This is a genomic window from Nocardiopsis oceanisediminis, from assembly GCF_048595525.1.
Classification (GTDB): domain Bacteria; phylum Actinomycetota; class Actinomycetes; order Streptosporangiales; family Streptosporangiaceae; genus Nocardiopsis_A; species Nocardiopsis_A oceanisediminis.
Map to the genome: position 1 here is coordinate 382,681 of NZ_JAFMZJ010000001.1, position 54,629 is coordinate 437,309.

Below are 54,629 nucleotides of genomic sequence, written 5' to 3' on the forward strand. Positions count from 1 at the left end.
AAGATGTACCAGGCTGGGAAGTCGGCCGTGAGCGCTTCGACAGCGGTACCCGTCCGCGTCGTCATCAGGTCCTCCCTGGTCAGGTGAGGACGACGCTACGGAGGGCCCGAAAAGGCGGGGAGTGGCCAAACTAGTGGCCACTCCCCGTCACGCTGCTTCGATTTCGGACATCAGCATACGAAGCGTCAGAGAGTGCTTCTCCGGGGGGAGGGAGTCCAGGGCCGCGCGGGCGTAGGCGACGCCCGCCGGGTCGCCCTGGCGGACCAGCATCAGGCCCCGGTGCATCTCCAGATGGGTCCGGAACCTCGGCAGCGACTCCGGGAGATGACGGTCCGCCTCGGCCTGCACTTCCTCGGCCAGACGCTCATCCCCCAACCGGGCGGCGAGCAGGGAGGCGAAGATGTTGAACCGCCACCACGGCACCGCGTAGTCGGATTCCGCGTCATCGGACCCGGCCACATCGAAAGCGCGTCGGCCGTCCGCGACCAGGGCGAGCGCGGTCGCCGAGTCGCCCCGCAGCGCGGCGGCGTGCGCCCGCCCCATGACCGCGTTCACCATGCCGAGTGAGGGCCGGCCGTCGATGGCCATCGCCTGGGCCGCGAGGGTGTCGGCCACGCCCAGCGCGGCGCCCTCGTAGCCGAGGGCGATGGCGGCGCGCCCGCGCACCCACACCCGCGTCTCCTCGTCGCCGGAGCGGTCGGCGAACACTGCGGCGTTGCGGTACCACTGCACGGCCTTGGCGCCGTCGGAGCCGGGGAAGGTCTTGGCGTACAGGGTGGCCAGTTTCGCGGCGGTGGCCCACATGCACGGGGCGTCGAGTTGTTGCTGGAGCACAACGAGGTCGGCAGCCAGGCGCTTTTGGATCTCGGCAGCCCCTTGGGTCATGTAGTCCCGCCCGTAGGTGTCGACGGCTTCGGCCCAGTCCTCGACGGTGGGGGAGGTGTGCAGGGCGGCGGCGAATCCGCGTTCGATCAGGTCGGCGGCGACGAGGGGAGCGATGGCGGTTCCTGCGGCGGCGGTGAGGAAGCGGCGGCGGTCCACGCGGGCGCCCTCCAGGATCTCGACGGGCGTTTGCAGCACCGTAGCGAGGTGCCGAAGCCAGAAACCGCCGGGGGTGCGCTTGCCGTTCTCCCACCGGGAGATGTCCGTTCGGGTGACGGTCTCGTGCTGGGCGGCTTCGCCGAGAAGGGTGGCGAGCCGGGATTGGGACATGCCGAGGGAATCGCGGAGGTCTCGGATCAGGTCGCCGATCGTGGCCCCGCCGAGGGCGGGACGGCTACCATTCGTGGGCATGGGGGCCTGCCTTCCTGGTGATCGCACACTCAGGATAGGCAGGCCCTTCCTACGCGTCAGGGGTTCGGGGGAGGGCCCCGGCCAGTGCTGTGCTCCGGGGGCCCGGACGACGGGAAGCGGCCCGGCGCGGAGTGTGCCGGGCCGCCGGTCGGACGCTCCGCTCCTGGACCGGATTCAGACCGGAAGGGAACGGTAGGCCGGAGTATCCTGCGGGATGTACGGTGACCTGTTTTTCGAGGTCAGAGGCGGTCGATGGCTATTCGCCCAGATGGTGGAACCGCCGGTACAAGATTTGCATACCAGAGGTCAGGGGTTCGACTCCCCTTGGCTCCACCGATGTCGACGCAGGTCGGCGATGTGAAGGCGGCCACCTTCCCGATCAGGGAGGGTGGCCGTTGCGCATTCAGTGCACATGCGGCCGGAGCGGGGCCGCGCCGGGGGCGCCGGCCCTGCCGCTCCGCCATGGCCGAGACTCACCTCCGGCGGAGGTCCGGAGCGGCCGAGACCGTGTCGAGGGTGTCGCGCAGCAGGCCGGGGGCGAGACGGCGGTGCACCGCGGACAGCGGTCGCCAGACCAGGGCCGCGCGGGCGCGGTCGTACCGCACCGTCGTGGCCAGGGAGAGGGCCTCCGCGGTGGAGCGGACCACGAGGCCGCCCCTCATCGCCGCCGAGGCGGCCTCCAGCCGGATCCAGTCCTCGCCCCGCTCGGTGATCGTCCACCCGGCGACCGTGGACGGGGACCGGCCCTTGCGCAGGCGCAGCTGGAGCAGTCCCTGCCAGATGAAGCGCTCTGCAGGGCTCGGGACGTCGCCGAACATCGCTCGCGCCCACTGCTCGGGCGCCGCGATCGTCGCGTCGAACGGGCCCAGTGCGAAGTGGTCGACGTAGTCGATGCGGGAGGGCCCGGCCCGGTCGAGCACCGATGCGTCGACCGCGCCGGTCCCGACCGCCGATTCGATCCGGAATCCGCCCATGTCTCCGCCTTTCATATATACGCAGCCGTATAAATTGACCGTAGCACCATCTATACGGTGCCGTATAGTGGTGTTTCCCGGAACGAGGAGGCCAAGGTGGCAGGCAAGACGCTCACGTCCCGCGAGCGATGGGTCGAGGAGGGCCTTGCCGTCTTGGCCGGCGGCGGTTGCGACGCCGTCCGGATCGAAGTGCTCGCCAAACGCCTGGGCGTGACCAAAGGCGGGTTCTACGGCCACTTCAAGGACCGCGACACGCTCCTCGGGGAGATGCTCGCGACCTGGGAGCGCGAAGCCGTGGACGATGTCCTCGCGGCCGTCGCGAACGAGAGCGACCCGAAGAGCCGGGCTCGGCGGGCCGGCATCCTCACCTTCTCCAGCGACCGGCTGCTCCCGCTCGACCTCGCCATCCGGGACTGGGCGCGCCGGGACCCCGCCGTCGCCGAACGGCTGCGCAGGGTGGACGACGCCCGGATGAACCTGCTCCGGGAGGCGATCAGCACCTTCTGCGACGATCCCGAGGAGGTCGAGGCGCGCAGCCTCCTGGCATTCTGCGCTGCGATCGGCGCGCACTTCCTCGCCGTGGACCACGGTGACCGGACCAGGCAAGAGGTCCTCGCCCGGGCGGCCGACCTGCTCTTGGAGAACCGCGCCGAGGACGCGCACCGCTGACCGGCCCGGAGGCCGTGCCGCCGGAGACGCGGAGTGAGGAGCGGGGGCAAGCTTTGCCCGGGCGTGAACGACAGCGCCCGCCCGCGGGGGCGAATGTCGGTGGTGGGCGTCACACTGCGCTCCCGGGTGCTCTGCTCGCCCGGGGAAGGGAGCGACCATGATCACCACCGACTTCGTTCCGGGATCCCCTTGCTGGCTCGACCTGGGGGCGGCCGATCCGGAGGCCGCCGTCCGGTTCTACTCCGCGGTGTTCGGCTGGGAGGCCGACCGGGGGACGGAGGGCTACACGATTCTGCGCCGGGGCGACCGCGCGGTGGCGGCCGTCGGGGTGCTCACCGAGGAGGGGGCCCGGCCCGCCTGGGTGGTCTACTACGCCACCGAGGACGCCGACGCCGCCGCGGCGGCGGTGGAGAAGGCCGGCGGGACGGTCCGCGCCCGGCCCTTCGACGCCGGGGACGCCGGGCGGATCGCGCAGCTCAGCGACCCGCAGGGCGGCGAGTTCGCGGTCTGGCAGGCGGGCACCATGGCCGGCCTGGAGGACACCGACGGACCGGACTCCTTCGGCTGGGCCGAGCTGTGGACGCCCGACGCGGCCGGGGCCCGCGCCTTCTACGAATCGGTGTTCGGCTGGTGGTACACGGACACCCCGATGCCCGACGGGGAGGGCGGCGGCGCGACGTACACCATGGTCACCCCGGAGGGGCAGCCGGCGGAGCGGATGCACGGCGGCATGATGCAGGTCGGCGCGGAGCAGCTGGCCGGGAGCGGCGGGAAGGCCGACTGGCACCCGGTGTTCTACGTGGCCGACTGCGACGCCTCCGCGGCCAGGGTCACCGGCTCCGGCGGGCGGCTGCTGATGGGATCCGAGGACGTCCCGGGGGTGGGCCGGCTGGCGGTCTGCGCGGATCCCGAGGGCGCCGGGTTCGTGCTGCTGGCCCCGTCCCCGGACTGAACCCGGTGGATATCCTGGTGGGCGGGAGCGCTCCGCCCCGCACGGGGATCAGGGTCGCGTCAGGGCGTTCCCCGATGGCCCGTCCTCTCCCGACCGGGCAGGATGGGCAGCGGTAGACGCGGTCCGGCGATGCGGTGAGGAGTGAACGTGGCCGTGCATGATCCGATCCCGCGTCCAGGGCGGGGGCCCGGAAGCGGTCCCCAGGTTCCGCAGATCCGCCTCACCCATGCCGACCGCGACGCCGCGGCCGAGCATCTGCGGCAGGCCTTCTCCGAGGGGCGGCTCGACGAGGAGGAGTTCGACGAGCGGATCGACGCGGCGCTGAAGGCCAAGTTCCCGGCGGATCTGGAGCCGCTGCTCCAGGACGTCGTCCCGGTCCACCCCCGGCAGCAGGCCGCGCAGGTCCCCGGCGCCGCCCAGGCGCCGGCCCTGCAGGAGGGGCAGCCGACCGGCACCGAGCGGCTGTGGGGGGCCGCGGCGCACGTGTCCGGCTACTTCCTGCTGCCGCTCGGCCCGCTCCTGGTGCTGCTCCTCCAGGGCGACACCTCGCCGTTCGTCCGCCGGCACGCGATGGAGGCGCTCAACTACCAGCTGACCACGGTGATCGGCTGGATCGTCGGTTTCGGCCTGTTCTTCCTGGTGCTGCCGGCGATCGCAGCGGTCCTGATGCTGCTGGGCTGGATGTTCCTGCCCGCGGTCGCCGGCCTGGTCACGCTGCTGGGCAACGGCTGGAAGTACCCGCTGACCTGGCGCCCGGTCAAGGAGCGCTAGACCGCCTCCGATGATCTTGACGTTGCGGGGGTATCAGAGCGCTCTGATACCCCCGCAACGTCAAGATCATCGTGTGCGGGGAGGCGCGGGGGAAGAGAAGGGGCGGCCCGGCCCCTCGGACCGGACCGCCCCTGCGGACGCGTCCCGGCGGCGGCCGCCGGGGGACCGCTCACTTCTCGGCGCGGCCGTTGGACTCGGCCGGGGTGGTGCCGACGCCGGCGGCCTTCTTCTCCTCGGCCTCGTCCGCCTGCCCGGTCTCCTCGTCCGCCTTCTTCCCGGCGCGGGACGCCTTCGCGGTGAGCTTCTCCCGCGTCTCGCGGACCTGCTCGCGGGCCTGGTCGAGGTTCTCCTGCCACTCCGCGTCCTGGGCGGCCTTGCGGAGCTTGATGACGCCGTACAGCGCGAGCGCGCCCAGCGCCGCGGCGCCGGCGTAGACCACCGCGCGGGGGACGCGGCGCCCGCCCTGGCGGGCGGCCATCAGGCCGCGCCGGGCCGGGCTCGGCTCGACCCGCTGGGCCGCGCTGTTCAGCAGGTCGGAGACGCGCGGTGCGACGGTGTCCTCGACCCGGAGGGCGGCGGTCTCCAGTCGGGGGGCGGTCCAGCCGCGGGCGCGGAGGAGCCGCTGCTCTGCCAGGATCCTGGCCTGCTCGGCGCGGGATCGGGCCTGGTCGGCGTAGGGGCCGAGGCGGTCGGCCTGCTCGCGGGCGAGCTCCTGCAGCCGCGCCATGGCCGCCTCGGCATCGAAGTCGCCCCGGCGGCGCTTGATCTGGATGGCCACGGTGATCTCCTTATTGCGTCGAACGATATGGATACGCCCCTGCCCACTGGCGCGGGTCCTCATGCATCGGCCGGAGGGTCGGCCTGATCACCCTGTCCGCCGGTGGGCGTTATGCGCGTGTTATCTCAACATACGCTCTCCGCCGGTCCCGATCGCGACTCCGACACGAATCGGCGCCCCGGAGCGCCTCGGAGCGCTGCGGGGCCCCGGAACGGGACCGGTAACGTGGGGGCGTAAGCGAAGGCGAAGAAAGGCAGTTGGGTGAGCGACTCGAACACCCAGCCCACGGCGCGGCTGAAGACCAACAAGGGCACGATCGTCGTCACGCTCTTCGGGGACAAGGCCCCGGAGACGGTCGAGAACTTCATCGGGCTCGCCGAGGGCGGCAAGCAGTGGATCGACCCGACCACCGGCAAGCCGAGCAACGGCAGGCTGTACGACGGCACGATCTTCCACCGGGTCATCGAGAACTTCATGATCCAGGGGGGCGACCCGCTGGGCAACGGCCGCGGCGGCCCCGGCTACAAGTTCAAGGACGAGTTCCACCCGTCCCTGCGCTTCGACCGCCCCTACCTGCTGGCGATGGCCAACGCCGGGCCCGGCACCAACGGCTCGCAGTTCTTCATCACCGTCGGCACGCCCGACTGGCTGAACGACCGGCACACCATCTTCGGCGAGGTCGTGGAGGGGGCCGAGGTCGTGCAGGCGATCTCGGAGGTGGAGACCAACCCGCAGGACCGCCCGGTGGAGGACGTGCGCATCGAGTCCGTCGAGATCGAGCGCTAGGGGACCGGCTCCCATGTCAGCCGAGGACTCCGGGACCGAGGGCGCCGGTGCCGCGCCGGCGGTGCCCACCTGCTACCGGCACCCCGACCGGGAGACCTATGTCTCCTGCACCCGGTGCGAGCGGGGCATCTGCCCCGACTGCATGCGCGAGGCGGCCGTCGGCCACCAGTGCCCGGAGTGCGTGGCGGAGGGGAACCGCGGGCTGCGGGCGCCGCGCACGGTGTTCGGCGGCAAGGCGGTCTCGGCGCCCTACGCGACCTGGACGTTCCTGGCCCTGATGGTGCTCGGCTACGTCGCCCAGCTGGTGGACGATGCGGTCGGCGGCGGCATGCTCACCGGGGCGCTGGCGATGAACCCGTGGCGGGTCATCGTGCAGGGCGACTGGTACCTGCTGGTCACCGCGGCGTTCCTGCACGGCGGGGTGCTGCACCTGGCGTTCAACGGCTTCGCGCTGTACGTGGTGGGGCGGCAGCTGGAGGCCTGGCTGGGCCATCTGCGCTACACCGCGCTGTGGCTGCTCAGCGCGGTCGGCGGCTCGGTGCTGTCGATGGCGGTCGCGGTGGCCGGGGCGGTCGCCGCCCCGACGCCGGCCGACATCCCGGTCCAGCTCTCGGTGGGGGCGTCCGGGGCCATCTTCGGCCTGTTCGGGGCGGTGCTGCTGGTCGGGCGGCGGCTGCGGCTGGACACCCGGTTCATCCTGGGGCTGCTGGCGGTGAACCTGCTCATCACCTTCCTGGTTCCGGGCATCTCCTGGACGGCGCACATCGGCGGGCTGGCCACCGGCCTGGTGCTCGGCGCCGGCTTCGCCTACCTGCCGCGCCGGGAGGGCGCCTCGCGGACCGCCGCGCACGTCGCGGTGGCCGCGGCCTGGGTGGCGGTGCTGGCGGCGGTGGCGGTGGCCTCGGTGGTCATCGGCAGCGATGCGCTGATGCAGCAGATGACGGCGGCCTGAGCACCGGCCGCCGCGCAGGGCGGCAGCCGGCGGCGAAAGGGGCGGGAACCCGGTTCCCGCCCCTTTCCGCTGTTCGGCCGCGGTTCTGCGCGGTACGGTTCCGGCCGCTCCGGGCCCGCTTCCCGCCCGGCCGGTCGGGGCCGTCCGGAGGGCGCGCCGAAGCGGCGGGGGCGGGTTGTGCATACTTTCCCGCAGCCTGTGGAAAAGTATGTGGACAAACCCCCGCAGGGTTGTGGAGAAAACCGTGGATAGCGCTTCTGAACTGCGGAAACGTAATCAGTGCCAGCGTGTGGACAACAGCACGCAAATGATGATTCCGCCGAAGCCGATCGCGAGGTTCCAGTTGCCCAGCTCGCCCATGAACGGGATCTTCCCGTCCACGCCGGCGATGTAGTAGGTCGCGATCCACAGCACGCCGAAGATGCCGAAACCGAGCATGACGGGGGCGAGCCAGCGCGGACTGACCTTGGGCTTGGCCGCCGACGGCGGAGGCGTGTAGACGGCCTTCTTCTTGCGATCGTTGCGGGACTTGGGCACGGTCGCTGCTCCAAAACGAATCGGCCGGGACTTCGGACCTGGTGAGAAACCAGTCTACGCCCGGCGGGCGGTCTGCCGGGCGCCGGAGCCGTCCGGCCCCGGCGCCCGCCTTCGTCGGCTAGCCGGGGTGGTACTGCTCCCAGCCGCGGTGGGTCTGCCAGTCGCGTTCCCAGGGGAAGTGGACGTCCCCCTCGCCGTCCCCCTCATCGGGCGGGAGCGGGGAGTCGTCGTCACCGCCGGTCGGCGGGGGCGGCGACTGGCCGCCGGTCGGCCCGTCGGTCGGATCGTCCTGCGATTCGCGGGCGATGGTCACGGTCACCTCGGTGCCCGGGTCCACCTTGGTCCCGGCCGCGGGGTTCTGCCCGACGACCCGGCCCGGCTCCTGGTCCCCGCTCTCCTCCTCCTGGAAGGCGGCGGTCAGGCCGGCCCCCTGCAGCTCGGACTGGGCCTCGCTCTGCGTCTTGCCGCTCAGGTCGGGGACCTCCACCTGGCTCGGCCCGGAGGAGACCACCAGGGCGACCTCGCTGCCGGGGGGAGCCTGCTCGCCCTCGCCCGGGCTGGAGGAGGAGACGGTGCCCGCCTCGTACTCGTCGGACGGCGCCTGGGAGACGTCGCCGACCTGGAAGCCGGCGTCGCTCAGCGCCTGCCGGGCCTCCTCCTCGGACTTGCCGACCAGCTGGGGGACCTCTTCGCTCTCCGGGCCGGCGGAGATGTACAGGGTGACCCCGTCCTCCGGGGCGATCTCCGTCCCGGCCTCCGGGTCGGTCCGGGTGGCCTTCCCCTCCTCGACGTCGGAGCTGGCCTCGGACTCGACCTCGATCCGGTCGTCGTCCAGGCCCTCCTCCACCAGGGCGATCCGGGCGTCGGCCTCGCTCTGCCCGGCCACGTCCGGAACGGTGACGGTGTCCTCGTCGCCGCCCCCGCCGCCGAGGAGCAGCCAGCCGCCGATGGCGATCGCCGCGATCGCCGCCAGGGCCAGCACCACCCACAGCGCGGTCCTGCTCTTCCGCTCGCCGGACTCGAAGTCGTCGTCGTAGCGACCCCGGTCGTAGCGGTCCTCCTCGACCGGGGGGAGCGCGGTGGTGGAGCCGGCCGCGGCCATGGCCATGGTGCCCGCCGCGGGCTGCATGCCCTGCAGGCCGCGCTCCAGGTCCTCGCGCATCTCCTCGGCGCTCTGGTACCGCTCGTCCCGGTCCTTGGCCATGGCGCGCAGCACCACGGCGTCCAGCCACTCGGGGATCTCCGGATCCACCTCGCCGGGCGGCACCGGGTCCTCCCGGACGTGCTGGTAGGCGATGGAGACCGGGGAGTCGCCGGTGAACGGCGGGCCGCCGGTCAGCAGCTCGTACAGCACGCAGCCGGTGGAGTAGAGGTCGCTGCGGGCGTCCACCCGCTCGCCCCGCGCCTGCTCCGGGGAGAGGTACTGGGCGGTGCCGATGACCTGGGAGGCCTGGGTCATGGTGGCCTGGTCGTCGTTCATCGCCCGCGCGATGCCGAAGTCCATCACCTTGACCTCGGCCTGCCGGGTCAGCATCACGTTGGCGGGCTTGATGTCCCGGTGCACGATGCCGTTGCGGTGGCTGTAGTCCAGCGCCCGCAGGATGCCCATGGTGATCTCGGCGCACCGGTCCGGGAGCAGCTTGCGGCCGTCGTCGAGGAGTTCCTTGAGGGTGCGCCCGTCGACGTACTCCATCACGATGAACGGCAGCGAGATCCCGTCGACGACGTCCTCGCCGGTGTCGTAGACCGCGATGATCGACGGGTGGTTCAGCGACGCGGCCGACTGCGCCTCGCGCCGGAACCGCTCCTGGAAGATGTGGTCCCGCGCCAGGTCGTGGCGGAGCGTCTTGACCGCCACCAGCCGGTCCAGACGGAGGTCGCGCGCGCGATGGACCTCGGCCATGCCGCCGCGCCCGACGACGGCGTCGAGTTCGTAGCGGCCTCCGAGAAGCCGGGGCTGTGACATGTCCTGAACAGTTCCTTCAGCGGTTCGCGGTCGGTGGGCGGATCAAGCTCCGTCGTCGTCTCCCGGGTCCTCTCCTTCGCCGGGCCCGGCGCCCCCACCGCCGCCGCCGTTGCCGGGGTCCTCGGTGCTGCCCGGGGGCGGCGGCTCCTGGGTCCCCGGCTCGCCGCCGGGGTCGGGGCTCTCGCCGGGGTCCGGTTCGAGCGGGGTCTCGGGCGGGACCGTCTGGTCCTCGGTCGGCGCGGGGGCGCCGCCGCCCGTCCCCTGCGGAACGTCGTACCCGCCGCCGCCGGTGTCCTCGTCGGGGACGTCCTCGTCGGTGGCCTCCTCCTCGCCGCGGGTGGCCGCCGGGCTGTCGGACGGGGAGGAGCTCCCCTCGTTGCCGACCGGCTGGCCGTCCCGGCCGCCGCTGCCGAACTGCGAGCCGGCCCAGGCCACTCCGACGACCACGGCCACGGCGGCGATCACCGCGACCAGCACCATCGGGAGGCTCGGCCGGCCACTGCGCCGGGGCGCGGGCCCGCCCCGCTCCTCGGCGGCGGCGGTGCCCTTGCGCTGGGCGGCGGTGATCGGCCCGCCGCCGGACAGGACGGTCCGGGTCGGGTCGGTGAGGTCCATCGCCGTGGTGGCGCCCAGGTCCTCGTTGGCGGCGCTGCGCAGCAGCTGGGCGACCCGGGCGACCTCGCCGGCCGACTCCGGCCGGTCGTCCGGCGCCTTGGCCAGCATGGTCTCCACCAGCTCGATGAGCTGCGGCGGAAGCGAGTCGGGCAGCGGCGGCGGGGGCTCCCGGGTGTGCGCCAGCGCCAGCGCGATCGGGCTGTCCGCGGTGAACGGCGGCTGCCCGGCCAGGCACTCGTAGGCCACCACGCCCAGCGCGTAGATGTCCGAGGCGTAGGTCGCCGGCCGGCCGGAGGCCTGCTCCGGTGAGATGTACTGGGCGGTGCCCATCACCATGCCGGTCTGGGTCAGGGTGACCGAGTGCTCGCCGCGGGCGATGCCGAAGTCGGTGAGCTTGACCGTGCCGTCGTCGGTGACCATCAGGTTGCCCGGCTTGATGTCCCGGTGCACCACCCCGCGCCCGTGCGCGGAGGCGAGCGCCGCGGCGGACTGGGCGAGGATGTCCAGGGCCGCGCCGGGCTCCAGGCCGTCGTTGCGCTTCAGGATGGACGACAGCGTCTCGCCGAGGACCAGCTCCATGATGAGGAACGCGCGGTCGCCCTGCTCGCCGTAGTCGTAGACCTGGGCGATGCCCGGATGGGACAGGCCGGCGGTGATCCGCCCCTCGGTGCGGAACCGCTCGCGCGCGGTCGGCTCGGCCATCTGCGCCGGGTGCAGCAGCTTCACCGCGACCGGCCGGTTCAGGATGGTGTCGGTGGCGCGCCACACGGTGCCCATCCCGCCCGAGCCGATCTGCTCGTCGAGCTGGTACCGGCCGCTGAGCAGATCGCCGGACGGCCCGTTGCGCTCCTCGGCGCCGGAGTCGTTGTCGGTCACTGGTCGATCACAGCTTCCATGATGCGCTTGGCGATGGGAGCGGCGAGCGTTCCGCCGCTGCCGCCGCCGTGCTCCACCACGACCGCGACCGCGACCTGCGGGTCGTCGGCGGGGGCGAAGGAGACGAACCAGTTGTGCGTCGGGCCGCTGGCGGTCTCCGCGGTACCGGTCTTGCCGGCCACCTGCATGCCGGGGATGGCGCCCCCGGGGCCGGAGGCCTCCCCTCCCTCGGTCACCAGGATCATCATCTGGGTCAGGTCCTCGGCGCTCTTGGCGCTCACCGCGGTGCTCAGCGTCTCGGGCGTGTGCCCCTCGATCTCGGAGAGGTCCGAGTCCTTCACCGACTCCACCAGGTAGGGCTGCATGACGTCGCCGTCGTTGGCGATGCCGGAGGCGACCATGGCCATCTGCAGCGGGGTCGCCTCGACGTTGGCCTGGCCGATGCCGGAGCGGCCGAGGGTGTTGCGGTCCTCCTCGGCGGGGTAGAGGCTGCCGGTCACCGGGAGCGGGATCGCCATCTCCTCCCCGTTGAAGCCGAACTTCTCGGCCTGCTCGGTCATCTTGTCGGCGCCGAGCTCGATCGCCCAGTTGGCGAAGGAGGTGTTGCAGGACCGCTCGATGGAGTGCGCGAGGGTGTCCGGCTCGCCGCCGTTGCACGGGCCGCCCCAGGCGTTGGGCAGCGGCACGCCCAGGTTCAGGCTGGCGGGGGCGTCCATGGTGGACTCCGGGGTGGCGCCGTTCTCCAGCGCCGCCGCCGCGGTGACCAGCTTGAAGGTGGAGCCCGGCGGGTAGCGCTCGTTGAGCGCCCGGTTCAGCAGCGGCTTGTCCTCGTCGGCCTCGTAGTCGGTCCAGGCCTCGTTGGCGGCCTCGGGGTCGGTGACGCTGCTGACCGCGTTGGGGTCGAAGGTCGGGTTGGAGTAGGCGGCGAGCACCGCGCCGCTCTCCGGCTCCAGGGCGACGGCCGCGCCGTTCTTGCCCAGGTCCTCGAAGGCGGCCTGGGCGGCCTCCTGGGCCTTGGCCGACAGGGTCAGCTCGACGCTGGCGCCCTGGTGCTCCTTGCCGGTGATGCTGTCGATGAAGTTCCGCACCACCAGGCGCTCGTCGGAGCCCTCCAGCAGTGCGTTCTGCCGGGTCTCGATGCCCTCGCCGCGCACCGGGAAGGTGCCCACCAGGTGCGCGTAGAGCCCGCCCGCGGGGTACTTCCGCTGGTACTTGTCGTCCTCCTCCTCGCCGAGCTGCTCGGAGAAGGCGACCTCCTCGCTGCCCACCAGGATCGGGCCGCGCGGCTGGGTCAGCTGGTTGGCGTACTGCCGGTTGTTGAACGGGTGCTCGCGGAGCGACTCGGCCTGGAAGACCTGGATGTAGCTGACGTTGACCAGGAGCACGCCGAACAGCGCCATGGCGAAGAAGGCGAGGCGGCGGATCGGCTTGTTCATCGGGAGATCACCTGGGTGGCGCCCTCATCCTGGATCGACTGCGGTGCGGGCTTGCGGGCGTTGTTGCTCATCCGCATGAGCAGGGCGAGCATGATCCAGCTGGACAGCAGGGCCGAGCCGCCCTTCGCGACGAAGGGGATGGTGGCACCGGTCATCGGGATGACCCGGGTGACGCCGCCGATGACCACGAAGGTCTGGAAGGCGATGAGGAAGGAGATGCCCGAGGCGAACATCTTGATGAACAGCTCCTTGGCCGCCAGCGCGATGCGCATGCCCCGCTCGACCAGGAGCGCCAGCGCGAGCAGCATCACCATCAGGCCGGTCAGGCCGAGCTCTTCACCGAACGCGGTGAAGATGAAGTCGTTCTGCACCTCGGGCACGTAGCCCGGCTGCCCGCCGCCGAGGCCGGCGCCGGTCAGGCCGCCCTGGGCGAGCGCGAACAGGCCCTTGACCAGCTGCTGGCTGGTGCCGGAGGTGGTGCAGAAGGCGCTGGGGTCCTGCATGAAATCGTCGGTGCAGTAGACCTCGGGGTTGAACGCGTCCAGCCAGGTCACCATGCGGACCCGGAAGTGCGAGACGAACGGGTAGAGCAGCGCGCAGGCGCCGAAGAAGGCGGCCAGCCCGATGACGATCCACGAGGACCGGTGGGTGGCCACGTAGATCATCGCCAGGAAGGTGCCGAACAGCAGCAGCGAGGTGCCCAGGTCGTTCATCAGGATGACCAGCACGACGATGCAGAAGCCCCACATGACGGCCATCGGCGCCAGGTCGCGCATCCGCGGCAGGTCGAGGACCTTGAACCGGCCGATCTTGACCTGCCTGCTGGCCAGGGAGAGCACGTCCCGCTTGCTCACCATGTAGCCGGACAGGAAGATCACCAGGGCGATCTTGGCGAACTCCGAGGGCTGCAGCGAGGTGAACCCGAGGTTGACCCACTGCCGGGCGCCGTTGATCGTCATGCCGAGGCCGGGGATCAGCGGCAGCAGCAGCAGGAGCACCGCGGAGATCGCGATGATGTAGGGGTAGCGCTGCAGGACCCGCGGCTCCTTGAGGAAGAAGATGATCCCCGCGAACACGGCCATGCTGGCCGCGGTCAGGATGAGCTGGCTCATCGCGCTGCCGTTCTCGGTCTCCCCGGTCGCCTCGAAGAGGCGCCACAGCATCGCCAGGCCGAGCCCGTTGAGCAGGGTGGCGATCGGCAGCAGCAGCGGGTCGGACCAGGGCGCGAAGAACCGGATGAACACGTGCGCGAGGATCGCCAGACCGCCGAAGAGCATCCCGTAGAGGAAGAGGCTGGGCGGCATCTCCCCGTTCCGGGTGAGGCCGGCCTCGATCATGGCGAACAGGGTGAGCCCGATCGCCATGAGCGTCATCACGAGCTCGGCGTTGCGCCGCTTGACCGGGGGCAGCGGCCGGTTGGGGACGGGAGCGCTCATCTACCCCTCCCCGCCGGTCGCCGGCTGCTCGGCGCCGCCGGCCGGGGCCTGCTCCTGGGGGGCATCGCCGGGCACCGCGTCCTGCGGGCCCTCCTGGGAACCGGACTCCTGGGAGCCGGAGCCGCCCCGCTCCCCGGACTCCGTGGCGGTGCCGCTCTTGTCGTTCTGCGCCCCGCCCTGCCCGCTGCACTCGGGGTCGTCCGCGCACTTCTCGGCCTCGGCGCGCAGCGCCTCGATCCGCTCGTCGGCGGCGGCCCGGTCGTCGACCTCCAGGCCCTCGGCGATCAGGTTGCGCTGGTTCTCCGGGAGCGAGTCCAGCGGGATGTCGGTGGCCTCGTCCAGGTCGGCCAGGCTGAACCCGGCGATGTCGGTGTTGACGCCGTTGTAGACCGCGACGTTGCGGTCGTCGGGGGTGGGCGCGATGAAGTACTGGCTGCCGATGTAGGAGGAGGCGAAGTAGTAGCCGGCGCCGGCCACCACGGCCACCACGAGGAGGAAGACCAGGACCATCGGCCACCAGCGGCGGGTGCGCTGCTCGGGCTCGTCGTCCTCGTCGGCGGGGGGCGGCGCGGGGGAGCGGAGGTTGGGGACGCGGTCCATCTCGGCGGTGTCGCCGGCCCGCTGGTTGAGGTTCTGCGCGCGGCCGGCCGGGGTGTCCGGTGTCATCACCGGCTCCCGGCGCTGGTCGGCGGCGCCGACCAGGAACGTCTCCTGGGTGGGGCCGCCCTGGTCGGTCGCGGTGTCGATGACGTCGGCGACCACCGCGGTGATGTTGTCCGGCCCGCCGCCCCGGTTGGCCAGGTCGATCAGGCGCCGGGCGGCCGCCTCCGGAACGGCCTCGCCGAGCAGCGTCTCCTTGATCGTCTCGGCGCTGACCACGCCGGACAGGCCGTCGGAGCAGAGCAGGTAGCGGTCGCCGACGGCGGCCTCGCTCACCGAGATGTCCGGGTCGACCTGGCTGCGGCCGTCCAGCGCGCGCAGCAGGAGGGAGCGCTGCGGGTGGGTGGCCACCTCCTCCTCGGTGATCTTGCCCTCGTCGACCAGGGTCTGCACCAGGGTGTGGTCGTGGGTGATCTGCCCGAACTCGCCGCCGCGCAGCAGGTAGGCGCGGGAGTCGCCGACGTGGACCAGGGCCACCCGGGAGCCGGACCACAGCATCGCGGTCAGGGTGGTGCCCATGTTCTCCAGCCGGGGCTCTTCGCGGACCCGCTGGGCGAGGGTGGTGTTGGCGGTCTCGACGGCTCTGAGGAGGGACCCCGTCATCTCCTCGGCGGTGGTCACGTCGTCATCGAGCGGCATGAGGGTCGAGACGGCGATCGCGCTCGCGATCTCCCCGCCCGCATGTCCGCCCATCCCGTCGGCGACCGCGAGGAGGTACGGGCCGGCGTAGGCGGAGTCTTCGTTGCCTTCGCGGAGGCATCCTACGTCGGAGTACGCCGCGTATCGGAGAGCGATTGTCATTTGCGCAGTTCCAGGACGGTCTTGCCGATGCGGATGGGTTGCCCTGCCGAGATGGGCTGGGGGTGGGTCAGCCGCTGCTGGCCCAGGTAGGTGCCGTTCGTCGAGCCGAGGTCTTCAACGATCCACTTGCCCTGGTCGGAGAAGACCCGGGCGTGCCGACCGGAGGCGTAGTCGTCGCTGATGACGAGCGTGCAGTCCTTGGCGCGGCCGATGACGATCGGTTGCGAGGTGAGGTCGAGGGAGGTCCCGGCGAGCGACCCCTTGGTGACGACGAGCGTGCGCGGCTCGTTGCGCCGGCCCCGGGGGGCGCGGGGCGCGGGGGAGGAGCGCCGGGGGGCGGGCCGCTTGGGCTTCTTGCTCTTGCCCTTGGCGGAGGGGCCGAGAAGATCGGTGCGGATGACACCGACCGCCATGATGACGAACAGCCAAAGCACCGCCAGGTAGACGAGCTTGATCAGCATGAGGGTCAAGTCGGACATCGAACTGTTCTTCAGCCCCTGTCGTGCTCTGGCGGGCGGACCGGGTCGGCCCCGCCACCGCGTTCTCTCGGCTCGAACCCTAGGAGATCGGCGGGGAAAAGCCCAACGGATCCGGTGCGCATCGGCGCCGCCCCCGGTGGGGCGCCGCCTCTCCTCGGTCGTCCGTCGCTGCTGCTCTCCTGGGTCCGGCCCCGCGGGTGCGGGGCGGTGCTCTGCGGAACTCGCCTGGACGAGTCCGCCCCCTCAGACGTCGAGGGGGCGGTTTCGGTTCGCCCCGGAACACGGAGATTCCGGGGCGGTTCGGGGGATTGTCCGGAGTGAGGCCTGGAGGCCGCGGCCTCAGTCGCGGCGGAACGTCATCGTGGTGCGGCCGAGGCTGATCCGGGTCCCGTCGACCAGGCCGGCCCGGCGCACCTGCTGGCCGTTGACGAAGGTGCCGTTGGTGGACCCCAGGTCGACCAGGACCGCGTCGTCGTCCTCGATCCGGATCTCGGCGTGGTGCCGGGAGACGCCGTTGTCCACCAGGCGCAGGTCGCAGTCGGTGCCGCGGCCGAGCAGGGTGACCGGCGTGTTGAGTTCGAAGGACTGCTGCATGCCCTGGCTGGCGGCGCTGCCCTCCTGGGTGGCGCCGCCGGGGGAGATGAGCAGCCGGGGCCGGCCCGGGCTGGGCGCGCTGTCCCGCGGGGGCTCTCCGACGGGCTGCCGGATCTCCCCGCTCTCCACGGTGGAGCCGCGCACCACCCCGGAGCGGATCCGGAACCGGCCGGTCTGCAGCTCCGCGTCGGACGAGAAGTGCACCCGCACCGGCCCGACGAAGGAATAGCCCTGCTCTGTCGCGTAGTCGCGGGCCAGTTTGGCCAGCTCCTGGCCGATGCTGTCGGCCATGGCGTCCATCTGCTCGCTGTCGCCCGCGGACAGCTCGACGATGAAGTCGTTGGGCACCAGGGTCCGGCCCTGGGCCACGATGGCCGCGCGCTCGTCCATCTCCCGCTGTACGGCGCTGGCGATCTCGACGGGCTCCAACTTGGACTTGAAGGCCCGCGCGAAGGTGCCTTCGATCATGCCTTCAAGGCGGCGCTCGAAGCGTTGGAGCACTCCCACGAGGTACCTCCCTTACTCCACTCCGGTCTAGAACGATCGTAACCGGGTATCCGCGTCCTCTGTTTCACCCGCATCCCTCTTGCGCCCTCGGGGGAGGGCATCGGGTCGGAAAAAAGGTGTGCGCGACCGGTCCCGGGACCGTGCTAGCCTTATCCATGTCGCCGAGCGGAAGGCACGGAGGAATCCGGGTCACACGCAGACGACACACTATATGCAAGTCACCTGGGCGGGTGGCGGAACGGTAGACGCGCACGGTTCAGGTCCGTGTGTCCGAAAGGACGTGAGGGTTCAAATCCCTCCTCGCCCACTCGGTAGCACCGAAGTGATTCGACCCCTGCGGCCCCGGAGGAATCCGGGGCCGCAGGGGTTTTTCGCGCTTCCCGGCGGCCCTTCGCGCAGGCGCCGTGCGGAGGCGCTTTCCGGCGGCGCCCGCCGGGCGGTCAGGCCCGCGGATGGCCGATGCCGGTCGCGCCCAGCCCGTGCAGCACCGCCTCCACCACCCGGTCGGTGTACTCCCGGGTGAGCGGCTCGGTCCGGTACAGCCAGCGCTGGAACACCGGGGACCAGATCAGGTCGATGGCGATGTCCAGGTCCAGGCCGGCGGGGAGCTGCCCGGCCCGCTGGGCGGAGCGCAGCCGCTCCCGCTTCATCTCGCGCAGCGGTTCCCCGAGCCGCTCGGCGTAGACCGCGGCCAGCGCGGGGTCGCCGGCGATCTCGATGGAGAGCGCGCGCAGCGGGCCCTCGAAGAGCGGGTCCTCGGTCTCGCCGACGGTGGCGCGCAGCACGGACTTGAGGTCGGCCTCGATGTCGCCGGTGTCCGGCAGGCCGCCCCCGGTGCCCTTCCCGCCGCCTTCGGAGAGCATCAGGAAGGCGTCGAAGAGCACCGCGCCCTTCGACGGCCACCAGCGGTAGATGGTCTGCTTGCCGACCCCGGCGCGGGCGGCGATGCCCTCGATGCTCAGCCGGTGGTAGCCGACTTCGCCGACCAGCTCGAAGGCGGCGGCGAGGATCGCCCGCCGGGACGACTCGCTGCGCCGCGTCGCGTCGGGGCGGGTTCTGCGCTGGGCTGCCATGGCGGTGAACCTACCAAAGGAGAGACGGTGCGGACCGTCTCGTTCCAGGCGGGGGCCGGGGCGCGGCCCCGCCGGGCGGGGCCGCGCCGGGGGTCAGGGGGCCAGGACGGCGCCCATCTCTTCGTAGCGTTCCAGTTCGCAGCCGCCGGCCTTGTCGAACTCGGTGTCGATGTCGGTGTCGCCGAGGTGCCCGGTGACGCGGGCGGTCTCCGGGCCGCCCATGATGTGCGTGCACATCGAGTCCTCCGGGACCTCCTCGAAGCCCTCGGCGCCCACCTCTTCCAGGGCCGCGCAGGCGGCCTCCGGGTCGGGGTGGTCGCCGCCGGCCGGCGAGCAGGTCAGCGTCCAGGACTTCGGTTCGGGCGTCTCGCCCGCGCCGGAGCCGTCCCGGTAGTCGATCTCGATGGAGAGCTCGGTCTCGGGGGAGGGGGATTCGGAAGGGACGGTGGAAGGGTCGTCTGCGGGTGCCGCGACCTCCGTGGAGCCGCCGCCGCACGCCGCGGCCGCGAGCAGCACGGCCGCGAGCGCTGACGAGCGGGCCAGCGCGGTCGCTCTGATCTGCGTGCGCATAACCTTTGGACGCGGGGCGCCACAGAGCGGTTCCCCCGTGCAACGGAAAGTCGGATGAGGAGAGGCCCCGGTGTTTGGAGACAGCGTTCCGGTCGTGGAGGTCAGCACGGTTCCGGATGACGGATACCTGCTGGACGTTCGCGAGCAGGACGAGTGGACGGCGGGCCGTGCTCCGCAGGCGGTGCACATCCCGCTGCACGAGCTGGCGCAGCGCGCCGGCGAGATCCCGCGGGACCGCCAGGTCTACGTGGTGTGCCGGGTCGGAGGCCGCTCGGCCCAGGCGGTGCAGGCGCTGAACGACGCGGGGTGGCAGGCCGCCAACGTGGCCGGCGGGATGCAGGCCTGGGCGCTGTCCGGGCGGCCGATGACCGCCGACGGCGGCGCGGAGCCCCGGGTGGCCTGAGCGGCGGCCGCGGCCGGGCGGGCCGCAGCGGGGTGCGCCCCCTCCGCCCGGCGCCCCGATCCACCCCTCTTTTCCCGGTGGGCGCCCCGGACGGCGCTCGCGGTGGCACGATGGCGTTCGTGACCCCTCAACCCCAGGGGCCGAGCGCCGAGGCAGTGGTGGCCCTCTCCGCCGACGCGATCGTCGCGGTGGACACCGAGTTCCGCGTCACCACGTGGAACCCGGCGGCCGAGCGGCTGTTCGGCTGGAGAGAACGGGACGTGCTCGGCTCCCCCGCCCCGATCGTCCCGGCGGAGCTGCTCGCCGAGGCGCACGCCGTCCTGGAGCGGGCGCGCCAGGGCGGCACGGTCTCCATCGTCAGCCGCCGGGTGCGCCGCGACGGCGTCCTCATCGACGTGCAGGTGGACACCTCCTTCCTGCGCGACCGGGACGGGACCGAGGTCGGCTGGACGCACGTCTTCCGGCAGCGCAGGGACGGCACCGCGCCCGGTTCGCACCTGGTGGAGCGGGCCCGGCTGGTGCGCCGCCTCAACGGCGTCGTCGCCGACATCGGCGCCGACCTGGACCTGGACGCGGTGCTGGACCGGATCGCGCGCAGCCTGACCGAGCTGACCGGCGCCGACGCCGGCGGCTTCGTGCTGATCGAAGGGGACCGGCTGCGCCTGGTCAGCCTCACCCGGCTCTCCGAGCACCTGAAGGGCTACACCGCGCCGCTGGACGGCAGCCTCTTCGGCGAGCTGCTGGGCAGCGGCAGGACCGTGCTGCTGGCCACCGAGGACGACCGGTCGCTGGACGACCTGATCTGGGCCGACCTGGAGGGCCTGCACACCATCGCCCTGGGGGTCTCCAGCGTCCAGGGGCGGCCCTACGGTGCGCTGTACGCGCTGTACAGCGAGCGCAAGGTGGGCCACGTCGAGCTGGAGCTGCTGGAGCTGCTCGCCGGGCACGCCGGGGTGGCGCTCGGCAACGCGCTGGCCTACCAGGAGATGGTGCGCCGGCGCGCGCAGGGCCAGGCGGTGGTCGACTCCAGCGCGGACGGCATCGCGCTGCTGGACGAGGCCGGCCGGGTGCGCACCTGGAACCGGGCCGCCGCGGAGCTCACCGGCTGCCCGCAGGAGGCGGTGGCGGGCCGGCCGCCGCCGTTCCCGCTGCCCGGGGCGGCCGCCGAGCCGCTGCGGCACCGGCTGGACTGCGGCCGGTGGCTGGAGATCCTGGTGACCGGGGTGCCCGGCACCGGTGAGCGGGTGGTGGACTTCCGCGACATCACCCAGGCCAAGCAGCTGGAGGAGGAGAAGGACCTCTTCATGGCGACGGCCGGGCACGAGCTGCGCACCCCGGTGACGGTGGTGCAGGGGTTCGCCGGGACCCTGGTGCAGCGCTGGGAGCGGCTGGACGAGGCGGCCCGCAGGGACGCGGTGCGCACCATCGCCGAGCGGTCCGGGACCCTGGCCCGGCTGGTGGAGAACCTGCTGATCGGGTCGGCCGCGCGCAGCGGCGAGCTGAGCGTCGGGGCGGGCCCGTTCGACCTGCGGCGGCTGCTCCGGGAGACGGCGGCGGCGTTCGACGCGGCCTCGGCCCGGCACACCCTGCTGCTGGACGTCCCCGAGGAGCTGCCGCCGGCGCTGGGCGACCCGGTGGCCACCGACGTGATCGTCGGGCAGCTGCTGGAGAACGCGTTCAAGTACTCGCCGGACGGCGGCCCGGTGCTGGTCCGGGCCCGAGAGGAGGGCGGCCGCCTGGTGGTGGCGGTGGAGGACGAGGGCGTCGGCATCGCACCCGGGGACGAGGAGCGCATTTTCGGGCGGTTCGTCCAAGGGGAGGCCGGGGACCGGCGCCGGTTCGGCGGAATCGGGCTGGGCCTCTACATCGTGCGCCGGCTGGCCCGCGCGCAGGGCGGCGACGTCACCGGGGCCACCGCGGACGGGGTCACCCGGATGAGATTCACATTACACCGGGGCGGGCCGGGCGCCCGCCCGGCGGCCGGGGAAGCCGGAGGGAGCGGGGTTTCAGGCCCGTCCGGAACCAGGCCGGAGGCGGACGGCGGGGCGGATCGGCCGAGGTGAGGTGTTTCCTCGGGAGCGGATCGGGGCATTTCGGCCCTGGTGGTTTTCGAGACCTGCGCTTTGCCGGACGCTGGCGAGCGCAATACCGGCGGAACGGGAGAAGGCATGTCGAGGACGGTACTGGTCCCGTGCACGCCGTCGAGCGTCACCGGTGCGCGGCAGCGGCTCTGCTCGGACCTGGAGGCGGACGGCCTCGGGGCCGGGTCGGTCGGCGACGCGGCCCTGGTGGTGAGCGAGCTGCTGAGCAACGCACTGCGGCACGCCGCACCGCTGCCCGCCCCCTTCCCTCCCGACCGCGTCCAGGTCGCCTGGCGGCTGGAGTCCGATGAGGCGGGGGCGCTGCTGGAGATCTCGGTGCGCGACGGCGGCGCGTCGACCCTGCCGCGGATCGCGCGTCCCTCGCTCTCCGCGCTGGGCGGCCGCGGGCTGGGCATCGTGGAGCACCTGGCGGACCGCTGGGGGACCGAGGTGGAGGACGATTCGACCACGGTCTGGGCGGTGCTCCGGGTGGCGGTGGAGGAGCCCGGCCGGGGCGCCGAGCGGGTCGGAGCCCCCGGTGCCGGGATCGGAACCTCCCGTACGCGAGCGATGTCCGGGTGATCCGGCGAAACACCGGTGACCAGGTGGCCAGGCACGCGCTGTGCCGCTACAGTCACGACTGTGGAGTTGAAGATCTCAAGTGAGTCTCACGCGGGTCACGCATTGGTGACCGTCCGCGGTGAGATCGACCTTTACACGGCCCCGCAGCTGCACGGCGAGCTGGTCGGCGCGCTGGACGACGGCGCCCGCCGGCTGGTGGTGGACATGTCACGGGTGGAGTTCTGCGACTCCACCGGGATGAACGTGCTGCTGTCGGCGATGAAGCGCTCCCGGGAGAAGGGCGGCGACCTCGAACTCATCGCCCCGCGCCCGGCGGTGATGAAGATCCTCGAGGTCACCGGCCTGGACGCGGTCTTCACCATCCGGGACTCCGCCGACGGGCTGCCGCTCGCCGGCTCCCCCCGCTAGCCGCCCCGCGATGGCGGCGGCGGTCGGCGGTCCGGGGCGCGGCCCCGGCATCGCGGTGATCATCCCGGCCAAGGACGAGGCGCGCCGGATCGGCGCCACCGTCCACGCGGCCCGCGGGCTCCCCGGTGCGGACCTGGTCGTCGTGGTCGACGACGGCTCCGCCGACGCGACCGCGGAGGTCGCCCGGGACGCCGGCGCCCGGGTGCTCCGGCACGGCCGCAACCGCGGCAAGGGCGCCGCCATGCAGAGCGGCGCGGAGGCCGTCCGGCTCCTGGAGGAGGGGCGCGAGGGCGGCCGGCCCCACCGGCACCTGCTCTTCCTCGACGCGGACCTGGGCGCGACCGCCTCCGCGGCGGCGCCGCTGATCGGCCCGGTCGCCGCGGGCGAGGCGGACATGTCCATCGCGCTGTTCCCCGCCACCCGGCTGCGGCTCGGCGGGCACGGCTTCGTGGTGCGGCTGGCCCGCGAGGGCATCCGCCGGGCCACCGAATGGGAGCCGGAGCAGCCGCTCAGCGGGCAGCGCTGCATCACCCGGGAGGCGTTCCGGTCGGCGCTCCCGCTGGCCCCCGGCTTCGGGGTGGAGACCGGCCTCACCATCGACGTGCTGCGCGGCGGCGGCCGGGTGGTGGAGGTGGAGGTGCCGATGGAGCACCGGGCCACCGGCACCGACCTCCGCGCCCAGCTGCACCGCGCGCGGCAGTTCGCCGACGTGGGCCGGGCGCTGGCCGCGCGGGGGATCGGGGCCGCCCTGCGCCGCGGTGCGGTGTCGGTTTCCCGAAAGATCAAGCAAGATCGGGCAAAGTCGCCGTAGAACCCGGCGAAGGCGCCCCTTTCGCTGCGCTCCGTGGCGGTAGGGTCGCAGCGTGCTCACTACGATCCTCGCGGTGCTCGGGCTGGTGGCGGGAGTGTGCGGTCTCGCCGTCGGCGGCTGGGCAGTGCTGAACATGCGCAAGACGATCCACGAATGCGAAGCGGTGGTCCGCCGGATACTCCCGGAGTCGGGCGGGGTCGATCCGCGGGCGGTCCGCGACGTCGGCCTGGTGCGCTACGACGCGCTGGAGGAGATGTCCGGGGCCCGCTCGTTCTCCCTGGTGCTGCTGGACGCGGCGGGCGACGGCGTCGTGGTCACCTCGATCAACGGCCGGACCGAGTCGCGGACCTACGCCAAGCTCATCGAGGCGGGCCGCTCCGAGGAGGCCCTCTCGCCGGAGGAGTACCGGGCGATCCGCTCGGCCCGGCTGGGCCGCGGGCCGGGGGCCGGCGTCGGCGCCGCCTTCCCGGCGCCCGCGGACGAACCGGAGGAGCCCGCGGCGACCGTGCGGCCGCTGGCGCCCCGGCCCCGCGCCGAGGCCGGGGAGGAGCCCCGGACCGAGATGCGGGAGGAGCCCCGCTCCGAAGCCCGGGAGGCGACGCCGCCCCGGGTATAACCTGCAGGACATGCGGAACCGCCACGCCTATCTCGGCCCTGAGGGGACCTTCACCGAAGCCGCCCTCCGCGCGCTGCTGCCCGACGCCGACACCGAGGACCTCGTCCCCTGTGCCGGCGTCGACGCGGTCTTCGGCGCGGTGCGCCGCGGCGAAGCGGCCACCGGGGTGGTGCCGCTGGAGAACTCGGTGGAGGGCGGCGTCCCCACCACCATGGCCGAGCTGATCAACGGCGAGCCGCTGCTGATCACCGCCGAGGTCGCGGTCCCGGTGGAGTTCACCCTGTTCGCCCGGGAGGGCACGGACGCGGCCGGCGTCAAGCGGGTCGCCACGCACCCGCACGCGCTGGCCCAGTGCCGCCGCTGGCTGGCCGCCAACCTGCCGGACGCCGAGGCGCACACCGTCTCGTCCACGGCGGCCGCGGCGCAGGCGGTGGCCGAGCCCGGCGCCCCCTATGACGCGGCGATCTGCGCGCGCATCGCCGGCGAGCGCTACGGCCTGGTGCCGCTGGCCTCCGGCATCGGCGACCGCGCCGACGCCGCCACCCGCTTCGTGCAGCTCTCCCGGCCCGGCCCGCTGCCCGCGCCCACCGGCGCGGACCGCACCTCGATGGTGGTCTTCCTCGCCGACGACCACGCCGGGGCCCTGGCCGAGCTGCTCGACCAGTTCGCGGTGCGCGGGGTCAACCTGACCCGGCTGGAGTCCCGGCCCACCGGCGACGGGCTGGGCCGGTACTGCTTCTGCCTGGACGCCGACGGGCACGTCGCCGACGCCGCGCTGGGCGAGGCGCTGATGGGCCTCCGCCGGGTCTGCGCCGACGTGCGGTTCCTGGGCAGCTACCCGCGGGCCGACGAGAGCGCCGACCTCACCCCGTTCCTGCCGTCCCGGGCCGCGTCCGAAGCCGACTACCAGGCCGCGGCGCGCTGGCTGGAAGGGATCCGCTCCGGTCGGGTGTGACCCCGGCCTCCTCCTCCAGCGCGGCCCGCACCAGTTCGCCGCGGAGCGCCTTGGCCAGCGCGGCGTCGTCCGGTGCGGCGGCCGACAGCCGCTCCAGCGCGGCCAGCAGCTCCTCGGCGGTCATCTCGCCCAGCGCCTTCGCCGGCCAGATCTGCGTCATCACGGGCATGCCCTCCCTCTTCCGCTCCTCGTCCACCAGGGGAGACGGGGCAGGGCGCGGATCATGACGCGGACACGGCGGAATTCTTCGCACCTTCTCCGGATCCGTCCTCCGCGGTGTCCGCACCGAACATGGCCAGGCACCGGGCGACGCCCTCGGCCCGGACCGGCACGGTGCGGTGCCGCTCCCAGTCCGCCCGCTCCAGCAGCAGCCGGACCTCCCCGCGGCGGCGCCCGTCGACCGCGAGCCGCCCGGTGCCGTTGGTCCGGTAGCCGAGCTTGCGGGAGACCGCCAGCGACGCCGGGTTGTCGCTCATCGCGGCGCTGCGCGCGGTCTCCGCGCCCAGCTCGGCGAAGCCCAGGTGCAGCACGGCGGCGCGCATCTCGGTGCCGTACCCCCGCCCGTGGTGCTCCAGGCCCAGCCAGGAGCCGGTGTCGAAGTCGCGGACCAGGCCGAAGTCCTCCGCGGCGATCTCCTGGATCCCGATCGGGGCGCCGTCGGCGAACACCGCCAGCGGGAGCCGCCACCGCTGCGGGTCCCACTCGCCGAGCAGCTTCCAGAAGTGGGCCATCACCCGCCGCCCGCGCTCGGCCGGCGGGCAGTCGGTCCACGGGAACGCGAACGGCATGGAGCCGGGTTCGTGCACCCCGCGCGCGGCCGTGCCGGCCAGCGCGTCCAGCTCCGCCAGGCCGGGCAGGCGCAGTTCCAGCCGGGGCGTGCGCAGCCGCAGCCCGTACAGGGGCCAATGGGTCAGTTCCATCCACCGCATTGTGCTCCGGTGCAGGTGGGATCGCCACGGGTTATCGCCGTGCGGCGGTGCCCGGGGGCCGGTAGCCTGCAGACGTGATCGACCTCCGTGCTCTCCGCGACGACCCTGACCGACTCCGCGCCTCGCAGCGCGCCCGAGGGGAAGACGACTCCGTCGTCGACCGGCTGCTCGACCTGGACTCCTCGCGCCGCGCCGCGCTGTCCCGCTTCGAGACGCTGCGCGCCGAGCAGAAGAGCGTCGGGAAGTCCGTCTCCAAGGCCTCCCCGGAGGAGCGGGAGGAGCTGCTCGCCAAGGCCAAGGGCCTGGCCGCCCAGGTGAAGGAGGCCGAGGCGGAGGCCGACCGGCTCGCCGCCGACCTCGACGGCGTGCTGTCCGGCGTGCCCAACCTGGTCGAGGAGGGCGCCCCCGAGGGCGGCGTGGACGACTTCCGGGTCCTGGAGGAGGTCGGCGCGCCCCGCGAGTTCGACTTCACCCCCCGCGACCACCTGGAGCTGGGCGAGATGCTCGGCGCCATCGACACCGACCGCGGCGCCAAGGTGTCCGGCGCCCGGTTCTACTTCCTCACCGGCGTCGGCGCCATGCTGGAGCTGGGGCTGCTCAACATGGCGATGCGCCAGGCGGTCTCCAACGGGTTCACCCCGATGATCCCGCCGGTGCTGGTGAAGCCGGAGACGATGGAGGGCACCGGGTTCCTCGGCGCGCACGCCGACGAGGTGTACCGGCTCCCCGCCGACGACCTCTACCTGGTGGGCACCTCGGAGGTGCCGCTGGCCGGCTACCGCTCCGGGGAGATCCTGGACGCCGGGAACCTGGCCGAGCGGTACGTCGGCTGGTCGTCCTGCTTCCGCCGGGAGGCCGGCTCCTACGGCAAGGACACCCGCGGCATCATCCGGGTGCACCAGTTCAACAAGGTGGAGATGTTCGTCTACACCCGCCCCGAGGACGCCCACGAGGAGCACCTGCGGCTGCTCGCCTGGGAGCGGGAGATGCTGGACAAGCTGGAGCTGCCCTACCGGGTGGTCGACATCGCCGGCGGCGACCTGGGCGCCAGCGCCGCGCGCAAGTACGACTGCGAGGCGTGGGTGCCCACCCAGGGCCGCTACCGGGAGCTCACCTCCACCTCCAACTGCACCGACTTCCAGGCCCGGCGGCTGAACATCCGCTACCGGGACGACGACGGAAAGCCGCGGTTCGCCGCCACGCTCAACGGCACCCTGGCCACCACCCGGTGGATCGTCGCCATCCTGGAGAACCACCAGCAGGCCGACGGGTCCGTGGTGGTGCCCGCGGCGCTCCGCCCCTTCGTCGGCCGGGACGTCCTGGAGCCGGTGAAGAAGTAGCCGGGGAAGCAGCCGGACGGGAGCGGGGCGGGGGCCGCGGCGCTCTGCCGCGGGTCCCCGCCCCGCTCCCGTCCTCCGCTTACAGGTAGGGCCCGGAGGGCTGCGCCGGACCGCCCTGATCACCGCGGACCGCCCCCGGCGGCAGCGCCTTGCGCATGTTCTCCAGCTGCGCCCGCGCCGCCATCTGCTGCGCGAACAGGGTGGTCTGGATGCCGTGGAACAGGCCCTCCAGCCACCCCACCAGCTGGGCCTGGGCGATCCGCAGCTCGGCCTCGCTGGGGGTGTTGCCGTCGGTGAACGGCAGGGTCAGCCGGTCCAGCTCCTCGACGAGCTCCGGCGCCAGGCCGTCCTCCAGCTCCTTTATGGAGTTGGCGTGGATCTCCCGCAGCCGCGCCCGGCTGGCCTCGTCCAGCGGAGCGGCCTTCACCTCCTCCAGCAGCTGGCGGATCATGCTGCCGATCCGCATCACCTTGGCGGGCTGCTCCACCATCTCGCTGAGCGGGCGCGGCTGCTCGCCCTCCTCGCCGCCCTGCCCGCCCTCGGCGGGGCCGCCGGAACCGACGATCAGCACCTGCGGGTGCTGCTCGGCGCTCGGATCTTCGTTCAAACCGCTGTTCATCACAGGCTTCACCTCGTGGACGATCGGAACCCGGGACAGGGTCACGCGGTGGTGAGCACGATCTTCCCGACGTGCGTGCTCGACTCCATGACGCGGTGCGCCTCCGCCGCCCGGGGGAGGGGGAGGTACCGGTCGATGACGGGACGGACGGTCCCCTCGTCGACCAGGGGCCATACGTGCTCCGCCACGCCCGCGACGATACCCGCCTTCTCCTCGGCGGGTCGGGACCGCAGGGTGGTCGCGTGCACCGACAGCCGCTTCACCAGCATCCGCCCCAGGTCCAGCTCGGCCCTGCGGCCGCCCATCAGGCCGATGACGACGATCCGGCCGCCCACGGCCAGCGACCGCAGGTTCGGGTCGAGATAGGAGGCGCCCATGATGTCCAGCACCACGTCGGCGCCGGCCCCGCCGGTCTCCTCCTTGACCCGCTTCGGGAAGTCCTCGGTGCGGTAGTCGATCGCGGCGTCGGCGCCCAGCTCCAGGCAGCGGCGGAGCTTCTCCGCGCTTCCCGCGGTGGTCACCACCCGGGCGCCGAAGGCGCGGGCGAGCTGGATCGCGAAGGTGCCGATGCCGCTGCCGCCGCCGTGCACCAGCAGGGTCTCGCCGGCCTTCAGCCGGCCCGTCATGAACACGTTGGACCACACCGTCGCGGCGACCTCCGGCAGCGCGGCGGCCTCGGCCGGGTCCACCCCCCGGGGGACGCGCAGCAGCTGCCCGGCGGGGACGGCGACCCGCTCGGCGTAGCCGCCGCCGGTCAGCAGGGCGCACACCCGGTCGCCGACCGCCCAGCCGGAGCCCTCGGTGCCGGGCCCCAGCGCGGCGATCCGCCCGGAGCACTCCAGACCGGGGTAGGGGGAGGCGCCCGGCGGCGGATCGTAGGAGCCCTGGCGCTGGTTGACGTCGGCCCGGTTCACCCCGGCGGCGGTGACGTCCAGCAGTACCTCGCCCTCCCCGGGCACCGGGTCGGGCACCTCGCTCCACCGCAGGACGTCGGGGCCGCCCGGCCCACTGATCTCGATCGCGTGCATGCCCTGAACGCTACCCACCGGGGGCGGCGGTGGTTCGGGCTGGATGTCGTGCTTTTGCCGCCGGGTTCTATCTTTGTTGACGGAGATGGGAAAACCGACGACGCTGGGTGCCCCCAGCCCCGTGTCCCCCGCCCCCGCGGAGGGCCGGCCCCCGCGTCGTCACGCTTACGCCCCTGAAAAGCGTCTTGAGGAGAGAACCTCGGTGGCACAGAGAGATCACGACGGCCCGGAGCAGCCGACTCCGCGTCCGCCGGAGGACGGGCGTGACCACGGGGCTGCCGATCAGCCGGGTGCGGAGGGCGCGGGCCACGGCTGGCAGGCCCCCGTCATGTCTCCCGCGGACCAGTGGTTCGGCGACGGCGGTGCGCTGCCGCCGCCCCCGCCCTACGCGGTGGGCGGGGCGCCCGGCGCGGACGCGCCGGCCCCGCCCGCCTTCCCCCCGTCCGAGCCGCCCCCGTTCCCGTCTCCGGAGCCGGAGGCGGAGGCGCCGGCCCCCGAACCCGAACCGGCCGCGGAGCCGGCCCCCGAGCCGTCCCCGGAGCCCGAGCCCGCCCCGGACCGGCAGGGCGCGGCGGCCGCGGAGGCGGCACCGGAACCCGCCCCGGCCCCCGCGCCCGACTCGGAGCCGGCGCGCGAGCCCTCCGGGCCGCAGGCGCCGCCCCCGGCCCGGCCGCAGCAGCACGCGGCCCCGGCGGCTCCGCAGCCGCCGCGGAACGCCCCGCACCCGCCCCCGGGACCGCAGGGGCGGCAGGGCGCCCCGGTGCCGCCCGGGCCCTACGGGCCGCCGCCCGGCGGCCCGCAGCCGCCGCACCGGCAGGGGCCCCCGCAGGGACCGCCGCCGCCGCAGTACCGGCAGCCGCAGAACGGTCAGCAGCCCCCGCGCCCGCCGCAGGCGCCGCACCAGGGGCCCCCTCCGGGGCGCCCCCCGCACGCGCCGCAGCGGCCGCCGCAGGGAGCGCCGGTGCCGCCCGGGCATCCGCAGTGGGGGCCGCAGCAGCCTCCGCGGCAGCCGGTCCGCGACGACCGGCGCCCGCCGGCGCCCGGGCCCCGGCCGGGCGCTCCCGGCCCCGTTCCGCCGCCCGCTCCGCAGGCCCCGGCGCCCCAGCCGGTCCCCGCCGCCGAGGAGCGCCCCGCCGACGTTCCCGAACCCGAGCAGCTGCCGCCGCTCGGCGCCGAGCCGTCCGCCGCCCCGGCCGAGGGCCGGCCGGGGGACGACGGATACGACCCGGCGGAGATGACCGTGCGCCTGGGCGGGTCCGGTCCGCTGCCCGCCGCCGAGCCGCTCCCCGAGGCCCCGGCAGAGGAGAGCGGACCGCAGCCGGCCGCGGGGTACACCGATCCCTCCGAGCCTTCCGGGTACGCCGTCCAGGAGGACGGCAAGGAGGACGAGGAGGACGACGAGTTCGAGTCGACCGTCCGCCTCCAGCCCGGTCCGGCCGATCCGGACGGCGCCACCGTCCGCCTCGGAGCGGAGCCGCGCGACCGGGGGGCGCTGGCCGAGCACCTCGGCGAGGCGGCCCCGCCCGCCCCGGTGGAGGAGGCCCCGCAGCAGTGGGAGCAGGCTCCGGAGGCGCCGCGGTGGGACGCGCCGGCGGCCTATGCGGAGAGCGGTGCCCATCCCGCGCGGCAGTGGGAGCAGCCGCAGTCGCCGGCCGAGGCGGCGCAGCCCGCCGCGGAGACCGGCGGTCAGGCCGCTTACCAGTGGGAGCAGGCGCCCGACGCGGCCGAGCAGTCCGCTCCGCAGCAGTGGGAGCAGGCTCCGGAGGCGCCGCGGTGGGACGCGCCGGCGGCCTATGCGGAGAGCGGTGCCCATCCCGCGCGGCAGTGGGAGCAGCCGCAGTCCCCGGCCGAGGCGGCGCAGCCCGGCGCGGAGACCGGTGGCCAGGCCGCTTACCAGTGGGAGCAGGCCCCGCCCGCTCCCGCGGAGGCCCCGCAGTCCTGGGAGCAGCCGCAGTCGCCGGCCGAGGCGGCGCAGCCCGGCGCGGAGAGCGGCGGTCAGGCCGCTTACCAGTGGGAGCAGGCCGCTCCCGCGCCCGCTCCGGAGCAGGCGCGGTGGGACCGGTCGGCCGCGCCCGCCCAGCCGCAGCAGCCCGCCGCGGAGACCGGCGGCCGGCCGTCCCCCTACCAGTGGGACCAGGTGCTCGCCGGGGCCGAGCAGCCCGCCCCGCAGGCGGCCCCCGGCCCCGAGGCCGGCGCGCCCGCTCCGCAGCAGCAGTGGGAGCAGCCCGCCGACCAGGGGTGGACGCAGCAGCAGGCCCTGTACCAGCAGCAGTACCCGGCGACCGGCGGGCAGCAGCCGTACCCGCAGCAGGCGCAGCGGCCCCAGGTCCAGCAGCCGCCCCAGCAGCCCCAGATGCAGCCGGTCCAGCAGCCCTACGAGCAGCCGCCGGTGCCGCAGGGGCCGGAGGACCTGGACACCGCCGCGCTGGTCCGGGGCGGCGGGGCGCGGAAGAACAAGCCGGGCAAGGGGTGGCGCAAGGCCGTGCACGCCATGTCCCTCGGCCTGGTCAACCCCGGTGAATCGGCGGCGGACAAGCGGCGCAACGAGCTCGTCGCGCGGGCGCGCACGCATGTCGCGGGCGGGCACCACCGGGTGGCGGTGCTCAGCCTCAAGGGCGGGGTCGGCAAGACGACGACCACCGTCGCGCTGGGCTCGATGCTGGCGTCGCTCCGCGGCGACCGGGTGCTCGCCGTCGACGCCAACCCCGACCGGGGGACGCTCTCCGACAAGGTGCGCCTGGAGACCGCGGCGACCATCCGGGACCTGCTCAACGAGCAGCACATGATCACCCGCTACGCCGACATCCGCGGGTTCACCTCGCAGGCGATGAGCCGGCTGGAGATCCTCGCCTCGGACCGCGACCCCGCGGTCTCCGAGGCGTTCAGCGAGTCGGACTACCGGGAGGTCTCCCGGCTGCTGGAGCACTACTACTCCATCTGCCTGACCGACTGCGGGACCGGCCTGCTGCACTCGGCGATGCGCGGCGTGCTCGGCCTGGCCGACCAGGTGGTGCTGGTCAGCTCGCCGTCGGTGGACGGGGCGCGCAGCGCCAGCGCCACCCTGGACTGGCTGGAGGCGCACGAGTACGGCTACCTGGTGCGGGGCGCCGTGGTGGTGCTCTCCATGGTCCGGCCCAGCGGCAAGAGCTCGGTCGACCTCGACCGGTTGGAGCAGCACTTCGCGAGCCGCTGCCGCGCGGTGGTCCGGGTCCCGTGGGACTCCCACCTGGAAGAGGGCGCCGAGGTCGACCTCGACCGCCTGGCCCCCGGCACCCGCGACTCCTACCTCAAGCTGGCCGCGACCGTGGGCGAGGCGTTCGCCTGGCCGCGCTGACCGGACGGGACCCCTTCCCGCAGCGGAAAGCCCCCTGCGGGAAGGGCCCCGCCGGCGGATGTGAGCTAGCATCTGTCGAGGCGCCCGGAGCGCCACCAGGAGGGTTCGCATAGCGGCCGAGTGCGACGGTCTTGAAAACCGTTAAGTCCTTCCGGGGCTTCGTGGGTTCGAATCCCACACCCTCCGCAGCGAGCCGTGAAGGCCCCCGCCCACCAGGCGCGACACCGCCCGGGCGGGGGTCTTCGCGTACCCGGCGGGATGCAGCCGTATGCCGCCATGAGCAGCCCGCAGCGGGTGGCCGCGGAATATACGCGGAATGCTTCCATGAGCGTCTTCGCAGGTCGTCCCAGGTATGCGGAAGGGGCCCCGGAATCCGGGGCCCCTGTCGGCCGCCTGTGTTCACTCGTCGTCCTGCTCTTCGTCCCCGCCGAGCATTCGGTCGATGCGCCGGTTCGCGATGGCGTCATCGCCGTCCATGCACTTGGCGTAGACCCGGAGTAGGACGTTGACCGAGTGGCCGGCCCGCTCAGCGACCTTGGTCGGCGGCACCCCGGAATTCAGCCAGGCGGACACGCCTGCATGCCGGAGGTCGTAGGGTCGTTCGGCCAGCGGCGAGTCCGCCTTGTCCGGGGGGAGCGCGAGCAGCCGGGCCTGTCTCCACACGTCGGTGTAGGAGGACGACGGGATGACGTTGCCGCCCGGTTGCCGGAAGAGACGCCCGTCCGGAGCCGTCCCGAACTCGGAGATGTGCTCCCGGAGCATACGGACCAGGACGGGCGGAATGGGAACGGGGCGGACCTCGTTGGCCGCACGGTGCTTGAGGTGCCGGGGGTCATGCCGGTTGCCGGTACCGGTGTAGCGTTTGCCGACCTCTGGAGACGACTTGGCGAGGTAGAGCATCCCCCAACCGGATTCGGGAAGGTCACAGTCCTGTTCACGGAGGGCCAGCGCTTCGGCCGTGCGCAGTGCCCCGTAGTACATGCAGCCGAACATCGCGACCAGCCGTCGCCCTCGAAGCGGATCACGCGACCCGACGTAGGTCACGGCGGTGAGCAGCTCGGCGGCCTGCCGGGGGTTGCATACCGACCGCCGGTCGATCTGTTCCGCGGCTTTGTCCGGCTCCCAATCGACGTCGGGCATCGGGTTCTTCGGGATCAGCCGCTTCTTTCCCTTGGCCGCCCGCTTGAGTGCGTTGTAGAGGACCGAACGCTTCCGGGCGACCGTGTTCGCGGCGGCCGGCTTGCCGTCGAGGCGCAGCGTCAGCGCTTTGAGAGCTTCGGTCAGGACGTCCTCGTCCATCACCGCCGAGACGGGCAGAGAAGCTTTCTCCAGCCAGCGGAGCGCCGCGGCGATGTCCGGGGGCGGAGTCTTCGCCGTCTGCCCTTCTGGGACAGGAGGAAGCGCATAGTGGCACACGGCCCGGTACAGGATCTTCCGATCCGGTTTCCCAGGGAGATCGCGGACGAGGGCGGGCACAGTGGTGGCCAGCGCCTCCAGAACGCCCTTGCGGGTGTTGGGAGCGTCCTTGCCCCAGCGCTTGGCCACGTAGGAGGCGCTGTAGTCCAGCCAAGAGACGCCGGAGGGCTTCTCCGTCATCGATTCTGGAAGGCCTGTCTCGACATCGAACGCCTCTTCGTTCTTGACCGCTCGGCGAAGGTCGAACAGGAAGTTCTCCGCCCCGGACTTGTACTTGAATGTCTGCGACTTCTCCCGCCGAGCGACCTTCCAGCGCACCGTGTGCGAGACGGCAGGCCTCTTCCCTGAGTGCTTCCCGGCCCCGTAATTGGTCTTGATGCTCCAGAACCGCACGTCGTAGGAGTTCACGCGACATCCTCCCGGAGGGCTTCCAGCCACAGCGTGAAGTCGCTGCGCCAGATCCGGAGTTCGCCGTTGGGCAGCTTGATGCTGTCCGGCGCGTTGCCCAGCTCCCGCCACCGGTAGAAGGTCCGCCGGGAGACCCCGCCGAGCTCTTCGAGGACTTCCGGAACGGTCATCAGGCGGTCGTTCTTACGCAGCGGAACCGTCGCCCCGTTCATGCCGCCCTCCTCACTGCCGAAGGTTCTGCGATCCGGGTCGCGTCCAGCTGTGCGCGGCGTTTCAGCGCCTCCCCGACCGCGCGGAGGAGGCGGTGTTCGCGGGGCGGGACGTCGGGGTCGGTGGGGTTGGCCAGCTCCCAGGCGAAGGAGCCGGTCACGGCCGGTCCCGCTGCGCCGGCGTCTTCCTGGCCGCCGTCAGGGTCGGCTCCGAGCCGTTCGAGGACCCAGGCCAGCCGGTCGGCCTTGTGGTCGGCCACCGTCTTGTTCGACCACTTGCGCGAGACCAGGACGCGGCGTCCGGCGTGGCCCAGGTGTTCGCGCTTGTGCGCCTTGGAGCGGCAGAACCCGGGGACCAGGCCCTCACGGGCGCCGTCGGGCTGGATGCCGTAGCGCAGCCAGTTGGCGCACCGGGGCGAGCAGGGTTCGAACCGCAGCGCCTCCACCAGGCGGTCAACGTGGCGCTCCTGGGCGGAGGATTCGGCGGGGTGGCATTGGGCGATGTCCTTGGTCAGGTACTTGGCCAGGTAGCGCACGCACCGGTCCGCGTCGGCCGATCCGGCCACGACCCCCTTGGCGTCGACCTGGCGGCCGAAGCGCGCCACGTGCATCGGTTCGGCCTGCGGATCGGCATCCAGGGCGTCCAGCGCCTCGTCCCAGGTCGGCAGCGCCTCACCGGTGGCCGGGTCGAGGTGGTTACCGGTCGCCTCGTCGTAGACGGGCAGGTTCGCGCCGTCGTAGACGACCTCGTCGGCGGGCGGCCACCACACCTGGTGGTAGGTCGCGGCGGCGATCTGGCGCAGCTCGGCCCGGGGCAGGGTGCCGCGCACCGCCATGTGCAGGTGCGGGGCCAGGCGGCGTTGCGGTTCGACGGAGGCGAAGTACTGGACGTCGTAGCCGGCCACCCGCCGCAGGTTCTGCACGAACCGGTCCACGAGCTTGGAGAAGTGGATGGCGTCCCGGGCGGCGCGCCGGTAGTCGTAGGTCGAGGGGTCGACCGGGGTTCCGTCCGAGCGCACTCGCCCGTAGGAGTCCAAGGTCAGGGTGAGGAACATGGAGGGGCGGAAGGTCTTGCCCGAGGCGGGGTCGGTGAAGGCCCGCCCCAGCGTGGTGTTCTTGCGCTGACGCTTGGGCAGGTCCGGGGCGTCCTGCCGCCGCCGGGTCGACCGGGCCCGCCGGGGCCGGGAGGACACCGAGGACGGAGCCACCGACCCGCGCAGTCCGGAGGCGGTGATCTCGGTGTCCAGGTCGGCGATCGCGGCGTCCAGTGCCCGGAGGTCTTCTGGGGAGGCGTCCCCTTCAGCGGCCAGGCGGTCGCGCTCAGCGGTGACCACGGCCCGTTTGGCGACCCAGTCCTGTTGGACCCCGGTGGGGTCGTCGGGGGCGGGTTCGGGCTCTTCGGCCAGGTGCCAGCCCTCTTCGCACTGAGTGCGGCGGATGGAGCGCTTGCGCTTGGCGCAGGCCGGGCAGCGCGATTCCAGGGTGGCCCCGCACGGGACGTCGATGATCTCGGTCCGGCCGGTGGCGATGTCGGTCCGGCGCAGCGAGACGGGGCGGATGCACACGCCCTTGTCGGCCGCGATCTGCTCGGCCACCTCCCGGGCCAGCGGTTGGGCCAGGCGCTCTGCCCGGGTGGTCTTACCGGTCACGGTGGGCACTACTCGCCTCCGTCCGCGTCGGCGGCGGTCATGGTGTCGATGTCGTCGTCGCTCACGTAGGCGGCCCGGACCCGGACCGGCATCGTGGAGCCCTCCAGGCGGACATAGGCGGTGCCGGGAACGCCGGCGTCGATCAGGTGGGCGTCGGCGCCCCGGTCGCGGGCGTCGGGGCCGAGCACCATGTCGACCTGGGAGGCCTCGTCCAGCCGGAGCGCCACCTTGTCGGGGAACAGGTTGCGCAGGTTCATGACCTCCTTGCGGGGGTCCTGCAGCGCGGCCAGGACCGCGTACCCGACACTGCGCCCCTGGGAGGTCAGCGTGGCCATCGCGGCCTCCGCCCGGCGGCGGATGTCGCGGTCGGGGTGGTAGGCGGTCAAAAACGCCACCTCGTCCAGAACCACCACCTCGAAGGGGTCATCGGTGGTGGGGGTGTGGGCGCGGATGCGCCCGGCGTAGCGGGCGGCGCGAGCCTGCATGTCGGCCACGGCCTCTTCCAGCAGCTCCACGCACGCTTCCCCGGAGTCGGCGTACCGGTGGAAGAGCGAGCGCCCGTACGACAGCTCCATCCGCTTGGGGTCGACCGCCCGCACCCGCACAAGCCCTTCACGGATGGCGGGGAGCATGGCGCGGATCGCCGACCAGATGACCGATCCCTTCCCGGAGCCGGTGACGCCGGCGACCAGGACGTGGGTGCCGTGCAGGCGCATCCGCCACGTCCGCCCGTCCTCACGCAGCCCCATCGGCAGCGCGGCCAGGTCCACGCCGTCGGCCGAGCCGGGGATGGGAAGGGCGCCGATCGGATCGGCCAGCATGTCGTGCCGGGGGAACTCCAGCACGATGTCCAGCGGGCCGCGCACCTCCACCCGGCAGGCCGGGGCGCGGAACCCGTGCGCCAGGTGGGCGGTGCGCTCTTCGAAGGCGGACGGGGCGGTGCCGGGAACCAGCTTGACCCGCACCCGGTCGGCCCACTGGGTGCACGTCACCGCGCGGATCCGCGGAAGGTACTGGCGCTCCAGGTAGGACTCTGCGAGCCCGGAGACCACCAGCACCGGTTGCCAGTGCCGCCGGTAGACCCACACTCCGCGCACCAGGGCCAGCGCCCGCAGGGAGATCCACCTCCGGAAGGCCGCGGGGCGGAGCTTCCACCAGGCCAGACCGCCGATGGTGGCCACGGTGCACACCAGCGCCGGGCCGATCCAGTCCAGCAGCCACCACGACCCCGCCAGGACGGCGGCGGAGGCGGTGGCGAGGGGGAAGCGGACCGGCAGCGTCCCGAGGAAGGCCAGCAGGCGCCAGAGCCAGCGCCCGATGATGAACACCGCCGGCGTCTCCACCACCGGCGTGCTGAACCGGATCGCGTGCGCGGGGACCGGAGCGGTCGGCTGGACCGGGGCGGCTCCGTTGCCCTTGCCGTTGAGCATCAGCGACGCCCCCCGGTGCGGACCTCGTAGGAGGAGGCCAGCTCTTCGGCGCGGGCGGCGGCCAGCTCGGCCCGCGCGGTGGCCAGGTCGGCGCGGGCGGCAGCGGCGACCGACCGGGTCTCCGCGTCGGTGGTCTGGGCGGCGATCCGGTCCAGCAGCGAGGACTTCCACGCCAGGACGTCCAGGCGGCCCCGGGCGCTCTCGGAGCGGGAGGGGGCGGTCTGCTGCTCGCGCAGCGCGGCCAGGAAGTCGGTGATCTCCCGGACGGACACGCGCACGGGCCGTTCTGCCATCATGAGGACGCACCTCTCTTGGGTTTGCGCAGTTCTCAGGGGGTGAAGGGGCGGCCGAAGGTGTTGGCGCACCAGGCCGCCCCGCGAAACGTCGGTCTAACCGGCGGTGAAGAGCCGCTCCACCTCGTCGGCGTAGGCGCGGGCCGCATCGGCGAACCGGCGAGCGGCTTCGGCCTCGTCCCGGGTGACGGCCCCGCCCGAGAGCGGGGAGATCGTGACCATGAGGCCCGGTTCATCGATGCGCAGCTGAGGAGTGCTCTCCCGGACCGTGGAGAGGTCGATCCCGGTGCCCTCCTCCAAACGGAGCGACAAGATCGTGAGCGCCATCACTCACCGCCCTTGGTGCTCGCGGCGGCGGGGGTCCTGTTGCGTGAGCCCGCAGCGCCGGGCGCCTTCATGCCCTGGGCGCGCAGCGAGTAGGCGACCCGGGGGCGGCGCCCGTTGTCGTCCACGTAGGGCATGACCGCCATGCGCTCGAACTCCACCGGGCGGAACGGCAGGCCCGCCGCCTCGTCCGGCATGGTCGGGCAGACCTCGGCGGGGATCTTCACCTTCACGCTCTTGGCCTTGCCGCGGGCTTCGGGGTCGGCGTCGATGACGTCCACCGCCCACAGCGGCAGCCCGGTGTTCTTGTCCAGCTGGGGACGCTTGGTCTCGAAGTCGGTGATGGGCTCCACGCTCAGCGCGTAGGCGCCGTGGGGGAACACCGTCCCGAACTCCACCGGGATCGCACCCTGAATCGCCATGAGGACACTCCTCTACTCGTTGTTCATGCAGGTCAAAACCCCTGTCGCGACCGGCGTGCAGTCGCCCCGTCCAGGAATCGATACATGTATAGCATGTATCGAAGTTGGCTGTCAGCGGTAGCCGGGGAAGTCGTCTCGGGGAGTCCCGGATCCGCTGGCACCCGGGCTGTTCCGACGCTTACGACCATCCCTTGAACAGGCGGGACGGGATCACTACATGGCTGGACGTGTTCGGGACGTCTCGATAATGTGAGCGCGTCCTTAGACGTCCTGCGAGCCCCGAGGTACATGCCGAACGAGAGGTTGCGAGCCGCGCTCCTCCAGCGCGGAGCCACGCCCGCCGACCTGGCGGAGGCGATCGGCGTGGACGCGAAGAGCGTCGAGCGCTGGATCACCCAGGGCCGCACGCCCTACCGCCGGCACCGCTATGCGGCCGCGGTCTACCTCGAAGCGGAAGAGACCTACCTCTGGCCGAAGGCCCTCAGCCCGGAGCAGAGCAAGGCGGCGTCGCAGAGCGAGATCGTGGAGATCTACCCGCACCGCTGGAGCGTCCCGCAGGACATGTGGAAGCGCCTCTTCGAGAAGGCCCAGGAGGAGATCTCCGTCCTGGTCTTCAGCGGGTTCTTCCTGGCCGACGACCCGAGCATGGTCAAGCTGCTCGCGGACAAGGCGCGGGCCGGCGTCCGGATCCGCTTCCTGCTCGGTGACCCGGACGGCGAGGCCGTCGCCCAGCGGGGCGAGGACGAGGGCATCGGCGACCTGATGGCGTCGAAGATCCGGAACGTGATCCTGCTGTACAAGTCGGTGCGCGCGGTCGAAGGCGCCGAGTTCCGGCTGCACGACACGGTCCTGTACAACTCGCTGTACCGCGCCGATGACCAGTTGCTGGTCAACACGCACGTCTACGGCGCTCTTGCGTCCGAGGCGCCGGTCTTCCATCTCCGCAAGGTCCCCGGCGGCGGGATGATGAGTACTTATCTCGAAAGCTTCGAGAAGGTGTGGAGCAAGGCGACCCCACTCGACTGAGGGAAGGTCCATGGGCAAGCGGATCGACTACTACGACGACCCCGAGGCGCCGGAGGCCAACAGCCGCGTCCCGTCGGTGAACGTCTTCGTCGTCAACGAGCGCGACGAGGTCCTGATGATCCGCCGGACCGACAACGACAACTGGGCCGTCCCCGGGGGCGCGATCGACCTGGGGGAGTCCGTGCCCCAGGCCGCCGTCAGGGAGACCGAGGAAGAGTCCGGTATCACCTGCGAGATCACCGGGATCGTGGGCACCTACACCGACCCGAAGCACATCGTCTACTACACCAGCGACGGCGAGGCCCGGCAGGAGTTCTCCATCGCGCTCACGGCACGGCCCGTGGCAGGCGAGCCGAGGCCGAGCGACGAGTCGAAGGAAGTCCTCTGGGTCTCCAAGGACGAACTCAAGGGCTTCACCATGGATCGCTCCATGCGGTTGCGCATCGACCACTTCCTCGCGGGCGGTCCGACGCACATCGGGTGATCGTCAAGCGGCGTCGGCCAACCGCCGCTCCACGTTCCGCACAGCCGCCTTCAGCGCCGGGGACGAGCGGGTGATGGAGCGGTGCACCAGGTCTTCGGGGGCGTAGCGCTCCAGGATCTCCGAGAGCCGGCGCTCCACCGGCAGGTGGGTCCCGTCCGGGCCGGTCGTCATGTCCGCGTAGGTGACCGCCTCCAGTAGGTGCTCCGGCGGCGGTTCGAACTCGCCTTTCAGCAGGTCGAGCAGGCCGCGTTCCTCCGCTTCGACGGTGGCTCCGGAGTGGTGGGCGACCAGCGAGCACAGCCGTTCGTCGGCCTGGTGGACGCCGCGCAGATGACGGGCCCCGTCGAGGGGGTGGAAGCCGGTGCCGACGAGGTCCGGGGAGTACCCGATGTCGTGCAGCCAGGCCGACGCCTCCAGGAGGTCGGCCTCGTCACCGAGCAGGTTCTTCAGCGATCGGGCTTGTTCCGCCACGCCCTGGGTGTGCGCCCAGCGGCGGGGCAACGGCTGTTCGAGCAGTTCTCGCGCGAGTTCCCGCGCCCAGTGAACATGTCCCACATGCAGCAGGCTAGCCCGCGTCCGTTCCGGGCTCTCTGACGAACCGGCCCTTGCCGTGCACGGCGACGATCAGCCCCGTCCCCTCCAGCTCGGAGAGGGCTTGGCGGGCGGTTCCCCGGGAGACGCCGTACTGGCGCACGATCGCGGCTTCACTGGGCAGGGCGTCCCCGGGGGCCAGGTCGCCGCTGGTGATCCGCTCCCTGAGTTCGGCGGCGATCCGCCGGTACTGAGCCGGCAGAGCTTCGGAGGCCGCCCCCTTCCGCTCTTCCGCGGAGCACACGACCCGTCCGGTCCCGGGACGAGCTTTGATCAGCCCGTCGGCTTCGAGCGCGGCCAGGGCGCGGCGGACGGTGGTGCGTGCGACGCCGAACTCCTGTCCCAGAGCGGACTCCGAAGGAACGGCGTCGCCTGGGGCGAGCTCCCCACGGGTGATCCGACCACGGAGCGAATCCGCGATCTGATTGTAGGCACCCCACGGGGTCGCACGCGGGCTCAAACGGATTCCTCCGACTTCGGTTGAAGAGTGCTGTTCAGGATCCTAGGACTTGGATGCCTATAGATGCCTAGCATCTATGCGCTGCAGCGTTCGGGAGGCCCGTCGATGCCGACCAACCCGAAGGCCTTCCCCTCAGTCGGCACCGACGGACACCCGCGACCGCTCGGACGAGGCTCACCGAGCGTCGACCGGCGGCCGGTCCTCACCCCTCCAGAGGACCGTTCTCGGTGGTTCCGTTCCGGGGCCTGGTTCTTTCGCGCGGTCCTTGCCGCGCCGTCGCTCTCCCCGCCCCCGCAGGGGGGTTCTCCAGCTGGCGGATGAAGGTCTCCAAGTCCTCTTCGATGAGGGTCGGCGCATGCCGGGCCGTGTCGTCCATCGTGGTCGCGATCCACAAGCGTGCGGTCCGCCTGATCGACCACCGCTCCCCGTAGTGGTGCCGCAGGAGACGGAGCAGCGGATCGGAGCCGACGTCGTCCTTCATGCCGCCATCACCTCCCTTCGAGAGATGTCGAGGAGGACCCCCAGGCCGAGCCGGCTCCGGTCGATCCGCTCCACCTCGCGCTGCCGTTCGGCGTGCAGGACATAGGGCCGGACCATCCTGGCCAGCGGTGCCACGGCATACGCCCGGGGCGGAGGAGTGAACAGGACCGCCGCGTAGGACCTTGCCCCGAGGGGGCGTTCTGCAGAGGGATCGCGCGGCCAGAAGCGCGCGATAAGGTTCCGCATGTTCCGCCTGCTCCAATCAGGTGAGAACCGCGCCCCCGGAGTGTTCAGACCACTCGCGGGGGTCTTCGCTACCTGGGACGACGATGCTCGGAGCAGGCGGACATGTGTACCACGTATCGGACTTCTTGAGGGACGTCTGGGGACGTCTTCTGTTATCGTCGGGGTCCCGCGCACCCCGGAGGGCACCGACGTGAACGCTGCACTGCGCAAGGCGATGGCCGCGTCCCGACTCACCGAGACCGACGTCGCCGCGCACCTCGGTGTGGATCCGAAGACGGTGCAGCGGTGGCTCTCCGGCCAGCGGCCCTACCCCCGGCACCGCTGGGCGGTGGCCGATCTTCTCCAGGTCGAGGAGAGCGCACTCTGGCCGGAAGAGGGTCGGCCCCAGGAAGATCCTGCGCTCTCCGAGCATGCCCACCGGGTGTACGCCCACCGCTGGGAGGTGCCCCGGGAGGTCTGGCGCGACCTGTTCGCCTCCGCCCGGCAAGAGATCGGGATCCTGGTCTACAGCGGCCTCTTCCTGGCCGACGACGCCGGCATGGCGGAGATCCTGGCGGAGAGGGCCGGGGCCGGGGTGGGCGTTCGGATCATCCTTGGAGATGCGCAGTCCCGGCAGGTGGAGCAGCGCGGAGAGGCCGAGGGGATCGGGGAGGCCCTGGCGGCCAGGGCCCGCAACGCGCTGCTGCTCTTCCGGCCGCTGCTCGGTATCGACGGGGTCGAGATCCGGACGCACGCCACCGTCCTGTACAACTCCGTCTACCTGACCGAGAACCGGCTCCTGGTCAACCAGCACGTCCACGGGTTCCCCGCGGCGAAGTCCCCGGTGGTCGAGATCGACCGCGCCCGGTCTCCGGACATGGCCGAGACCTACGTGCGCAGCTTCGAACTGGTCTGGAAGGGCGCGAAACGCGTCGAGCCGTGAAGCCGCAGGCCGCTCCGTTGCCGAATCCGGCTATATGGGATCAAGGCGCCGGCGCTCGCGCGCCGTCGCGGCCTGCCGTCCGCCGCTGGGCTGCGGGCTGCCGCCCGGTCCCAGCGTGCGGACGGCGGCCGGGGCGGCGGTGGTGGCCGTCGCCTGCCCGTCACCTCCCGATGCGGGGCGCGCCGCCGGGGAGCAGATCATTCGTGGAGCGCCGGCGGGAAGGCGTTCCGGTCGGGGCGAGGACGTGTGGAACCAGGGGGCTACCGCCCCCATGGACCCCCGAGAGCCGGAGCACCCGCTCGCGCGATGCTGCTCTGTCTGTGGTCCGGACCGCTCGCGCGATCGGGCACTCCGGACCGTTACCGTGGTGGCCCGCCGCTGTGGTCGCCGAAGGCGACAGGGCGTCGCTCTGACCGAGATGGCGGGAATCGGTTAGCGCGGAATATACGCGGAACGGTGAGGACGCCGAGGAGCCCGGAAGGTGGCACCCGGGCAGATCAGGGCAGGGGCAGTAGCTCAGGCGTCGTCGGTCTTGAAAACCGTTAAGTCCTTCCGGGGCTTCGTGGGTTCGAATCCCACACCCTCCGCAGCGAGCCGTGAAGGCCCCCGCCCACCAGGCGCTACACAGCCGGGGCGGGGGCCTTCGCGCTTCCGGCGGCCGGCCGCGGGGACGGAGGGGCGCGCGGGGCGGGCGGGCCGGGGACGGCGGAGGGGGCGGGAACCGGGCCCCGGCGGATAAGGGGGCCGGAGCGGGGCCTTCCGGAAAACGGGCTTAGGGGTGTCCGGAAGGGGTTATCGTGGCCGGGCCCCTCTTCCCGCCGGCTTCTTCCCCCGGAGGCCGCCGGTGACCGCGACCGGTGAGCCCTGCGCCGGTCGGGTGAACACGCAGGCGGGCGCGGGCGGGGTCGTGCTCGCACCACCGTGTGCGGGAGGGTGTGCCCCTGATGAGAGGGGTGTACGGGATATCGTCCGGATCGGTCCGGCTCACCTAGGGTCGTCGATCTGACGAAGGAGCGATCGATGACCCCTCCGACCGCGTTCCCCGAACGCGACCTCTTCCTGGACGCGCTGCGGCTGCTGGTGATCGTGCTCGTGGTGGCACAGCACTGGTCGCTGCCGGTGCTGTCCTTCTCCGCGGCCTCGGGCACCCTGTCCATGGGGAGCGTGCTCAACGCCGAGGGAGGTTTCGCGGTGACCTGGATCGTCCAGGTGATGCCGCTGATCTTCTTCGTCGGCGGCGCGGTGAACGTGCTGAGCCGCCGCGCCTCGGCGGCCAAGGGGACCACCGCGTCGGAGTGGCTGGCCAAGCGGCTGCGCCGGCTGGCCTGGCCGGTGATCCCGCTGGCCGCCGCGTGGATACCGGCGGCCTACCTGCTGGCCGCGGCGGGCGTCCCGGAGCAGCCGCTGCGGGTCGGCACCGAGGCCGCCGGGATCGTGCTCTGGTTCCTCGCCGTCTACGTGCTGGTCGTCGTCGCCACCCCGGTGCTGGCGCGGGCCGAGGACCGGTTCGGCTGGGCGGTCCCCGCCGCGCTGCTGGCCGGGGCCGCGGCCGTCGACACCGCCCGGTTCGCCACCGGCGCGGACGCGCTCGGCTACGCCAACGTCGCGTTCGTCTGGCTCGGCCTGCACCAGCTCGGCTTCCGCTACTCCGCCGGGGCGATCGGCCGCCGCGGGGCCGCGGCGATGGCGGCCGGCGGGTTCGGCGCCGCCGTCGCGCTGGCCGCGTTCGGCCCCTACTCGCCCAACATGACCGGGGTGTTCGCGGTGGAGGCGTCCAACGCCGGCCCGCCGACCCTGGTCCTGGCCGGCCTGGGCGTCGGCCAGATCGGGCTGGCGGTGCTGCTCCGCGACCGCATCACCGGGTGGGTCGCGCACCCGGCCCCGGCGCGGGTGCTGCACTGGATCGGCCCCCGGCTGATGACGGTCTACCTGTGGCACATGGCGCCGCTCTCCCTGGTCGCCGGGGTGCTGGTGCTGGGCCTGGGGATGCACACCCCCGCCCCGCTCTCCGGGGCCTGGGCGGTGTGGTGCCTGGTCGGCGCGGCCCTGGCGCTTCCGCTGCTGTGCACGGTGGTGGGCTGGGCGGTCCGGTTCGAGGAGCCGCCCCGGGCGCTCCGCGGCGACCCGGGGACGGCCCGGATCCTCGGCGCGGCCGCGCTGACCGGCGGCGGCCTGCTGGTCCTCACCACCGGCGGGCTGGGCACCGGCCCGCTCCCGCTGCTCGGCGCTCTGGCGGTCTGCGCGGGCATGCTGGCCACCCTGCCCGCGGTCCGCCTGCCCCGCCCGGCCCCGGTCGGCTGAGCGGCCCGGCGGGCGGGGCCGGGCCGGGGAGGGGCTCCGCGCGGCCCGCTCCGCCCGGAGCAGGGGGTGGCGCCGCTCATTACCCGCAAGTAACATGGCCGGCATGACGACGATGAGCGCCGAAGCGGCGGAGATGGTCAAGTCCGGCTTCCTCGCCGCGGTCCCCTTCGCGCGGACCCTCGGGGTGGCCTTCGAGGAGATCGACCACGGCCGCGCCGTGCTGCGCCTCCCCGACAGCGCCGACCACCACAACCACGTCGGCGGACCGCACGCCGGCGCCATGTTCACCCTGGCCGAGTCGGCCTCCGGGGCGATCGTCATCGGGACCTTCGGCGACCAGCTGGAGCGCGCCGTCCCGCTGGCCGTCTCCGCGGAGATCCGCTACCGCAAGCTGGCGATGGGCGACGTCATCGCCGAGGCGAAACTGGGCCGCACCCGCGAGGACGTCCTCGCCGAGCTGGACGCCGGCGGGCGCCCGGAGTTCCCGGTCGAGATCGAGCTGCGCACCGAGGACGGTACCGTCACCGGTCTGATGACCGTGGTCTGGACGCTCAAGCCGAAAACGTCCTCCTGACCCGGTCCGACCTGCGGCGGACTGTCGGCACCGGTGGGTACGGTGACGGCAGTCTCCGGCCCGTGAACAGGGGCCGGCCCGCCCGTGGGAGGTCCGCGTGAAGTTCCGAGTCGACCGAGACGCGTTCGCCGACGCGGTCGCCTGGACCGCCCGGGCGCTGCCCGCCCGGCCCGCCGCCCCGGTCCTCGCCGGGATGCGGCTGGAGGCCGCCGGGGACGGCCTGCGGCTCTCCGGGTTCGACTACGAGGTCTCGACCCGCGCCCGGGTGGACGCCGGCATCGAGGAGCCCGGCGAGGTACTGGTCTCCGGGCGGCTGCTCGCCGAGATCGCCCGGAGCCTCCCCGCCGAGCCGGTCGAGCTGCGCACCGAGGCGGCGCGCGCCCTGCTCACCTGCGGCAGCGCCCGGTTCACCCTGCTCACCCTGCCGCTGGAGGACTACCCGGTCCTGCCCGAGATGCCGGGGAGCGCGGGCTCGGTGCCGGCCGACCGGTTCGGCGCCGCGGTGCGCCAGGTCGTCCCGGCCGCCGGCCGGGACGACACCCTGCCCATGCTCACCGGGGTGCACCTGGCGTTCCGGGGCGACGCCCTCACCCTGGCCGCCACCGACCGGTACCGGGTGGCGGTGCGCCGGACGCGGTGGCGCCCGGAGGACCCGGAACTGTCCGCCTCGGCCCTGGTGCCCGCCCGCACGCTGCACGACTTCGCCCGCTCGCTGCCGCCCGGCGGCGACGTCGGGGTGGCGCTCTCCTCGCTCCCCCTCGGCGAGGCGGCCGCGTCCTCCCGCGGCGAGGGGATGATCGGCTTCGACACCGGCTCCCGGCGCACCACCTCGCGGCTGATCGACAGCGACTTCATCGACTACGAGCCGCGGTTCCCGGCCGAGGCGGCGGCCCGCGCCGAGGTGCCGGTGGCCGCGCTGGCCGAGGCGGTCCGCCGGGTCGCCCTGGTCGCCGACCGGAGCACGCCGCTGCGGCTCTCCTTCACCGAGGGCGAGGTCGTGCTGGAGGCCGGCTCCGGCGACGACGCGCAGGCCGCCGAGGCGCTCAGCGTCGCCTACCGGGGCGAGCCGATGCGGGTGGCGTTCGCCCCCGGCTACTTCCTGGACGGCCTGGGCGGGGTGGGCACGGAGACGGCCTGGCTGGACTTCACCCTGCCGACCAAGCCGGTGGTGATCTCCGAGGTCCCCGCCGAGGAGGGCGGGGAGCCGGACTTCCGCTACCTGGTGATGCCGCTGCGGGTCTCCTGACCCCGGGCGGGCGGAGGGTCAGTCCGGGCAGCCCTCGTTGCTCTGCACCTCCTCGGTGTCGAGCGGGACGAGCTCGTAGTGGAGGGTGCGGTAGCGCAGCAGCCGGTGCGAGATGGGCACCGCCCAGCGCTGCAGCACCGGGTGGCGCCGGCCGAGGAGCAGCGAGGCGTGCCGGCTCTCCGGCTCGGTGAGCAGGCGGACCCGGCCGTGCACCGGTTTGCCCCGGGGCTCGCCGCGGAACGTGCTCGGCCGGAGGTCGGCGAAGGGGTAGCCGCCGAGCCGCTTGGCCTTCCCGGACTCCTCCCAGGTGCGGAAGATGATGCGGCCCTTGTCGACCACGTAGCTGACCGGGGTGTCCACGCCGGTGACCCCGTCGGCCCGGTACGTGGTCAGCAGGCCCGTCTTGTAGTCGCGGAACGCCTTCAGGAGCGCGGTTGCGTTCATCCTCGGTGACTCCCTGGATCCGTGGCTGGTACTGAGCAGCCTTCCCAGGAGAGTGACGCCCGTCACCTTTTGCCGGGGCTTTGGTGGCGGCGGGATGCGCGGCGGGTGGAAAACCGCCTTATCCACAGGCAAGGACCGGAAATCGGGGGTTATCCACAGTGATTTTCCGGGTTGTGCACAGAGTTATCCACAGGGTGATCCCATCAGGGGAAAACCCCGGCGATCATTCGCCCTCGGTGATCCGCCCGCCGCCGTCCCCGCCGACCGCGGTCTCCATGCCCAGCTGCGCGGAGCGGCCGCGCAGGTAGCCGGCGCGCGCCCCGGCCCGGTGGTGGGTGCGCTCCGGCCGGGTCGGCTTGAGCTGCGGGAAGCGGCGCTGGAAGTCCTCCTTGACCCGGTCCACGTCGCTGCGGAGCACCAGGTCGGCGCCGGTGGGCGCGGGCTCCTCCGCGGAACCGGAACCCGGATCGGAACCGCCGCCCGCCGGCTCCTCGCGCAGCCGGGCGCGGAACTCGCGGATCCGCTCGGCGACGGCGTAGCCGTAGGCCCGGATGAACGAGCGGTAGAACCGGCTCCGCTCGCCGGCCAGCGCGGACCGGTCGAGGTTGCGCAGCTCGCGCAGGTCGGCGATGTGGTTGCGGGCGGTGAACCGGGCGGAGGCCTCCATCTGCAGGGTGATGGAGGGCAGCAGCACGCGCAGCGATTCCAGCGCGGAGACGGTGCCGACGATGATCAGGGTGCGCTCGGTGTTGGCGGAGGTGTTCCCGCGCACCGCCGACTGGCAGCCGAACGCGGCGGCGATCCCGGCCAGCGCCTTGACCCGCGCCTTGCCGTGCCCGCCCACGCCGGAGACGGGGAAGTCCAGGCGGGAGACGGACTCCGCCTCCTCGCCGCGCTGGGCGCGCGCCTCCGCCTCGGCGATGGCGTGCCGGGTCATCAGCTCGGCGGCCTTGGCGGTGAACGCCTGGCTCTCCGCGTCGGTGACCGCGGGGTCCTCGGCCATCCGGAGCAGGGCACGCACCCGCTCGACCATCTTCTGCCGGGCGGGCTCACGGTTCTCGGTGGTCTCGGTGGTCAAGGGGCTCCTCTCAGCGACCCTGACCGAGACTACCCGCCGATGCCCGGTGGCGGTCAGCTGCGGCCGCCGGCCACCGTCCCGATCACACCGAGGATGACCCAGAGCACGGCGGCGGTGAGCAGGCCCGAACCGATCGCGCCGAACAGCCCGCCGCCGAAGACCAGCGCCACCGCGGCCACGCCCAGCGCGCCCGCGAGCGCCGGAGCGCCGGCGAACTTCCACGGGTACTGCGCGGCCCAGCGCTTGGCCCGCCGGTCACCCTTCTTGCCCAGCAGCGCCACCGCGCCGCCGATCAGGGTGAAGAAGAAGACACCGGCGGCGAGCCCCGAGCTCACCGAGAACGAGTTCAACAGGAAGAAGGCGATGCCGCCCACGGCGCCGCCGCCGAGGGCCGTCCCCCACGGCCACATCATCGTCGCCGAGGCGACCGGGGTGAAAGCGTTGCCGCGCTCCAGCGTCATGTCTGCTCCTCGCGAATGGTGCGGGCGTTCCCGCCCGGATCCGGTCGGGTCCCAGGCTCGCCTTCCAGACTGCCCGCGTGCCCGCGGGAGTGCATCAGGGCCCATCCCTGACTTACCCCTGACCCGTCGGCCGTGCACGTCGACCGGTCAACGAACGGCGCCACCGGGGAGTGCCCGGGCCGCCCGGTCAGGCGCAGTGCACGAGCGGTTCCAGGCCGGCCTTCTCCAGCAGCCACTCCGGGGCGGCCGTCCCGGTCCGCCCGGTCCGGTCGGTGACGGCCAGCACCGCGCGGCCGCCCGGGGAGCGGGCGGCGCCCGCGGCGTCGGCGGAGGCGGTGCCGCGGGCGATGGTCACCCCGGGCACCGGCGCCACCTCGGCATCGGTGACCAGGTGCACCCGGGGGAACCACAGGTGCAGCGGGGGCAGTGAGAGGTGGTCGGGGAGCACGTCGCCGGGCACCCCGGACCCGGCCAGCCCGGCCAGCGCGTCGCGCAGCTCGGCCACCGCCTCCTCGCCGCTGCCGCCGCTCCGGGCCAGCACCGCGTCGGCGTCGACCACCAGGTCCAGCCGGGACGCCAGGGCGCCGCGCAGCAGCGGCCAGATCTCCCCGAAGGCGGGCAGCAGCGGCAGCTCGGTCACCCGGTCCACCGGGACCCAGCGGATCTCCCTGCTCTCCGCGTTCTTCCCGGTGAACGGGCGGATCGCCCGGGAGCGGGTCAGCACCGTGTCGTAGTGCCAGCTGCCGCGGGCCGCCCGGTGCACCGCGGACACGTCGATCGGCCCGAGCTCGCCGTCCACCTCCTCGCCGAACTCGCGCAGCGCGCCGGCGACCGAGGACTCGCCGCTGTCCAGGGCGCCGCCGGGCATCCCCCAGGTGTCCCCCTGGTGGGTCCAGGACGCCCGGTGCTGGAGCAGGACGTGCGGCGTCTCCCCGTCGATCCCGGGGGCGTGCAGCAGCACCCCGGCCGCGCCGTAGAGCCCCCAGCGCTCCGAACCGTCGGGCAGGGTCACCCACCCGTCGCCGTCTCCTCTGCTCACCCGGTCCTCCTCAGCAGCTCGCACGGTCCCGCTCCCGTTCTTACCGCACCCGGCCGGGGAGCGGCGGCCGAATCCGGCCAAGGCGGCGGAGGACGCCCGGGGGTCGCTAAGATTCACCCGCGATGACCAGGCAGATCCCTTTCGCCGCGTTACTGCCCCTGTACACGCTGGACCTCGCCCGCCGGTACTGGGCTCCACTGCTGTGCGTCTGGCTGCTCGGCGACTTCGCGCACCGGATGGCCATGCGCGGCATGGCGCAGCTGGTCGCCATCGAGCCCTACTTCGGCTACGCCGCGCTGGGGATCGTGCTGGTGCTGCAGCTGGCCGCCTACATCATCATGTTCCACATGCTCCGGCCCGGCCTGCCCGCGGTGGACGCCGAGTACCGCAGGGCGCGCGGCACCGGGGAGCGGCGCGGCCTCGCCGAGGCCGAGCGGAACCTGGTCGACGCGGTGGCCGTGGCGATCCTGCCGTTCCTCATCTTCTACAGCGCCTGGGACCTCATCGCGGAGGAGTACCGCAGGTTCCTCATCGCCACGGTGAACCAGGAGGGCATGGAGTTCCTGCTGGACATCGGGGCGATGAACGCCACCGGCCCGCTGATCGCGATGGCGCTGCTCGCCTTCGGCCTGCGCGCGTTCTTCGAGTACGTCTACGACCAGACCGGCAGCAAGACCACCGGCGTGCTGACCGCGCTGTTCGAGGCCACCTGGACCTTCCTCGCGCTGTTCAGCGTGGTCGACCTGCTCGGCAGGTTCTGGGCGTGGGTGGACACCCGGGCCGCGACGGTGGCCGTGCACGACACCCTCAACGCCGGCCTGGCCTGGGCCAACGGGCTGGTCACCCCGTTCCCGCTGCAGGAGCTGGTGCTCGGCGCGATCGGCGCGGTCACCGCCCTGTGGGCGATGCTCAAGGGCGGGTTCATCGAGCCGCTGCTCTGGCTGACCATCACCGCGGTGGTGTTCGGCGCCCAGATGGACCGCTACACCGGCCTGTTCCGGAAGGACACCCGCGCGGGCCGGGTGGAGCGGGCGATCATCGCCGGGCGGCGCGGGCCGCTCCGCACCGCCGCCGGGTGGGTCCGCCGGGACATGGGCGACAAGTACGTCCCGTTCCTCAACGCCTTCCGCTTCATCCTGGGCACCAGCCCGGTGTTCTACCTGTCCTTCTCGCTCTACTACGTGCTGCTGGAGCTCGGCTTCGACCGGCTGGAGCGCGGGGTGTTCGTCGCCGTCGGCCCGGCCGAATGGCTGGGCTGGTGGTGGCCGTGGATGGGGCCGGTCGAGGTGGTGCTGGACGCCGCCAAGTACATGCTGCGGATCTGCCTGCTGGCCGCGGCCTTCGAGCTGATCCTGCGCAAGGTCGGCGGGAGGAGCACCGGCCGCCGGGCCCGCGCCCGCACCGGGGCCGCCTGACCGCGCCGGCCCGGCGGGCTCAGTTCTTCTTCTCGGCCCGGAACTCCGCGGCGACCGGGGCCCGAGGATGGTCCTCGTCCTCGCCGCTCCCGGTGTCCACCTGCACCTGGAAGACGAGGGAGTCCACCGCGTCCTCGGGCACCAGGAAGCTGACGATGACGCCGGCCTCCTCGCCGGGCGGCAGCGGCTCCCCCTCCTCGCCGGCGCAGCCGCCCAGGCCCGGGACGACGGCCCCGGCCTCGGCGAGCGCCGCGCGGGTGGAGAAAGAGTTGTCCGGCCTCCACACCCGGCCCCGCGCGTCCTCGGCCCGGAAGTCGCAGCTGAGCAGCTTCTCGGCGGCGGCCTCGTCGGACGGGGTGGCGCGGAACACCACGTCCACCAGGCCGACCCCCGGCGGGGGCGGCTCGGCCTCGCCGAGCTCGTCCAGGAGGAAGCCCCTGACCTCCCAGGAGCTGCCGGCGAGCTCGGCCCGGCCGCCCTGGGCGGGCACCGGCTCCGGCGGGACGGCGCCGCGCTCGGCCAGCTGCCGCTGCTCCAGCCACCACGGCACCGCGACGGAGACGGGGAGCAGCACCGCGACCGCGGCCACGTAGGGCAGCTGGAGCCTCTTCCACAGCGGGGGCACCGTCACCTCACGCCTCCCGGATCTCGCTCTGCGGCACGGCCACCGCCTCCTCGGCGCCGCCGACCGCCTTCTTCAGCTCGGAGCCGCTCAGCTCCAGGTCGACCAGGGCCGAGCCGGACAGCCGCCGGTCCAGCCCGGAGAAGACGTTGAACCGGACGGAGGGGGAGGCCAGCCGCTCGGGGGGAAGCTCGAACACCACGGCGCCGCGCCGGGGGATCCCCGGGGAGAACGCGTCGCCGATCGACCCGAGCGCGTTCACCGACGCGCCGGAGGTGCCGTAGGTGGTGCCCTCGCCGGTCTCCAGCTCGGCCTCGACCCGGTCCAGCGGCCGCTCGGCGGCGGTGATGTCGGCCGTCACCACCACCCACACGCCGTTGGCCTCGATGGCGCCCTCCGCCGCGCCGGCGTCCGCCTCATCGCCGCCGAAGGAGAAGCCGGAGGCGTCGTAGACGGACCGGGCGAAGGCGACGTCGACCACCTCGACGGTGAACGAGCGGGCGTCGACCGCCTCGGACGCGCTCCCGGACACCTCGATCGGCGCGGTGCGGTCCTCGTCGTCGTGGATCCGGAGCGCCTGGGCGCCGAGCAGCAGCGCCAGCAGCACGGCGGAGGCCAGCGCCGTCGAGACGCGGCCCGGCCGGCGCCGACCGGGCCGGGGGGCGGGGGCGGTGCGCATCCGGCTCACCCCTTCTCCAGCGGGAGCGGGTAGACGCCCACCGTCCTGTCATCGGTCCACCAGCGCTTGGCGGGGTCGGTGAAACCGGGCTCGAACGTGGCGCCGGTCACCGTGACCTCCGCCTCGTCCACCCGGGACAGCTGCTCGGAGACGTCGTCCGGCGGGGCGAGGAAGTCCTCGCCGAAGGTCTCCTCGGCGGTCTTGACCTCCTTCTTGGCCGGGTCGCCCTCGGCCAGCGTCCAGACCAGGACGACCTCCTCCCGCATCTTCGGCTGGAGGTCGCCCAGGTCGGTGTCGGGCAGGCGGACCAGCCGGACGCGCATCGACTCGGTCTTCAGGTCCTTGCGCCCGAAGTCCACCTTGAACAAGGTGTTCAGCTGCGAGGCCGGGACCGGCTCGTCCGCCAGCGACTCCAGCTCCGCGCGGACCTCCAGCCGGTACCCGCCCAGGTCCGGGTCCTCGCCGACGGACGCCTCGTGCAGCGCCACCTTCATCAGCTTGTTCTGCACGGTCCTTCCGGGCTCGACGGTCTTGAACTGGATCGCCTTGGCGTCGTCCAGTCCTCCGGTGAGCCAGAGCGCGACCAGCAGCAGCGCGATGACGGGTGCGCCCACCGCCGCGAGCAGGACGCGGCCGCGGACGGTCCGGGGAAAGGGGATCTCCGGGCCGTCGTCGAGGTCGGGCATGTGGTGCGCCACAAAAGGGAAGCTTAAGGGGCCCAGGGGAGGAGAGGGGAACGAGCGGCCGAATGAGGACACCCCGCCCGGTGCCGTCCGCACCGCGCCGAGCAGGCGCTCCACCGCCCGAAGGCGCCGCCTCCGGCCCGAAAGCGGGTTGAAAGCGCTGCGGAAGACGGCCTCTCTAGGGTTGGACCCGTCCGGCGACATCCGGCACCCGCGGGAGGACGGCCCGCGGGTGCCGCGTCGGCGGACCGCAGGGTCACACGAGCGTGGCGCCGCCCTCCCAGAGAAACGGAAGTGGAAGCATGCCGCTGGTCGAGCAGGGTGTCGTCGATGAAGAGTTCTCCCGGATCGTCGAAGGCCTCGGCGCTCCGGCCCCCGCCCTCCGGCCGGCCGCCAAGACGCGGCCGTTCGAGGAGGGCGGCGACTCCCGCCAGGAGGAGATGGAGCCCTGGGAGGACGAGGACGACGCCGCCGGGATCGACATCGAGTGGCCTTGAAGCGGGACGGGGCCTGCCGGATGTGCAGGCCCCGGCGGAGGTCCGAGGGAAAGGGGGCAGGGATGGTTCGCACGGCCGGCCCTGAAGCGGAATTCGAAGAGATCGTGGCCGGACTGGGGTGGGAAGTGGAGGCCAAGGTGAGGCCCTACGAGGACCCGATTCCGGTGCAGGAGCGGGAGCGGGAGGAGGAATCCGCTCCCCTGCACGAGACTGAGGGGGCGGAGAAGGCCCCGGTCGAGCGGGAGCGCTGAAAACCGGTTCCAGGGGACCGAGCGCGGGCGCACACCGGCGCGGCAATGCGCGGCGGTGAATGGGGAGGGCGCCCGCGCTCTCCGGTGATCCACAAATGGCCTTGGTACAGTGCCGTTTGTGGATTTCGGCGTGCTCGGCCCCATAACCGCATGGGAAAACGGAGAATCGGTGCCCGTCGGGGGGCCGAGGCAGCGCTGTGTCCTGGGCGCACTCCTGGTCGACGTCGGTAAAGAGGTGCCGATCGACCGGCTCATCTCCCACCTGTGGGGCGACGACCCGCCGCGCACCGCGCGCTCCGTCGTCCAGGTGCAGATCTCCCACCTGCGCCGGGCCTTCCCCGGCACCATCGTCACCACCCCCGGCGGCTACCTGGCCGACGTCGACCCGGTCCGCGTCGACCTGCACCGGTTCCGCGCCCACGTGGCGCGGGCCCAGGCCGCGGCCGGCCCCGCCGAAGCCGTCGCCGACTGGGACCGCGCCCTGGAGTGCTGGCGCGGCCGGCCGTTCTCCGGAACCGGATCGGAGCGGCTCTGGTACGCCCTGGGCCAGCCGCTGCTGGAGGAGCGCTGGGCCGCGGTGGCCGCCTGGGCCGAGTGCGCGTCCGCGCTCCGCCGCCACACCGAGGTGGTCACCCGGCTGTCGCCGCTGGTCCGCGAGGAGCCGCTCCGCGAGCGCCTGCGCTACCTGCTGATCTCCTCGCTGTACCGGAGCGGCCAGCGCGCGGCCGCGCTCGCCGCCTACGAGGACAACCGCCGCCACCTGGCCGAGGAGCTGGGCGTCGACCCCAGCCCGGAGCTGGTCGAGCTGCACCAGCGGATCCTCACCGACACCGAGGGGGAGCCGGAGCCCGCCCCGACCCCGTCGGTGCTGGAGGAGACCGCGCCGCAGCAGGTCCTCCAGATCGACGCGGCCGCCTGGTCGCCCCGGAACGACCTCCCCCGGGACATCCCCGACTTCACCGGCCGCCAGGAGGACCTGGGGCGGCTGCTGGCCACCGGGGAGCAGGGCGCCGACGTGCACGTGGTCACCGGGCCGGGCGGGGTGGGCAAGACCGCGCTCGCGGTGCGCGCCGCGCACCGGATGGCCGGCCGCTACCCCGACGGGCAGCTCTTCATCGACCTGTACGGCTACAGCCCCGACCAGGAGC

At 73.0% G+C, this 54,629-nt stretch carries 59 protein-coding genes and 2 tRNA genes (2 of these 61 only partly in view); 26 read left to right on the forward strand and 35 right to left on the reverse strand.

Translation table 11 applies throughout. The features are described from left to right. The 3 genes from J0910_RS02120 to J0910_RS02130 all read right to left on the reverse strand — a co-directional run. Nucleotides 1-65, reverse strand: partial view of a hypothetical protein gene (locus J0910_RS02120; RefSeq protein ID WP_420156812.1) — the beginning only. The gene continues 121 nt to the left of window position 1, outside the view; only the first 65 of its 186 coding nucleotides appear in the window; its start codon is at nt 63-65; the stop codon falls past the left edge of the window. An 82-nt stretch (nt 66-147) separates the two neighbouring features. Then, nucleotides 148-1,293 (reverse strand): helix-turn-helix domain-containing protein, encoded by a 1,146-nt coding sequence (locus tag J0910_RS02125; RefSeq protein WP_420156813.1) that lies wholly within the window; start codon nt 1,291-1,293, stop codon nt 148-150. Between the two features lie 473 nt (nt 1,294-1,766). After that, nucleotides 1,767-2,267, reverse strand: a complete 501-nt coding sequence (locus tag J0910_RS02130) for a hypothetical protein (protein WP_420156814.1) — start codon at nt 2,265-2,267, stop codon at nt 1,767-1,769. A gap of 96 nt (nt 2,268-2,363) precedes the next feature. On the opposite strand from J0910_RS02130, the gene J0910_RS02135 reads away from it, so the two are divergent. The 3 genes from J0910_RS02135 (at nt 2,364) to J0910_RS02145 (ending at nt 4,659) form a co-directional block, all read left to right on the forward strand. Beyond that, nucleotides 2,364-2,936 carry a TetR/AcrR family transcriptional regulator gene (locus J0910_RS02135; protein ID WP_420156815.1) on the forward strand — a complete coding sequence of 191 codons (573 nt, stop codon included), beginning with the start codon at nt 2,364-2,366 and terminating at the stop codon, nt 2,934-2,936. A gap of 157 nt (nt 2,937-3,093) precedes the next feature. Further along, the gene (locus J0910_RS02140; RefSeq protein ID WP_420156816.1) at nt 3,094-3,888 is read left to right on the forward strand and encodes a VOC family protein; all 795 of its coding nucleotides are present in this window, start codon (nt 3,094-3,096) and stop codon (nt 3,886-3,888) included. A gap of 147 nt (nt 3,889-4,035) precedes the next feature. After that, on the forward strand, nt 4,036-4,659 hold the full coding sequence (locus J0910_RS02145) for a DUF1707 and DUF4870 domain-containing protein (RefSeq protein WP_420156817.1): 624 nt from the start codon (nt 4,036-4,038) through the stop codon (nt 4,657-4,659). A gap of 169 nt (nt 4,660-4,828) precedes the next feature. Here J0910_RS02145 and J0910_RS02150 read toward each other — a convergent pair whose 3' ends face one another. Further along, a complete protein-coding gene (locus J0910_RS02150) occupies nt 4,829-5,437 on the reverse strand; it encodes a hypothetical protein (RefSeq protein WP_420156818.1) in 609 nt (202 codons plus the stop codon). Nucleotides 5,438-5,698: 261 nt separating this feature from the next. Between J0910_RS02150 and J0910_RS02155 the strand changes: the two genes are divergently transcribed. Then, complete coding sequence (locus tag J0910_RS02155) at nt 5,699-6,223, forward strand: peptidylprolyl isomerase (RefSeq protein WP_420156819.1); 525 nt, start codon at nt 5,699-5,701, stop codon at nt 6,221-6,223. Between the two features lie 13 nt (nt 6,224-6,236). Continuing rightward, complete coding sequence (locus J0910_RS02160) at nt 6,237-7,175, forward strand: rhomboid family intramembrane serine protease (protein WP_420156820.1); 939 nt, start codon at nt 6,237-6,239, stop codon at nt 7,173-7,175. A gap of 276 nt (nt 7,176-7,451) precedes the next feature. Here J0910_RS02160 and J0910_RS02165 read toward each other — a convergent pair whose 3' ends face one another. The 8 genes from J0910_RS02165 to J0910_RS02200 all read right to left on the reverse strand — a co-directional run bounded on the left by J0910_RS02165 (nt 7,452) and on the right by J0910_RS02200 (nt 17,082). Further along, entirely contained in the window at nt 7,452-7,712 is a 261-nt protein-coding gene (locus J0910_RS02165) for a cell division protein CrgA (RefSeq protein WP_420156821.1), read from the reverse strand. A gap of 118 nt (nt 7,713-7,830) precedes the next feature. Then, nucleotides 7,831-9,678 carry a Stk1 family PASTA domain-containing Ser/Thr kinase gene (gene pknB, locus J0910_RS02170; protein WP_420156822.1) on the reverse strand — a complete coding sequence of 616 codons (1,848 nt, stop codon included), beginning with the start codon at nt 9,676-9,678 and terminating at the stop codon, nt 7,831-7,833. Between the two features lie 42 nt (nt 9,679-9,720). Then, nucleotides 9,721-11,169: a serine/threonine-protein kinase gene (locus tag J0910_RS02175; RefSeq protein WP_420156823.1), complete on the reverse strand. Its 1,449-nt coding sequence runs from the start codon at nt 11,167-11,169 to the stop codon at nt 9,721-9,723. Then, complete coding sequence (locus J0910_RS02180) at nt 11,166-12,605, reverse strand: peptidoglycan D,D-transpeptidase FtsI family protein (RefSeq protein ID WP_420156824.1); 1,440 nt, start codon at nt 12,603-12,605, stop codon at nt 11,166-11,168. The genes J0910_RS02175 and J0910_RS02180 overlap by 4 nt, the downstream gene beginning before the upstream one ends. Then, nucleotides 12,602-14,041: an FtsW/RodA/SpoVE family cell cycle protein gene (locus tag J0910_RS02185; RefSeq protein WP_420156825.1), complete on the reverse strand. Its 1,440-nt coding sequence runs from the start codon at nt 14,039-14,041 to the stop codon at nt 12,602-12,604. Before J0910_RS02185 ends, J0910_RS02180 begins: the two co-directional genes overlap by 4 nt. Next, nucleotides 14,042-15,502 (reverse strand): Stp1/IreP family PP2C-type Ser/Thr phosphatase, encoded by a 1,461-nt coding sequence (locus tag J0910_RS02190; protein WP_420156826.1) that lies wholly within the window; start codon nt 15,500-15,502, stop codon nt 14,042-14,044. After that, nucleotides 15,499-15,981, reverse strand: coding sequence for an FHA domain-containing protein FhaB/FipA (locus tag J0910_RS02195; RefSeq protein WP_420156827.1), 483 nt, complete (start codon nt 15,979-15,981; stop codon nt 15,499-15,501). Before J0910_RS02195 ends, J0910_RS02190 begins: the two co-directional genes overlap by 4 nt. Before the next feature lie 339 nt (nt 15,982-16,320). Then, the gene (locus J0910_RS02200; RefSeq protein WP_420156828.1) at nt 16,321-17,082 is read right to left on the reverse strand and encodes an FhaA domain-containing protein; all 762 of its coding nucleotides are present in this window, start codon (nt 17,080-17,082) and stop codon (nt 16,321-16,323) included. 224 nt (nt 17,083-17,306) lie between these two features. Here J0910_RS02200 and J0910_RS02205 point away from each other — a divergent pair. Beyond that, nucleotides 17,307-17,389 (forward strand) — tRNA-Leu (locus J0910_RS02205). Between the two features lie 133 nt (nt 17,390-17,522). Here J0910_RS02205 and J0910_RS02210 read toward each other — a convergent pair. Then, on the reverse strand, nt 17,523-18,155 hold the full coding sequence (locus tag J0910_RS02210; RefSeq protein ID WP_420156829.1) for a TetR/AcrR family transcriptional regulator: 633 nt from the start codon (nt 18,153-18,155) through the stop codon (nt 17,523-17,525). 93 nt (nt 18,156-18,248) lie between these two features. Further along, nucleotides 18,249-18,725 (reverse strand): SSI family serine proteinase inhibitor, encoded by a 477-nt coding sequence (locus J0910_RS02215; RefSeq protein ID WP_420156830.1) that lies wholly within the window; start codon nt 18,723-18,725, stop codon nt 18,249-18,251. Between the two features lie 70 nt (nt 18,726-18,795). Here J0910_RS02215 and J0910_RS02220 point away from each other — a divergent pair, with 70 nt between their 5' ends. The 7 genes from J0910_RS02220 (at nt 18,796) to pheA (ending at nt 24,581) form a co-directional block, all read left to right on the forward strand. After that, nucleotides 18,796-19,128, forward strand: a complete 333-nt coding sequence (locus tag J0910_RS02220; protein ID WP_420156831.1) for a rhodanese-like domain-containing protein — start codon at nt 18,796-18,798, stop codon at nt 19,126-19,128. A gap of 110 nt (nt 19,129-19,238) precedes the next feature. Continuing rightward, nucleotides 19,239-21,191 (forward strand): PAS domain S-box protein, encoded by a 1,953-nt coding sequence (locus J0910_RS02225; RefSeq protein ID WP_420156832.1) that lies wholly within the window; start codon nt 19,239-19,241, stop codon nt 21,189-21,191. 105 nt (nt 21,192-21,296) lie between these two features. Continuing rightward, nucleotides 21,297-21,791, forward strand: coding sequence for an ATP-binding protein (locus J0910_RS02230; RefSeq protein WP_420156833.1), 495 nt, complete (start codon nt 21,297-21,299; stop codon nt 21,789-21,791). A 60-nt stretch (nt 21,792-21,851) separates the two neighbouring features. Beyond that, the gene (locus J0910_RS02235) at nt 21,852-22,199 is read left to right on the forward strand and encodes an STAS domain-containing protein (protein ID WP_193790291.1); all 348 of its coding nucleotides are present in this window, start codon (nt 21,852-21,854) and stop codon (nt 22,197-22,199) included. A 10-nt stretch (nt 22,200-22,209) separates the two neighbouring features. Next, nucleotides 22,210-23,010 (forward strand): glycosyltransferase family 2 protein, encoded by an 801-nt coding sequence (locus J0910_RS02240; protein WP_420156834.1) that lies wholly within the window; start codon nt 22,210-22,212, stop codon nt 23,008-23,010. A 52-nt stretch (nt 23,011-23,062) separates the two neighbouring features. After that, a complete protein-coding gene (locus tag J0910_RS02245) occupies nt 23,063-23,626 on the forward strand; it encodes a DUF4446 family protein (RefSeq protein WP_420156835.1) in 564 nt (187 codons plus the stop codon). A gap of 10 nt (nt 23,627-23,636) precedes the next feature. Beyond that, nucleotides 23,637-24,581: a prephenate dehydratase gene (gene pheA, locus J0910_RS02250; RefSeq protein ID WP_420156836.1), complete on the forward strand. Its 945-nt coding sequence runs from the start codon at nt 23,637-23,639 to the stop codon at nt 24,579-24,581. Here the strand turns inward: pheA and J0910_RS02255 are convergent. Both J0910_RS02255 and J0910_RS02260 read right to left on the reverse strand, forming a co-directional pair. Continuing rightward, nucleotides 24,490-24,750, reverse strand: a complete 261-nt coding sequence (locus tag J0910_RS02255) for a hypothetical protein (protein ID WP_420156837.1) — start codon at nt 24,748-24,750, stop codon at nt 24,490-24,492. The two genes, pheA and J0910_RS02255, sit on opposite strands and share 92 nt — an antisense overlap. A gap of 52 nt (nt 24,751-24,802) precedes the next feature. Further along, the gene (locus J0910_RS02260) at nt 24,803-25,501 is read right to left on the reverse strand and encodes a GNAT family N-acetyltransferase (protein WP_420156838.1); all 699 of its coding nucleotides are present in this window, start codon (nt 25,499-25,501) and stop codon (nt 24,803-24,805) included. Between the two features lie 83 nt (nt 25,502-25,584). Here J0910_RS02260 and serS point away from each other — a divergent pair, with 83 nt between their 5' ends. Then, nucleotides 25,585-26,850: a serine--tRNA ligase gene (serS, locus tag J0910_RS02265; RefSeq protein ID WP_420156839.1), complete on the forward strand. Its 1,266-nt coding sequence runs from the start codon at nt 25,585-25,587 to the stop codon at nt 26,848-26,850. 79 nt (nt 26,851-26,929) lie between these two features. Here the strand turns inward: serS and J0910_RS02270 are convergent, their stop codons facing one another. Then, a complete protein-coding gene (locus tag J0910_RS02270) occupies nt 26,930-27,469 on the reverse strand; it encodes a bacterial proteasome activator family protein (RefSeq protein ID WP_420156840.1) in 540 nt (179 codons plus the stop codon). Between the two features lie 41 nt (nt 27,470-27,510). Then, complete coding sequence (locus J0910_RS02275; RefSeq protein WP_420156841.1) at nt 27,511-28,497, reverse strand: NAD(P)H-quinone oxidoreductase; 987 nt, start codon at nt 28,495-28,497, stop codon at nt 27,511-27,513. A gap of 961 nt (nt 28,498-29,458) precedes the next feature. On the opposite strand from J0910_RS02275, the gene J0910_RS02280 reads away from it, so the two are divergent. Both J0910_RS02280 and J0910_RS02285 read left to right on the forward strand, forming a co-directional pair. Beyond that, on the forward strand, nt 29,459-31,831 hold the full coding sequence (locus J0910_RS02280) for a nucleotide-binding protein (protein ID WP_420156842.1): 2,373 nt from the start codon (nt 29,459-29,461) through the stop codon (nt 31,829-31,831). A gap of 98 nt (nt 31,832-31,929) precedes the next feature. Beyond that, nucleotides 31,930-32,017, forward strand: a tRNA-Ser gene (locus J0910_RS02285). 213 nt (nt 32,018-32,230) lie between these two features. Here the strand turns inward: J0910_RS02285 and J0910_RS02290 are convergent. The 7 genes from J0910_RS02290 to J0910_RS02320 form a co-directional block, all read right to left on the reverse strand. Next, nucleotides 32,231-33,655, reverse strand: a complete 1,425-nt coding sequence (locus J0910_RS02290; protein WP_420156843.1) for a tyrosine-type recombinase/integrase — start codon at nt 33,653-33,655, stop codon at nt 32,231-32,233. Beyond that, entirely contained in the window at nt 33,652-33,867 is a 216-nt protein-coding gene (locus J0910_RS02295; RefSeq protein WP_420156844.1) for a helix-turn-helix transcriptional regulator, read from the reverse strand. Before J0910_RS02295 ends, J0910_RS02290 begins: the two co-directional genes overlap by 4 nt. Continuing rightward, nucleotides 33,864-35,522: a replication initiator gene (locus J0910_RS02300; RefSeq protein ID WP_420156845.1), complete on the reverse strand. Its 1,659-nt coding sequence runs from the start codon at nt 35,520-35,522 to the stop codon at nt 33,864-33,866. Before J0910_RS02300 ends, J0910_RS02295 begins: the two co-directional genes overlap by 4 nt. Then, on the reverse strand, nt 35,522-36,943 hold the full coding sequence (locus J0910_RS02305) for a cell division protein FtsK (protein ID WP_420156846.1): 1,422 nt from the start codon (nt 36,941-36,943) through the stop codon (nt 35,522-35,524). Before J0910_RS02305 ends, J0910_RS02300 begins: the two co-directional genes overlap by 1 nt. Then, complete coding sequence (locus J0910_RS02310; protein ID WP_420156847.1) at nt 36,943-37,221, reverse strand: hypothetical protein; 279 nt, start codon at nt 37,219-37,221, stop codon at nt 36,943-36,945. The genes J0910_RS02305 and J0910_RS02310 overlap by 1 nt, the downstream gene beginning before the upstream one ends. A gap of 111 nt (nt 37,222-37,332) precedes the next feature. Then, nucleotides 37,333-37,563, reverse strand: coding sequence for a hypothetical protein (locus J0910_RS02315; RefSeq protein WP_420156848.1), 231 nt, complete (start codon nt 37,561-37,563; stop codon nt 37,333-37,335). Further along, nucleotides 37,563-37,982, reverse strand: a complete 420-nt coding sequence (locus tag J0910_RS02320) for a plasmid replication, integration and excision activator (RefSeq protein WP_420156849.1) — start codon at nt 37,980-37,982, stop codon at nt 37,563-37,565. Before J0910_RS02320 ends, J0910_RS02315 begins: the two co-directional genes overlap by 1 nt. Before the next feature lie 288 nt (nt 37,983-38,270). Between J0910_RS02320 and J0910_RS02325 the strand changes: the two genes are divergently transcribed. Together J0910_RS02325 and J0910_RS02330 are read left to right on the forward strand one after the other, a co-directional pair. Beyond that, nucleotides 38,271-39,008, forward strand: a complete 738-nt coding sequence (locus tag J0910_RS02325; protein ID WP_420156850.1) for an XRE family transcriptional regulator — start codon at nt 38,271-38,273, stop codon at nt 39,006-39,008. Between the two features lie 10 nt (nt 39,009-39,018). Then, nucleotides 39,019-39,492 (forward strand): NUDIX hydrolase, encoded by a 474-nt coding sequence (locus J0910_RS02330; RefSeq protein WP_420156851.1) that lies wholly within the window; start codon nt 39,019-39,021, stop codon nt 39,490-39,492. Nucleotides 39,493-39,495: 3 nt separating this feature from the next. Here J0910_RS02330 and J0910_RS02335 read toward each other — a convergent pair whose 3' ends face one another. The 3 genes from J0910_RS02335 to J0910_RS02345 form a co-directional block, all read right to left on the reverse strand. Continuing rightward, nucleotides 39,496-39,933, reverse strand: a complete 438-nt coding sequence (locus J0910_RS02335; protein ID WP_420161866.1) for an HD domain-containing protein — start codon at nt 39,931-39,933, stop codon at nt 39,496-39,498. Nucleotides 39,934-40,057: 124 nt separating this feature from the next. Next, nucleotides 40,058-40,543: a GntR family transcriptional regulator gene (locus J0910_RS02340; RefSeq protein ID WP_420156852.1), complete on the reverse strand. Its 486-nt coding sequence runs from the start codon at nt 40,541-40,543 to the stop codon at nt 40,058-40,060. Nucleotides 40,544-40,745: 202 nt separating this feature from the next. Continuing rightward, nucleotides 40,746-41,024 (reverse strand): hypothetical protein, encoded by a 279-nt coding sequence (locus J0910_RS02345; protein WP_420156853.1) that lies wholly within the window; start codon nt 41,022-41,024, stop codon nt 40,746-40,748. Nucleotides 41,025-41,459: 435 nt separating this feature from the next. On the opposite strand from J0910_RS02345, the gene J0910_RS02350 reads away from it, so the two are divergent. The 4 genes from J0910_RS02350 (at nt 41,460) to dnaN (ending at nt 46,312) form a co-directional block, all read left to right on the forward strand. Beyond that, a complete protein-coding gene (locus J0910_RS02350) occupies nt 41,460-42,191 on the forward strand; it encodes an XRE family transcriptional regulator (RefSeq protein WP_420156854.1) in 732 nt (243 codons plus the stop codon). A 1,020-nt stretch (nt 42,192-43,211) separates the two neighbouring features. Next, nucleotides 43,212-44,492: an acyltransferase family protein gene (locus J0910_RS02355; RefSeq protein WP_420156855.1), complete on the forward strand. Its 1,281-nt coding sequence runs from the start codon at nt 43,212-43,214 to the stop codon at nt 44,490-44,492. Between the two features lie 112 nt (nt 44,493-44,604). Then, nucleotides 44,605-45,066: a DUF4442 domain-containing protein gene (locus J0910_RS02360; protein ID WP_420161867.1), complete on the forward strand. Its 462-nt coding sequence runs from the start codon at nt 44,605-44,607 to the stop codon at nt 45,064-45,066. A 97-nt stretch (nt 45,067-45,163) separates the two neighbouring features. Beyond that, nucleotides 45,164-46,312 (forward strand): DNA polymerase III subunit beta, encoded by a 1,149-nt coding sequence (dnaN, locus tag J0910_RS02365; protein WP_420156856.1) that lies wholly within the window; start codon nt 45,164-45,166, stop codon nt 46,310-46,312. Nucleotides 46,313-46,330: 18 nt separating this feature from the next. On the opposite strand, the gene J0910_RS02370 is transcribed toward dnaN, so the two are convergent. The 4 genes from J0910_RS02370 to J0910_RS02385 form a co-directional block, all read right to left on the reverse strand. Further along, complete coding sequence (locus tag J0910_RS02370; RefSeq protein ID WP_420156857.1) at nt 46,331-46,756, reverse strand: PPOX class F420-dependent oxidoreductase; 426 nt, start codon at nt 46,754-46,756, stop codon at nt 46,331-46,333. A 223-nt stretch (nt 46,757-46,979) separates the two neighbouring features. Beyond that, complete coding sequence (locus tag J0910_RS02375) at nt 46,980-47,789, reverse strand: DUF2786 domain-containing protein (RefSeq protein ID WP_420161868.1); 810 nt, start codon at nt 47,787-47,789, stop codon at nt 46,980-46,982. 98 nt (nt 47,790-47,887) lie between these two features. Further along, complete coding sequence (locus J0910_RS02380; RefSeq protein WP_017595428.1) at nt 47,888-48,295, reverse strand: hypothetical protein; 408 nt, start codon at nt 48,293-48,295, stop codon at nt 47,888-47,890. Between the two features lie 187 nt (nt 48,296-48,482). Beyond that, a complete protein-coding gene (locus J0910_RS02385; RefSeq protein ID WP_420156858.1) occupies nt 48,483-49,334 on the reverse strand; it encodes an NUDIX domain-containing protein in 852 nt (283 codons plus the stop codon). 122 nt (nt 49,335-49,456) lie between these two features. Here J0910_RS02385 and J0910_RS02390 point away from each other — a divergent pair, with 122 nt between their 5' ends. Further along, nucleotides 49,457-50,749, forward strand: a complete 1,293-nt coding sequence (locus J0910_RS02390) for a hypothetical protein (protein ID WP_420156859.1) — start codon at nt 49,457-49,459, stop codon at nt 50,747-50,749. Between the two features lie 19 nt (nt 50,750-50,768). On the opposite strand, the gene J0910_RS02395 is transcribed toward J0910_RS02390, so the two are convergent. From J0910_RS02395 to J0910_RS02405, 3 genes are read right to left on the reverse strand one after another with little or no spacing between them, the layout of a single operon-like run. Next, the gene (locus tag J0910_RS02395; RefSeq protein ID WP_420156860.1) at nt 50,769-51,380 is read right to left on the reverse strand and encodes a hypothetical protein; all 612 of its coding nucleotides are present in this window, start codon (nt 51,378-51,380) and stop codon (nt 50,769-50,771) included. A gap of 1 nt (nt 51,381) precedes the next feature. After that, nucleotides 51,382-52,050, reverse strand: a complete 669-nt coding sequence (locus J0910_RS02400; RefSeq protein WP_420156861.1) for a hypothetical protein — start codon at nt 52,048-52,050, stop codon at nt 51,382-51,384. A gap of 5 nt (nt 52,051-52,055) precedes the next feature. Beyond that, nucleotides 52,056-52,748: a hypothetical protein gene (locus J0910_RS02405; protein WP_420156862.1), complete on the reverse strand. Its 693-nt coding sequence runs from the start codon at nt 52,746-52,748 to the stop codon at nt 52,056-52,058. Between the two features lie 287 nt (nt 52,749-53,035). On the opposite strand from J0910_RS02405, the gene J0910_RS02410 reads away from it, so the two are divergent. The 3 genes from J0910_RS02410 to J0910_RS02420 form a co-directional block, all read left to right on the forward strand. Continuing rightward, entirely contained in the window at nt 53,036-53,230 is a 195-nt protein-coding gene (locus J0910_RS02410; RefSeq protein WP_420156863.1) for a hypothetical protein, read from the forward strand. Nucleotides 53,231-53,292: 62 nt separating this feature from the next. Beyond that, nucleotides 53,293-53,481 carry a hypothetical protein gene (locus J0910_RS02415; RefSeq protein WP_420156864.1) on the forward strand — a complete coding sequence of 63 codons (189 nt, stop codon included), beginning with the start codon at nt 53,293-53,295 and terminating at the stop codon, nt 53,479-53,481. Between the two features lie 169 nt (nt 53,482-53,650). Continuing rightward, a protein-coding gene (locus J0910_RS02420) for an AfsR/SARP family transcriptional regulator (RefSeq protein WP_420156865.1) crosses the window boundary here: on the forward strand, nt 53,651-54,629 show its beginning. It continues 1,985 nt past the right edge of the window; 979 of the gene's 2,964 nt are visible here — the first part of the coding sequence; the start codon lies at nt 53,651-53,653; the stop codon falls past the right edge of the window.

Excerpts from the sequence above, each read along its gene's own strand:
- J0910_RS02125 (WP_420156813.1), bottom strand. The coding sequence starts at position 1,293 with ATGCCCACGAATGGTAGCCGTCCCGCCCTCGGCGGGGCCACGATCGGC.
- J0910_RS02130 (WP_420156814.1), bottom strand. The coding sequence starts at position 2,267 with ATGGGCGGATTCCGGATCGAATCGGCGGTCGGGACCGGCGCGGTCGAC.
- J0910_RS02140 (WP_420156816.1), top strand. The coding sequence starts at position 3,094 with ATGATCACCACCGACTTCGTTCCGGGATCCCCTTGCTGGCTCGACCTG.
- J0910_RS02160 (WP_420156820.1), top strand. The coding sequence starts at position 6,237 with ATGTCAGCCGAGGACTCCGGGACCGAGGGCGCCGGTGCCGCGCCGGCG.
- pknB (WP_420156822.1), bottom strand. The coding sequence starts at position 9,678 with ATGTCACAGCCCCGGCTTCTCGGAGGCCGCTACGAACTCGACGCCGTC.
- J0910_RS02180 (WP_420156824.1), bottom strand. The coding sequence starts at position 12,605 with ATGAACAAGCCGATCCGCCGCCTCGCCTTCTTCGCCATGGCGCTGTTC.
- J0910_RS02185 (WP_420156825.1), bottom strand. The coding sequence starts at position 14,041 with ATGAGCGCTCCCGTCCCCAACCGGCCGCTGCCCCCGGTCAAGCGGCGC.
- J0910_RS02190 (WP_420156826.1), bottom strand. The coding sequence starts at position 15,502 with ATGACAATCGCTCTCCGATACGCGGCGTACTCCGACGTAGGATGCCTC.
- J0910_RS02195 (WP_420156827.1), bottom strand. The coding sequence starts at position 15,981 with ATGTCCGACTTGACCCTCATGCTGATCAAGCTCGTCTACCTGGCGGTG.
- J0910_RS02210 (WP_420156829.1), bottom strand. The coding sequence starts at position 18,155 with ATGGCAGCCCAGCGCAGAACCCGCCCCGACGCGACGCGGCGCAGCGAG.
- J0910_RS02215 (WP_420156830.1), bottom strand. The coding sequence starts at position 18,725 with ATGCGCACGCAGATCAGAGCGACCGCGCTGGCCCGCTCGTCAGCGCTC.
- J0910_RS02225 (WP_420156832.1), top strand. The coding sequence starts at position 19,239 with ATGGCGTTCGTGACCCCTCAACCCCAGGGGCCGAGCGCCGAGGCAGTG.
- J0910_RS02230 (WP_420156833.1), top strand. The coding sequence starts at position 21,297 with ATGTCGAGGACGGTACTGGTCCCGTGCACGCCGTCGAGCGTCACCGGT.
- J0910_RS02240 (WP_420156834.1), top strand. The coding sequence starts at position 22,210 with ATGGCGGCGGCGGTCGGCGGTCCGGGGCGCGGCCCCGGCATCGCGGTG.
- pheA (WP_420156836.1), top strand. The coding sequence starts at position 23,637 with ATGCGGAACCGCCACGCCTATCTCGGCCCTGAGGGGACCTTCACCGAA.
- J0910_RS02255 (WP_420156837.1), bottom strand. The coding sequence starts at position 24,750 with ATGCCCGTGATGACGCAGATCTGGCCGGCGAAGGCGCTGGGCGAGATG.
- J0910_RS02260 (WP_420156838.1), bottom strand. The coding sequence starts at position 25,501 with ATGGAACTGACCCATTGGCCCCTGTACGGGCTGCGGCTGCGCACGCCC.
- J0910_RS02270 (WP_420156840.1), bottom strand. The coding sequence starts at position 27,469 with ATGAACAGCGGTTTGAACGAAGATCCGAGCGCCGAGCAGCACCCGCAG.
- J0910_RS02275 (WP_420156841.1), bottom strand. The coding sequence starts at position 28,497 with ATGCACGCGATCGAGATCAGTGGGCCGGGCGGCCCCGACGTCCTGCGG.
- J0910_RS02295 (WP_420156844.1), bottom strand. The coding sequence starts at position 33,867 with ATGAACGGGGCGACGGTTCCGCTGCGTAAGAACGACCGCCTGATGACC.
- J0910_RS02305 (WP_420156846.1), bottom strand. The coding sequence starts at position 36,943 with ATGCTCAACGGCAAGGGCAACGGAGCCGCCCCGGTCCAGCCGACCGCT.
- J0910_RS02315 (WP_420156848.1), bottom strand. The coding sequence starts at position 37,563 with ATGGCGCTCACGATCTTGTCGCTCCGTTTGGAGGAGGGCACCGGGATC.
- J0910_RS02320 (WP_420156849.1), bottom strand. The coding sequence starts at position 37,982 with ATGGCGATTCAGGGTGCGATCCCGGTGGAGTTCGGGACGGTGTTCCCC.
- J0910_RS02325 (WP_420156850.1), top strand. The coding sequence starts at position 38,271 with ATGCCGAACGAGAGGTTGCGAGCCGCGCTCCTCCAGCGCGGAGCCACG.
- J0910_RS02330 (WP_420156851.1), top strand. The coding sequence starts at position 39,019 with ATGGGCAAGCGGATCGACTACTACGACGACCCCGAGGCGCCGGAGGCC.
- J0910_RS02345 (WP_420156853.1), bottom strand. The coding sequence starts at position 41,024 with ATGAAGGACGACGTCGGCTCCGATCCGCTGCTCCGTCTCCTGCGGCAC.
- J0910_RS02355 (WP_420156855.1), top strand. The coding sequence starts at position 43,212 with ATGACCCCTCCGACCGCGTTCCCCGAACGCGACCTCTTCCTGGACGCG.
- J0910_RS02360 (WP_420161867.1), top strand. The coding sequence starts at position 44,605 with ATGAGCGCCGAAGCGGCGGAGATGGTCAAGTCCGGCTTCCTCGCCGCG.
- J0910_RS02370 (WP_420156857.1), bottom strand. The coding sequence starts at position 46,756 with ATGAACGCAACCGCGCTCCTGAAGGCGTTCCGCGACTACAAGACGGGC.
- J0910_RS02375 (WP_420161868.1), bottom strand. The coding sequence starts at position 47,789 with ATGGTCGAGCGGGTGCGTGCCCTGCTCCGGATGGCCGAGGACCCCGCG.
- J0910_RS02380 (WP_017595428.1), bottom strand. The coding sequence starts at position 48,295 with ATGACGCTGGAGCGCGGCAACGCTTTCACCCCGGTCGCCTCGGCGACG.
- J0910_RS02390 (WP_420156859.1), top strand. The coding sequence starts at position 49,457 with ATGACCAGGCAGATCCCTTTCGCCGCGTTACTGCCCCTGTACACGCTG.
- J0910_RS02400 (WP_420156861.1), bottom strand. The coding sequence starts at position 52,050 with ATGCGCACCGCCCCCGCCCCCCGGCCCGGTCGGCGCCGGCCGGGCCGC.
- J0910_RS02410 (WP_420156863.1), top strand. The coding sequence starts at position 53,036 with ATGCCGCTGGTCGAGCAGGGTGTCGTCGATGAAGAGTTCTCCCGGATC.
- J0910_RS02415 (WP_420156864.1), top strand. The coding sequence starts at position 53,293 with ATGGTTCGCACGGCCGGCCCTGAAGCGGAATTCGAAGAGATCGTGGCC.